Annotated in this window: 53 protein-coding genes and 1 pseudogene (1 of these 54 cut by a window edge); 25 read left to right on the forward strand and 29 right to left on the reverse strand. The window is 63.5% G+C overall.

Annotation, left to right across the window (positions count from 1 at the left end; translation table 11 throughout):
• Positions 1-298, forward strand: the final stretch of a protein-coding gene (locus AC1RUK_RS24040) for an Hsp70 family protein (protein WP_481838653.1). Its footprint begins 959 nt before the window's first position; the window shows 298 of its 1,257 coding nt (coding positions 960-1,257); its start codon lies beyond the left edge, outside the window; the stop codon is at positions 296-298.
• 5 nt (positions 299-303) lie between these two features.
• On the opposite strand, the gene AC1RUK_RS24045 is transcribed toward AC1RUK_RS24040, so the two are convergent.
• Positions 304-1,200 (reverse strand): LysR substrate-binding domain-containing protein, encoded by an 897-nt coding sequence (locus tag AC1RUK_RS24045; RefSeq protein ID WP_481839411.1) that lies wholly within the window; start codon positions 1,198-1,200, stop codon positions 304-306.
• A 125-nt stretch (positions 1,201-1,325) separates the two neighbouring features.
• Here AC1RUK_RS24045 and AC1RUK_RS24050 point away from each other — a divergent pair, with 125 nt between their 5' ends.
• Genes AC1RUK_RS24050 through AC1RUK_RS24065 form a run of 4 tightly spaced genes read left to right on the forward strand, consistent with a single transcriptional unit; the run spans position 1,326 to position 6,082 of the window.
• On the forward strand, positions 1,326-1,484 hold the full coding sequence (locus AC1RUK_RS24050) for a hypothetical protein (RefSeq protein WP_481838652.1): 159 nt from the start codon (positions 1,326-1,328) through the stop codon (positions 1,482-1,484).
• Entirely contained in the window at positions 1,481-4,411 is a 2,931-nt protein-coding gene (locus AC1RUK_RS24055) for a molybdopterin oxidoreductase family protein (protein ID WP_481838651.1), read from the forward strand. The genes AC1RUK_RS24050 and AC1RUK_RS24055 overlap by 4 nt, the downstream gene beginning before the upstream one ends.
• Entirely contained in the window at positions 4,408-5,142 is a 735-nt protein-coding gene (locus tag AC1RUK_RS24060; RefSeq protein WP_481838650.1) for a 4Fe-4S dicluster domain-containing protein, read from the forward strand. Before AC1RUK_RS24055 ends, AC1RUK_RS24060 begins: the two co-directional genes overlap by 4 nt.
• 4 nt (positions 5,143-5,146) lie before the next feature.
• The gene (locus AC1RUK_RS24065; RefSeq protein ID WP_481838649.1) at positions 5,147-6,082 is read left to right on the forward strand and encodes a dimethyl sulfoxide reductase anchor subunit family protein; all 936 of its coding nucleotides are present in this window, start codon (positions 5,147-5,149) and stop codon (positions 6,080-6,082) included.
• A 7-nt stretch (positions 6,083-6,089) separates the two neighbouring features.
• Here AC1RUK_RS24065 and pdeM read toward each other — a convergent pair whose 3' ends face one another.
• The 5 genes and pseudogenes from pdeM to AC1RUK_RS24090 all read right to left on the reverse strand — a co-directional run bounded on the left by pdeM (position 6,090) and on the right by AC1RUK_RS24090 (position 12,098).
• Entirely contained in the window at positions 6,090-6,806 is a 717-nt protein-coding gene (pdeM, locus tag AC1RUK_RS24070; protein WP_481838648.1) for a ligase-associated DNA damage response endonuclease PdeM, read from the reverse strand.
• Between the two features lie 21 nt (positions 6,807-6,827).
• Positions 6,828-9,348: pseudogene (locus AC1RUK_RS24075) on the reverse strand (ligase-associated DNA damage response DEXH box helicase).
• A 69-nt stretch (positions 9,349-9,417) separates the two neighbouring features.
• Complete coding sequence (locus AC1RUK_RS24080) at positions 9,418-10,278, reverse strand: C40 family peptidase (protein ID WP_481838646.1); 861 nt, start codon at positions 10,276-10,278, stop codon at positions 9,418-9,420.
• A 45-nt stretch (positions 10,279-10,323) separates the two neighbouring features.
• Positions 10,324-10,674, reverse strand: coding sequence for a MarR family winged helix-turn-helix transcriptional regulator (locus AC1RUK_RS24085; RefSeq protein ID WP_006202972.1), 351 nt, complete (start codon positions 10,672-10,674; stop codon positions 10,324-10,326).
• A gap of 59 nt (positions 10,675-10,733) precedes the next feature.
• On the reverse strand, positions 10,734-12,098 hold the full coding sequence (locus tag AC1RUK_RS24090; RefSeq protein WP_481838645.1) for a leucyl aminopeptidase family protein: 1,365 nt from the start codon (positions 12,096-12,098) through the stop codon (positions 10,734-10,736).
• Positions 12,099-12,223: 125 nt separating this feature from the next.
• On the opposite strand from AC1RUK_RS24090, the gene AC1RUK_RS24095 reads away from it, so the two are divergent.
• A complete protein-coding gene (locus tag AC1RUK_RS24095) occupies positions 12,224-13,045 on the forward strand; it encodes a tetratricopeptide repeat protein (protein ID WP_404279997.1) in 822 nt (273 codons plus the stop codon).
• A gap of 94 nt (positions 13,046-13,139) precedes the next feature.
• On the opposite strand, the gene AC1RUK_RS24100 is transcribed toward AC1RUK_RS24095, so the two are convergent.
• From AC1RUK_RS24100 to AC1RUK_RS24140, 9 genes are all read right to left on the reverse strand, one after another.
• Positions 13,140-14,162 carry a type II secretion system F family protein gene (locus tag AC1RUK_RS24100; protein ID WP_481838644.1) on the reverse strand — a complete coding sequence of 341 codons (1,023 nt, stop codon included), beginning with the start codon at positions 14,160-14,162 and terminating at the stop codon, positions 13,140-13,142.
• Between the two features lie 68 nt (positions 14,163-14,230).
• Positions 14,231-15,244: a type II secretion system F family protein gene (locus AC1RUK_RS24105; RefSeq protein WP_481838643.1), complete on the reverse strand. Its 1,014-nt coding sequence runs from the start codon at positions 15,242-15,244 to the stop codon at positions 14,231-14,233.
• A 29-nt stretch (positions 15,245-15,273) separates the two neighbouring features.
• On the reverse strand, positions 15,274-16,776 hold the full coding sequence (locus AC1RUK_RS24110) for a TadA family conjugal transfer-associated ATPase (RefSeq protein ID WP_436170725.1): 1,503 nt from the start codon (positions 16,774-16,776) through the stop codon (positions 15,274-15,276).
• Positions 16,777-16,805: 29 nt separating this feature from the next.
• Entirely contained in the window at positions 16,806-18,089 is a 1,284-nt protein-coding gene (locus AC1RUK_RS24115) for a CpaE/TadZ family protein (RefSeq protein ID WP_481839410.1), read from the reverse strand.
• A gap of 29 nt (positions 18,090-18,118) precedes the next feature.
• Positions 18,119-18,859 carry a CpaD family pilus assembly protein gene (locus AC1RUK_RS24120; RefSeq protein WP_481838642.1) on the reverse strand — a complete coding sequence of 247 codons (741 nt, stop codon included), beginning with the start codon at positions 18,857-18,859 and terminating at the stop codon, positions 18,119-18,121.
• A gap of 14 nt (positions 18,860-18,873) precedes the next feature.
• Positions 18,874-20,391 carry a type II and III secretion system protein family protein gene (locus AC1RUK_RS24125; protein ID WP_436170723.1) on the reverse strand — a complete coding sequence of 506 codons (1,518 nt, stop codon included), beginning with the start codon at positions 20,389-20,391 and terminating at the stop codon, positions 18,874-18,876.
• On the reverse strand, positions 20,388-21,200 hold the full coding sequence (gene cpaB, locus AC1RUK_RS24130) for a Flp pilus assembly protein CpaB (RefSeq protein ID WP_481838641.1): 813 nt from the start codon (positions 21,198-21,200) through the stop codon (positions 20,388-20,390). The genes AC1RUK_RS24125 and cpaB overlap by 4 nt, the downstream gene beginning before the upstream one ends.
• Before the next feature lie 192 nt (positions 21,201-21,392).
• Positions 21,393-21,911, reverse strand: coding sequence for an A24 family peptidase (locus tag AC1RUK_RS24135; protein WP_481838640.1), 519 nt, complete (start codon positions 21,909-21,911; stop codon positions 21,393-21,395).
• Positions 21,912-22,085: 174 nt separating this feature from the next.
• On the reverse strand, positions 22,086-22,256 hold the full coding sequence (locus AC1RUK_RS24140; protein WP_436170720.1) for a Flp family type IVb pilin: 171 nt from the start codon (positions 22,254-22,256) through the stop codon (positions 22,086-22,088).
• 356 nt (positions 22,257-22,612) lie between these two features.
• On the opposite strand from AC1RUK_RS24140, the gene AC1RUK_RS24145 reads away from it, so the two are divergent.
• The 3 genes from AC1RUK_RS24145 to AC1RUK_RS24155 all read left to right on the forward strand — a co-directional run bounded on the left by AC1RUK_RS24145 (position 22,613) and on the right by AC1RUK_RS24155 (position 24,490).
• Positions 22,613-23,035 carry a pilus assembly protein N-terminal domain-containing protein gene (locus AC1RUK_RS24145; protein ID WP_481838639.1) on the forward strand — a complete coding sequence of 141 codons (423 nt, stop codon included), beginning with the start codon at positions 22,613-22,615 and terminating at the stop codon, positions 23,033-23,035.
• Between the two features lie 173 nt (positions 23,036-23,208).
• Positions 23,209-23,832, forward strand: a complete 624-nt coding sequence (locus AC1RUK_RS24150; RefSeq protein ID WP_481838638.1) for a TadE/TadG family type IV pilus assembly protein — start codon at positions 23,209-23,211, stop codon at positions 23,830-23,832.
• 37 nt (positions 23,833-23,869) lie between these two features.
• The gene (locus tag AC1RUK_RS24155; protein ID WP_481838637.1) at positions 23,870-24,490 is read left to right on the forward strand and encodes a TadE/TadG family type IV pilus assembly protein; all 621 of its coding nucleotides are present in this window, start codon (positions 23,870-23,872) and stop codon (positions 24,488-24,490) included.
• 16 nt (positions 24,491-24,506) lie between these two features.
• On the opposite strand, the gene AC1RUK_RS24160 is transcribed toward AC1RUK_RS24155, so the two are convergent.
• Entirely contained in the window at positions 24,507-25,472 is a 966-nt protein-coding gene (locus tag AC1RUK_RS24160; protein WP_481838636.1) for a phosphate/phosphite/phosphonate ABC transporter substrate-binding protein, read from the reverse strand.
• 160 nt (positions 25,473-25,632) lie between these two features.
• Between AC1RUK_RS24160 and AC1RUK_RS24165 the strand changes: the two genes are divergently transcribed.
• The 11 genes from AC1RUK_RS24165 to AC1RUK_RS24215 all read left to right on the forward strand — a co-directional run bounded on the left by AC1RUK_RS24165 (position 25,633) and on the right by AC1RUK_RS24215 (position 36,902).
• Positions 25,633-26,880 carry a phosphopentomutase gene (locus tag AC1RUK_RS24165; RefSeq protein ID WP_481838635.1) on the forward strand — a complete coding sequence of 416 codons (1,248 nt, stop codon included), beginning with the start codon at positions 25,633-25,635 and terminating at the stop codon, positions 26,878-26,880.
• The gene (mutM, locus tag AC1RUK_RS24170; RefSeq protein WP_481838634.1) at positions 26,864-27,754 is read left to right on the forward strand and encodes a bifunctional DNA-formamidopyrimidine glycosylase/DNA-(apurinic or apyrimidinic site) lyase; all 891 of its coding nucleotides are present in this window, start codon (positions 26,864-26,866) and stop codon (positions 27,752-27,754) included. Before AC1RUK_RS24165 ends, mutM begins: the two co-directional genes overlap by 17 nt.
• A gap of 46 nt (positions 27,755-27,800) precedes the next feature.
• Positions 27,801-28,574, forward strand: a complete 774-nt coding sequence (locus AC1RUK_RS24175) for an enoyl-CoA hydratase (RefSeq protein WP_481838633.1) — start codon at positions 27,801-27,803, stop codon at positions 28,572-28,574.
• A 146-nt stretch (positions 28,575-28,720) separates the two neighbouring features.
• Complete coding sequence (gene rpsT, locus AC1RUK_RS24180; RefSeq protein ID WP_006202948.1) at positions 28,721-28,987, forward strand: 30S ribosomal protein S20; 267 nt, start codon at positions 28,721-28,723, stop codon at positions 28,985-28,987.
• A gap of 916 nt (positions 28,988-29,903) precedes the next feature.
• Complete coding sequence (dnaA, locus tag AC1RUK_RS24185) at positions 29,904-31,376, forward strand: chromosomal replication initiator protein DnaA (RefSeq protein WP_481838632.1); 1,473 nt, start codon at positions 29,904-29,906, stop codon at positions 31,374-31,376.
• 199 nt (positions 31,377-31,575) lie between these two features.
• Positions 31,576-32,694, forward strand: coding sequence for a DNA polymerase III subunit beta (gene dnaN, locus AC1RUK_RS24190; protein ID WP_436170713.1), 1,119 nt, complete (start codon positions 31,576-31,578; stop codon positions 32,692-32,694).
• A gap of 98 nt (positions 32,695-32,792) precedes the next feature.
• The gene (gene recF, locus AC1RUK_RS24195) at positions 32,793-33,953 is read left to right on the forward strand and encodes a DNA replication/repair protein RecF (RefSeq protein WP_481838631.1); all 1,161 of its coding nucleotides are present in this window, start codon (positions 32,793-32,795) and stop codon (positions 33,951-33,953) included.
• 31 nt (positions 33,954-33,984) lie between these two features.
• Positions 33,985-34,740: a molybdopterin-synthase adenylyltransferase MoeB gene (locus AC1RUK_RS24200; RefSeq protein ID WP_481840127.1), complete on the forward strand. Its 756-nt coding sequence runs from the start codon at positions 33,985-33,987 to the stop codon at positions 34,738-34,740.
• 13 nt (positions 34,741-34,753) lie between these two features.
• A complete protein-coding gene (locus AC1RUK_RS24205) occupies positions 34,754-35,242 on the forward strand; it encodes a GNAT family N-acetyltransferase (RefSeq protein ID WP_481839409.1) in 489 nt (162 codons plus the stop codon).
• Positions 35,239-36,492 (forward strand): aconitase X, encoded by a 1,254-nt coding sequence (locus AC1RUK_RS24210; protein ID WP_481838629.1) that lies wholly within the window; start codon positions 35,239-35,241, stop codon positions 36,490-36,492. Before AC1RUK_RS24205 ends, AC1RUK_RS24210 begins: the two co-directional genes overlap by 4 nt.
• A complete protein-coding gene (locus AC1RUK_RS24215) occupies positions 36,489-36,902 on the forward strand; it encodes an aconitase X swivel domain-containing protein (RefSeq protein ID WP_481838628.1) in 414 nt (137 codons plus the stop codon). Before AC1RUK_RS24210 ends, AC1RUK_RS24215 begins: the two co-directional genes overlap by 4 nt.
• A 7-nt stretch (positions 36,903-36,909) precedes the next feature.
• On the opposite strand, the gene AC1RUK_RS24220 is transcribed toward AC1RUK_RS24215, so the two are convergent.
• A complete protein-coding gene (locus AC1RUK_RS24220) occupies positions 36,910-37,911 on the reverse strand; it encodes a 2-hydroxyacid dehydrogenase (protein WP_404275301.1) in 1,002 nt (333 codons plus the stop codon).
• Between the two features lie 156 nt (positions 37,912-38,067).
• Between AC1RUK_RS24220 and AC1RUK_RS24225 the strand changes: the two genes are divergently transcribed.
• Complete coding sequence (locus tag AC1RUK_RS24225) at positions 38,068-38,625, forward strand: SH3 domain-containing protein (RefSeq protein WP_481838627.1); 558 nt, start codon at positions 38,068-38,070, stop codon at positions 38,623-38,625.
• 61 nt (positions 38,626-38,686) lie between these two features.
• Here the strand turns inward: AC1RUK_RS24225 and AC1RUK_RS24230 are convergent, their stop codons facing one another.
• Positions 38,687-39,046: a DUF4260 domain-containing protein gene (locus AC1RUK_RS24230; RefSeq protein WP_481838626.1), complete on the reverse strand. Its 360-nt coding sequence runs from the start codon at positions 39,044-39,046 to the stop codon at positions 38,687-38,689.
• A gap of 10 nt (positions 39,047-39,056) precedes the next feature.
• Complete coding sequence (irrA, locus tag AC1RUK_RS24235; RefSeq protein ID WP_436170706.1) at positions 39,057-39,488, reverse strand: iron response transcriptional regulator IrrA; 432 nt, start codon at positions 39,486-39,488, stop codon at positions 39,057-39,059.
• Between the two features lie 270 nt (positions 39,489-39,758).
• Between irrA and fabA the strand changes: the two genes are divergently transcribed.
• The 4 genes from fabA (at position 39,759) to AC1RUK_RS24255 (ending at position 43,985) form a co-directional block, all read left to right on the forward strand.
• Entirely contained in the window at positions 39,759-40,277 is a 519-nt protein-coding gene (gene fabA, locus AC1RUK_RS24240) for a 3-hydroxyacyl-[acyl-carrier-protein] dehydratase FabA (protein WP_006202935.1), read from the forward strand.
• 31 nt (positions 40,278-40,308) lie between these two features.
• Positions 40,309-41,529 carry a beta-ketoacyl-ACP synthase I gene (gene fabB, locus AC1RUK_RS24245; protein ID WP_481838625.1) on the forward strand — a complete coding sequence of 407 codons (1,221 nt, stop codon included), beginning with the start codon at positions 40,309-40,311 and terminating at the stop codon, positions 41,527-41,529.
• 12 nt (positions 41,530-41,541) lie between these two features.
• The gene (gene fabI / locus AC1RUK_RS24250; RefSeq protein ID WP_481838624.1) at positions 41,542-42,351 is read left to right on the forward strand and encodes an enoyl-ACP reductase FabI; all 810 of its coding nucleotides are present in this window, start codon (positions 41,542-41,544) and stop codon (positions 42,349-42,351) included.
• A gap of 83 nt (positions 42,352-42,434) precedes the next feature.
• Positions 42,435-43,985: a putative bifunctional diguanylate cyclase/phosphodiesterase gene (locus AC1RUK_RS24255; RefSeq protein WP_481838623.1), complete on the forward strand. Its 1,551-nt coding sequence runs from the start codon at positions 42,435-42,437 to the stop codon at positions 43,983-43,985.
• A 15-nt stretch (positions 43,986-44,000) separates the two neighbouring features.
• Here AC1RUK_RS24255 and AC1RUK_RS24260 read toward each other — a convergent pair whose 3' ends face one another.
• The 10 genes from AC1RUK_RS24260 to rimP all read right to left on the reverse strand — a co-directional run bounded on the left by AC1RUK_RS24260 (position 44,001) and on the right by rimP (position 56,313).
• The gene (locus AC1RUK_RS24260) at positions 44,001-45,011 is read right to left on the reverse strand and encodes a class I SAM-dependent methyltransferase (protein WP_481838622.1); all 1,011 of its coding nucleotides are present in this window, start codon (positions 45,009-45,011) and stop codon (positions 44,001-44,003) included.
• Positions 45,012-45,091: 80 nt separating this feature from the next.
• Positions 45,092-47,239: a polyribonucleotide nucleotidyltransferase gene (gene pnp / locus AC1RUK_RS24265; RefSeq protein ID WP_481838621.1), complete on the reverse strand. Its 2,148-nt coding sequence runs from the start codon at positions 47,237-47,239 to the stop codon at positions 45,092-45,094.
• Between the two features lie 406 nt (positions 47,240-47,645).
• A complete protein-coding gene (rpsO, locus tag AC1RUK_RS24270; RefSeq protein WP_006337962.1) occupies positions 47,646-47,915 on the reverse strand; it encodes a 30S ribosomal protein S15 in 270 nt (89 codons plus the stop codon).
• A gap of 203 nt (positions 47,916-48,118) precedes the next feature.
• Complete coding sequence (gene corA, locus AC1RUK_RS24275) at positions 48,119-49,213, reverse strand: magnesium/cobalt transporter CorA (RefSeq protein ID WP_481838620.1); 1,095 nt, start codon at positions 49,211-49,213, stop codon at positions 48,119-48,121.
• A 45-nt stretch (positions 49,214-49,258) separates the two neighbouring features.
• A complete protein-coding gene (truB, locus tag AC1RUK_RS24280; protein ID WP_481838619.1) occupies positions 49,259-50,239 on the reverse strand; it encodes a tRNA pseudouridine(55) synthase TruB in 981 nt (326 codons plus the stop codon).
• Positions 50,239-50,643, reverse strand: a complete 405-nt coding sequence (gene rbfA / locus AC1RUK_RS24285; RefSeq protein WP_006202926.1) for a 30S ribosome-binding factor RbfA — start codon at positions 50,641-50,643, stop codon at positions 50,239-50,241. The genes truB and rbfA overlap by 1 nt, the downstream gene beginning before the upstream one ends.
• A gap of 126 nt (positions 50,644-50,769) precedes the next feature.
• Positions 50,770-53,340, reverse strand: a complete 2,571-nt coding sequence (gene infB, locus AC1RUK_RS24290) for a translation initiation factor IF-2 (protein WP_481838618.1) — start codon at positions 53,338-53,340, stop codon at positions 50,770-50,772.
• The gene (locus AC1RUK_RS24295) at positions 53,337-53,987 is read right to left on the reverse strand and encodes an RNA-binding protein (RefSeq protein ID WP_481838617.1); all 651 of its coding nucleotides are present in this window, start codon (positions 53,985-53,987) and stop codon (positions 53,337-53,339) included. The genes infB and AC1RUK_RS24295 overlap by 4 nt, the downstream gene beginning before the upstream one ends.
• A 38-nt stretch (positions 53,988-54,025) precedes the next feature.
• On the reverse strand, positions 54,026-55,621 hold the full coding sequence (nusA, locus tag AC1RUK_RS24300; protein WP_481838616.1) for a transcription termination factor NusA: 1,596 nt from the start codon (positions 55,619-55,621) through the stop codon (positions 54,026-54,028).
• Positions 55,622-55,668: 47 nt separating this feature from the next.
• A complete protein-coding gene (gene rimP / locus AC1RUK_RS24305) occupies positions 55,669-56,313 on the reverse strand; it encodes a ribosome maturation factor RimP (protein WP_481838615.1) in 645 nt (214 codons plus the stop codon).
• Positions 56,314-56,607: the final 294 nt, after the last annotated feature.

The raw sequence follows: 56,607 nt of genomic DNA on the forward strand, positions 1-56,607 counted from the left end.
CGTGCAGGTCCCGCTTCCCAGCGCGCGCTTCGCCGCCGAGATCACGCGGGCTGGCCTCGAAGCGACGATTGCCGGCGACATCGAGCGGGTGACCGCGACGGTCGGCCAGACCATCGGCGACGCTGGTGTAGGGGCTTCTGACATCACCGCCGTGTTCCTGACCGGCGGATCGACGGCAATCCCGCTTGCGCGGCGGCAGATACTGGAACTGGTGCCGCAAGCCTCCGTCATCCAGGGCGACATGTTCGGCTCCGTCGGGCTCGGCCTGGCGCTGGATGCGCAGCGGAAGTTCGGCTGATACAGCTAGGCTGACGCCATCGCCTTCTCGCTCAGATGCGCCTTCAATGCCATCTGGGCGAGGCTAGCCTGCCGGTCGCGGTGGGTGATGATGGCGAAGTCGCGCTTCGGCAGGTCGATCGGCACCGAGCGCAGGCTGCCTTCGGCAATCACGCCGGCGACGACGAGCTCGGAAATGATGGTGGCGCCTGCGCCGGCTTCGACCGCCTGGCGGATTGCCTCGTTGCTCGGCAGCACCAGGAATATCTGCAGCTCAGCGAGTGAAATCCCCTCGCGGCGCGCCAGATCCTCCAGCACCTCGCGCGTGCCGGAACCGCCCTCGCGGATGATCCAGCGCAGCCCCCTGATGTCGGGGCGGCCCGGTGCGATTTCGGCGATCTCCGGATGCGAGGTGGCGACGACCAGCATCAGCCTGTCGATGTCGACCTTGGCGCGCCGCAAGATGTCGGATTCGGTGCGCCCCTCGACCAGGCCGAAATCCGCCGTGCCGTCCAAAACATGGGTCTCGACCTGCCTGGTGTTGCCAATGGTGACGCTCAGCCTGACGGCGGGGTACGCCTCGTGGAAGGAGGCCAGCCGGCGCGGCAGCCAATAGCTGGCGATGGTCTGGCTGGCGGCGATCGAAAGCGAGCCGGTGACGGTCTGCGAGACATCTTCGAGCACGTTGCTTGCGGCGGTCGCCCGTTCGAGGACGGCCTTGGCCTCGGGCAGAAACCGGCGGCCGGTCTGCGCCAGCTCGATGTTGCGGCCGACCCTGTTGAAGAGCTGGACGCCATGCTGCTGTTCGAGAGCGCGAATGGCGGCCGATGCCGCCGACTGGGAGATGCCCAAAAGCTCGGCCGCCTTGGTCATGTGGCCGCGCTCGGCGACGGCGACGAAGATGCGCAACTGGTCCAGGGTCATAGTCAATTAAGAAGCAAATTCGATCGGAATTACAAGAGCTGCTTGTTAGACAGATCAATTGCTTTGTTCTAAGTTTTTGCGGAAAGTTGGAAAAAATTGGCGGCACCGCCGCAAAGGCTGGGAAATTGATCGGGCGCTTCAAATCGCTGTTCGCGCACTGGACCCGCCGGGTAAGGCGGCAGTTCGCCGGCGAGCGCTACCACCCTGAACAGCATTACATGCGCGGCCCCGGTTCGAAGACGAAAGCCAAGACGGCGAGCGGCAAGAGCGTTCGCGGATCATGAGCCACGGAGCGCCGCGCGGCGCCAATTCAGCACTGTCGCAACGGCCGTTGGCCGACACGCGCGCGCCCGACGAGGGCGACGGCGTCGACACTTCGCCAAGCGTCTCCGACCGCATCGCCAAGACCACTTGCTACATGTGCGCCTGCCGCTGCGGCATCGATGTGCACATCAAGGACGGCAAGGTCCGCTACATCAACGGCAACAAGGACCATCCGGTCAATCGCGGCGTGATCTGCGGCAAGGGCAGCTCGGGCATCATGCAGCACTACAGCCCGGCGCGGCTGAAGAAGCCGCTGCTGCGCACCGGCCCGCGCGGCTCGGGCGAATTCCGCGAGATCGAATGGGAGGAAGCCTTCTCGATCGCGACGGAGCGGCTTTCGGCGATCCGCCGGGCCGATCCAAAGAGACTTGCCTTCTTCACCGGACGCGACCAGTCGCAATCGCTGACCGGCTGGTGGGCGAGCCAGTTCGGCACGCCGAACTTCGCCGCCCATGGCGGCTTCTGCTCGGTCAACATGGCGGCCGGTGGGCTCTACACGATCGGCGGCTCGTTCTGGGAATTCGGCGAGCCCGACTGGGACAACACCAAATACTTCATGCTGTTCGGCGTCGCCGAGGACCACGATTCCAACCCGATCAAGATCGGCCTGGGCAAGCTCAAGGCGCGCGGCGCCAAGGTGGTCTCGATCAATCCGTGCCGGACCGGCTACAACGCCATTGCCGACGACTGGGTCGGCATCCGGCCCGGCACCGACGGCCTGTTCGTGTTCGCCCTCATCCACGAGTTGCTCAAGGCCGGCCGTGTCGATCTCGATTATCTGCTGCGCTACACCAACGCGCATGTGCTTGTCGTGCAGGAGCCCGGTGCCGCCGATGACGGGCTGTTCGTGCGCGATGGCGCCGGCAATCCGCTGGCCTGGGACAGGGTGGCCAGGACGCCCATCGGCGCAGCCGACCCGGATGCAAAGCCAGCACTGACCGGCAGCTTCACCATCGACGGCCGCCGCTGCGTGCCGGTGTTCCAACTCGTCGCCGATCGCTATCTCGACGAAAACTATTCGCCCGATGCAGTCGCCGAACGCTGCGGCATCCCGGCCGACACGATCCGCCGGATCGCCGCCGAATTGGCTCACGTCGCTTTCGAACAGACGATCGAATTGCCGGTGGCCTGGACCGATTGGGCCGGCCGCCGCCATGAGACGATCAAAGGGCGGCCGGTGTCGATGCACGCCATGCGCGGCATCTCGGCCCATTCGAACGGCTTTCACAGCTGCCGCGCCATTCATCTGCTGCAAGTGTTGCTGGGCACGGTGGACGTGCCGGGCGGATTCCGCTTCAAGCCGCCCTATCCCCGCCCGGTGCCGCCGGGTCCGAAACCGGCAGGCAAGAACATCATGCCGATGACACCGCTGGAAGGCATGCCGCTCGGCTTCGTCTGCGGGCCGGACGATCTCTTGGTCGATGGGGCTGGCACGCCCATTCGCATCGACAAGGCCTATTCCTGGGACGCCCCTTTGGCCGCGCACGGCCTCATGCACACCGTCATCCGCAACGCTTGGGCCGGCGATCCCTACCGGATCGACACGCTCATGATGTACATGTCGAACATGGCCTGGAATTCCTCGATGAACACCGTCGAGACGATCGCCATGCTGACCGACGCAGACGAGGCCGGCAACTACAAGATCCCCTTCATCATCTATTCCGACGCCTATTATTCCGAGACGGTGCCGTTCGCCGATCTGGTGCTGCCCGATACGACCTATCTCGAAAGGCACGACTGCATCAGCCTGCTCGACCGGCCGATCAGCCACGCCGACGGGCCCGGCGACGCCATCCGCCATCCCGTCGTCGAGCCGGACCGCGACGTCAGGCCGTTCCAGTCGGTGCTGATCGAGCTCGGTGCGCGGCTCGGCCTGCCCGGCTTCATTAACGACGACGGCTCGGCCAAATACCGTGACTATGCCGACTACATCGTCAATCACGAACGCACGCCCGGCATCGGGCCGCTGGCCGGCTGGCGCGGCAAGGACGGGACGGCGATCGGCAGCGGCGCGGTCAATCCCGACCAGCTGCAGCGCTACATCGACAATGGCGGCTTCTGGCACCACGATTTTTCCGCCGACCAGCGCTACTACAAGATGGCCAACCGCTCCTATCTCGACTTCGCGGTTGAGATGGGCTTCATCCCGAAGGCCGAGCGAACCGTCTTCCAGCTCTATTCCGAGCCGATGCAACGCTTCCGGCTTGCGGCGCGCGGCCATGGCCGCGTGCAGCCGCCGGAAGCCGAGCGGAACCGCATTGAGACCTATATGGACCCGTTGCCGTTCTGGTACGCGCCGTTCGAGGAAGCAGCCGTCGACCTGCAAAAATATCCGCTGCATGCGCTGACGCAGCGGCCGATGCACATGTACCATTCCTGGGGTTCGCAGAACGCCTGGCTCAGGCAGATCACCAGCCAGAACCGGCTGTTCGTGCACCACCAGACCGCAGCCGCCCTCGAGCTTGCCGATGACGACTGGGTGTGGATCGAGAGCATCAACGGCCGTGTGAAGGGACAGATCAAGCTGGTCGACGGCGTCAACGCGGATACTGTCTGGACCTGGAACGCCATCGGCAAGCGGCGCGGCAGTTGGGGGCTGAAGGACGACGCCGCCGAGAGCAATCGCGGCTTCCTGCTCAACCACATCATCGGCGACCAGACCTCCGCCGATGCGAACGGCAAGCGCTATTCGAATTCGGACCCGGTCACCGGACAGGCGGCGTGGTTCGATCTGCGCGTCCGCGTCGTCAAATGCACGGCGGAAGAAGCCGGCTTTACCGAGCCCCAATTCGAACGCTTCCGGCAGCCGCCGCGTTTCGAACCTGCACCCGACACACTCCGCTTCGGCGCCGAATTCCGCATGAACAGGGAAGCCGCCGAATGACCTGCCTTCCCGCCCACACCGACAAAAGGCTCGGCCTGGTCATCGACCTCGACACCTGCGTCGGTTGCCAGGCCTGCGTTACCGCTTGCAAGGAGTGGAACACCGGCGGCCACATGGCGCCGCTGACCGACATCGACCCCTATGGCGGCAATGTCGACGGCGTCTGGTTCAACCGCGTCCACAGTTACGAGCACACGACCGAGATGGGCGGCCGCACGGTGAATTTCCCGCGCTCCTGCCTGCATTGCGAGACGCCGGCCTGCGTTACCGTTTGCCCGACGGGGGCGTCCTACAAACGAGCCTCCGACGGCATCGTGCTGGTCGACGAGGACAAGTGCATCGGCTGCAAATTGTGCAGCTGGGCCTGCCCCTATGGCGCGCGCGAATTTGACACCGATGTCGGCGTGATGAAGAAGTGCACGCTCTGCGTCGACCGTATCTACAACGACAATCTGGCCGAGGAAGACCGCGTGCCGGCCTGTGTCGCTGCCTGCCCGACCAGCGCCCGGCATTTTGGCGATCTCGGCGATCCCACCTCGGCGGTCTCGCAGCTGGTGGCGGAGCGCGGCGGCGTCGACCTGATGCCTGAGATGGGCTACAGCCCGACCAACAAATATCTGCCGCCGCGCGCCCTTACCCAGCGCGCCGCATCGGTGCCGGCACCCGCGCTGGAGCCGGTACGGGCCGAAGGCGGCTTTCTCGGCTGGGTCGACCGCATGCTTTCGAACTGACACGATGCATCCAGCCTTTTCCGTCGTCTTCTTCACCACCGCCACCGGTGCCGGCTACGGCCTGCTGGCGCTGCTTGGCGTGCTCGGCGGATGGGGGTTGATCCCACCTGATTTCTGGCTCGGGCTCATCGGCATGGGGCTGGCGCTCGGCCTGATCGCCGCCGGCCTGCTGTCGTCGACCGGCCATCTCGGCCGACCGGAAAGGGCATGGCGTGCCTTCTCGCAATGGCGCAGCTCCTGGCTGTCGCGCGAGGGCGTGTCGTCGGTCCTGACCTTCATTCCGGCGGGGCTGTTCGGCATCGGCTGGGTGTTTTTCGCCCGCGCTGCTGGCTGGGTGGCCATTGCCGGATTGCTGGCGGCCGTCGGCGCGATCGCCACCGTCTGCACCACAGGCATGATCTATGCCTCGCTGAAGCCGATCGCCCAGTGGCACAGCCGTTACACGCTGCCGGCCTACCTCATCTTCTCGGCGATGACCGGCAGCACGCTCCTGAACGCCCTGCTGCAAAGCTTCGGCGTTGGTATGAGAACCGTGCTGGTAGCATCGTTGCTTGTCACGTTGCTCGGCTGGGGCTGGAAGCTGGCGACCTGGCGCTACAATGACAGGCAGGAAATCCCGACCAACGCCAATACCGCAACTGGACTTGCCGGCGGCACAGTGCGGTCGCTGGAATGGCCGCACACCGAGGAAAACTATCTGCTCAAGGAAATGGGTTTTCGCATCGCGCGCAAGCACGGCGCAAAGCTGCGGCTGATCACACAGGTTTTGGCCTTCGCCTTGCCCACCTTGCTTTTGCTCGCGGCTTTCTTTCTGCCCTGGCCGTTGGCGGCGATCGCATCGGGGCTCGCAGCCGTGGTCCAGTTCGCCGGCATGCTGGTCGAGCGCTGGCTGTTCTTCGCCGAAGCGAAGCACACGGTCACGCTCTACTACGGTAGATAGTGGCGTTTCAGCCGGGTCTCAGCATCGAGCCGGAAATGGCAAAGATGCGTTCGGCGCCAAGCATATAGGCCATCAGCGTCTCGCGGCGGAACAGGCCGGCATAGGCGCGGTCGAGCACGTTGAGCGAGCCGGTATAGGCACCGAAGGCCGGCATGATCATGCGGCCGCCGTCAGCGGCAAAGCAGCGCCGCCGCACCGAGCGGCCGCGCTGGACGATGCGGGCGCAGGGATGCAGATGTCCCGCGATCTCGCCTTCGACGCGCACCTTCGATGGCTCGTGCCGGAACAGCAGCGAGCCGATGGCGAGTTCGCGCACGGTGTCGCCGGGCAGATCGGCGGGCGCTTCCGGATCATGGTTGCCGGCGACCCAGAACCAGTCGCGGCCAGCCATCAGCGCTTCCAGCCGCTCGCGAAAGCTCGAATGCATGCGCTCGGCGCCGCCGCCATCGTGGAAACTATCGCCGAGGCTGATGACGATCACCGGCTGATAGTCGGCGATCACGGCCTGTAGCCGCAGCAACGTGGCGCCTGTGTCGTAAGGCGGGATCAGCGCGCCGCGCCGGGCAAAGGACGAGCCTTTTTCGAGATGCAGGTCGGACACCGCCAGCAGCCGAAGCTCGGGAAAATAGAGCACGCCACGCGGATCGCAGACGGCGCGCTCGCCAGCGATGCCGACCAGATCGGCCTCTGCCATCAGCGATGTGCGCGCCAGCGAGAAATTCATGCCCCCATCACTCTCAGTTCGTCATCCTCGGCCCATGGCCTCCTCGACCAGATCGGCCGCTTCCATCAGCAGCGTCTCGTTGGCGCCACCATTGACCGGTTCCTTGCCTATCTCCAGCATCACCGGTATCGCCAGAGGCGAAATCTGATCGAGATGCTTATGCACGATTCGCCCGCGCACGCGCGAGAGCATCTCGGCAAGTCTGCTGACGTCGAGCAGGCCGGCGGAGGCGTCGGTGCGCGTCGCCTGCAGCAGGATATGGTCCGGCTCGTGGCTGCGCAGCACGTCGTAGATCAGGTCGGCCGACACCGTCACCTGGCGGCCGCTCTTCTCTTGGCCAGGATAGCGCTTCTCGATCAGTCCGGCGATGACCGCGCAGGTGCGGAAGGTGCGCTTCAGCATCCAGCTGTCGTTCAGCCAGGCTTCGAGGTCGTCGCCCAGCATGTCCTCGTCGAACAGCGCCCCCAGCGACGGCTTTCTTGCCTTGAACAGCGCCGCCATGTCGTCCAGCGCCCAGACGGCCAGCGAATAGTCTGTCGCAACGAAACCGAGCGGCCTCGCACCCGCCCGCTCCAGGCGCCGGGTCAAAAGCATGCCGAGAGTTCTGGTGCGCCAGCCGCCCTTCGAACGGATAGGCGACCATGTAGTGGCGGTTGCCGCGCGGAAAGGTCTCGACCAGAAGGTCGGCGCGCTTCGGCAGCACCGACTTTTCCTTTTGCAGCCGGAGCCAATCGGCCACTTGCTCGGGCAGGGCCTGCCAGCGATCGGAATCGGCCAGCATGCCGCGCACCTGTTCGGCGAGATAGGTCGACAGCGGGAATTTACCGCCTGCATACGATGGCACGATGATGTTGGCTCCGGCGCCGCTGGAGACGACGCACTCGTTTTCGCGGATGCCTTCGAAGCGCAGCACCTTGCCGGCGAACAGGAAATTGTCTCCGGGGCGCAGCGTCTCGGCAAAATACTCCTCGATCTTGCCGAGCACCGGCCCGCCGCGCCCGGCCATGCCGCGCCCTTGCCTGACATAGCGGACGTTGAGCTCCGGCATCTCGACGATGGTGCCGACATTCAGCCGGTATTGCTGGGCGACGCGCGGATGCGAGACGCGCCACAGCCCGTCGACCGTCTTGCGGATGCGGGCGTAGCGCTCATAGTTCTTCAGCGCATAGCCGCCGGTGGCGACGAACTCGACGACCCGGTCGAAGGTTTCACGCTCCAGGGCGGCATAGGGCGCTGCACTGCGCACCTCCTCGAACAGCAGATCGGCATCGAAAGGCGCGCCGCAGGCGACACCCAGCACATGCTGCGACAGCACGTCGAGCGCGCCCTTGATCAGTGGCGGCGTGTCCTGCGCGCCGAGATAGTTGGCGTCAAGGGCGGCGCGGCATTCCAGCACCTCGAAGCGGTTGGCCGGGATCAGGATCGCCTTGGACGGCTCGTCCATCCGGTGATTGGCGCGACCGATGCGCTGCGCCAGCCGGCTGGCGCCCTTCGGTGCGCCGACATGGACGACCAGGTCGACATCGCCCCAGTCGATGCCGAGATCGAGCGTCGAGGTGGCGACGATGGCGCGCAGCGCGTTCTCGCCCATCGCCTTCTCGACGCGCCGGCGTTGACCGACGTCGAGCGAGCCATGATGGAGCGCGATCGGCAGCGAATCCTCGTTCGCCCGCCACAGCTCCTGGAACAGCAGCTCGGCCTGGCTGCGGGTGTTGACGAACAAAAGCGTCGTGCGGTGCTTTTTGATCGCCTCGTAGATCTCGGGAATGGCATAGCGGGCCGAATGGCCGGACCACGGCACGCGTTCTTGTGAATCGAGAATGGAGATGTCGGGCTTGGCGCCGCCGGCGACGGTGATCAGCCCGGCCATGGCGCCGGGTGGGTTCTGCGCGACCAGCCAGCGCCGCAATTCGTCGGGCTCCGCCACGGTGGCGGAAAGCCCGATTGTCTGCAGACCAGGCACATAGTTGCGCAGCCGCGCCAGCCCGAGCGCGAGGAGATGGCCGCGCTTCGACGTCACCAGCGAATGCAGCTCGTCGAGCACGACATAACGCAGATCCTCGAAGAAGCGCCTGGCGTCGGACGCGGCAATCAACAGCGCCAGTTGTTCGGGCGTCGTCAGCAGGATGTCGGGCGGCACCAGCTTCTGCCGCTGACGCTTGTGCGAAGGCGTGTCGCCTGTGCGCGTCTCGATGGTGACGGGCAGCCCGATCTCTTCCACCGGCTTGCCGAGATTGCGCTCGATGTCGACGGCCAAAGCCTTCAGCGGCGAGATGTAAAGCGTGTGGATGCCGCGATGCGCCTGGCCCGGTTTTCGACTGGGACGATCGGCGAGTTCCGTCAGGGACGGCATGAAGCCGGCCAGCGTCTTGCCGGCGCCGGTTGGGGCGATCAACAACACCGACTGCCCGGTTTGTGCCCTCGCCAGCAACTCGATCTGGTGGGCACGCGGCGACCAGCCTTTTTGCCCGAACCATCTGACGAATGGCTCGGGCAGGACGACTACGGCATTCCGGTCAGCGAGGCGCGGCTGTTGTGTCACGCGCCAGAGGTAGCGCGACCGCGCGCGATCGCCAAGCAAAATCGGAACAAAAGGTGATCGACGACCCTGCTAAGGCCGCCGGAAGCCTGTCGGGCCACCGTAGAGATAACCGATGCGGGCGATGGCGTCCTTCAGCCCTTCGCGCGAGACCAGCATGGTGTGGCCATTGGCGTGGATCATGGTGTCGGCGTCGGTCATGATGGCGACATGGCCCTTCCAGAATACGAGGTCGCCACGACGCAACCCGCTGAGATCCGGACCGGGTTCGAACGGCTCGCCGATGGTCGCCGCCTGCATGTCGGAATCGCGCAGCACGTCCTGGCCCGCCATGCGCATCGCCAGTTGCACCAGGCCCGAACAGTCGATGCCGAAGCCGGAGGCACCGCCCCAGAGATAGGGTGTGCCGAGAAAGGTCTCTGCGACCGATACATAGTCTGCGGCGGTGTCCGCGATCGGCCTGAGATGACCAGCAATGACCGCCTGACCGGAGGGCAGCAGCGCATAGTGCGTGCCGCGGGTTTCAGCGGTACCCGTCACCGTCACCACCGAGCCCATCGACAGCTGCCCGCTGATCGGAAAGCGCAGGTCGGGACCGGGATAGAGGAAGGTGCGCGGCACCGAGACGAGATGGGTCGGCGCATGATCGCGTCCGCCCAGCATGGTATCGGCGACGTAACCGACATAGCCGTCGCGCTCCACCTGGATCCAGGCCCAGCCGTCCTTGTTTTCGAAGACTAGAACATCGTCGCCGAACAGGGCTTGCGAGTTGACGCCGGCATCGGGGCGAGGCGCCTTGCGGATATCGGCGACTGAGACCGAAATCAGCGCCGGGCGCCCGGCGACAAAGCGGTCGGCGGAAACTTCGCCTTTCAATCGCGCATCGGCGAGATCGGCACGAAAAGCGTGAAGGCGGGCATCCCTGGCGGTCAAATCGGCACTCGTTTTAATCGGTAAGTTGGGCAAATCGACAATTGGTCAGATGGGCAGTTCATGAGCCCGGGCAACGATACCATCGCCGAAGCGCTCGACAAAGAGCGCGCCTTCGACGGTGCGCCTGATCAGCACATTGCGCTTGTCGAGTTCGTCGCGATGGCGCGACACCAGCTTCAGAGCGCCCATCGTATCGAGCGCGCGGGTGATGACCGGCTTGGTGACGTTGAGCCTTGCGGCCAGCCCGCGCACCGTGTGCGGCGGTGGGTCGAGATAGATGGTGAACAGGATCGCCGTCTGGCGCATGGTGAGATCGGGCGCGCCGTCGCGCACCTGCGACAGCATCACCTGCTGCCACAATCGCATGGCCTGGCTCGGGCGCATCGAGATCGACATCGCCCCAGCATGACGGCAAATTGTTTCGGTTCCGTTTCAGTCACGACATCTCGCTAGCATCAGCCGTAACGTGTCGAGATGATCCGCTCCAGCGCGCGAATGCCTTGCGCCTCGCCGCCGGCGACGCCGTGCGGGCGATCGGACGGGTTCCAGGCGAAGATGTCGAAATGTGCCCAAGCCGCGGTCTTCTCGACGAAGCGCTTGAGGAAAAGTGCCGCGGTAATCGAGCCGGCAAAGCCATCCGTGGTGACGTTGTTGATGTCGGCGATCTTCGACGACAGTTTTGCGTCATAGGGCCGCCACAGCGGCATCCGCCACAACGGATCCTCGACCGCGACGGAAGCTGCCGCCAGATCATCCGCCAGCGCTTCGTCGCCGGTATAGAAGGGCGGCAGGTCGGGACCAAGCGCGACACGCGCGGCCCCGGTCAGCGTCGCCATGTCGACCAGCAATTGCGGTTCGTCGTCGTCGGCCAGCGCCAGCGCATCGGCCAGCACCAGCCGCCCCTCGGCGTCGGTGTTGCCGATCTCGACGGTGATGCCCTTGCGGCTCGTCAGCACATCGCCCGGCCGGAACGCGTTTCCGGCAATCGAATTCTCGACCGCGGGGACGAGCACGCGCAGCCGCACGTAAAGTCCAGCGGCCATGATGATAGAAGCGAGGCCCAGCACATTGGCGGCACCGCCCATGTCCTTCTTCATCAGCAGCATGCCCGACGATGGCTTGATATCGAGCCCGCCGGTATCGAAGCAGACGCCCTTGCCGACCAACGTTACCTTCGGCGCATCCTCCGGTCCCCATCTCATGTCGATCAGGCGTGGCGCATCGGATGATGCGCGGCCGACCGCATGGATCATGGGGAAGTTCTGAGTGAGCAGGTCGTCGCCCCTTGTCACCGATACCTCGGCCTTGTGCGCTGCGGCCAGCATCCGAACCGCCACCTCCAAATGGTCGGGACCCATGTCGCTGGTCGGCGTGTTGACAAGATCGCGCGTCAGGAAAACGCCGTCGACGATGCGGCCGACATGCGCCGCATCGGCGCCGGATGGCAAGGTGAAGCGCAGCGCCTTGCCGGGTTTCTTGCCGTAGCGGGTAAAGACATAGCCGCCGAGCGCCAGTGCAATGGCCGCCAGTTCGGGCTCCGCGGGGTCGGAGGCAAAATGCCAGTCGCCCTCCGGTAAGGCCCGTGCCAAGGCACCAACGGCAAGCGTGCCCTCTCCGTCGCCGGTGCCGAACAACGCACCGGCAAGCGCGCCGTTCTCGCCGGGAACGACAAGCGTCCTGCCGGCCTCACCGGAGAAACCGTTGGCCTTGGCCCAAGCGATCGACGACGGCGCGAGACCGGCTGCCTCCAGATCGCCCTTTGCCACCAGATGAACCGGCAAGGCGGTCTGCAGCGTGCGTTCGACAAGTTCGACAGGCATACGATGATCTCCGGCCGATCGCATCGCGAGTCGGCGTTTCTTAACGGTCCGTTAGGGTTAACAGAATATTTCTGCGGGAGGGAAGACGGCCAGGCAATGGCCGCGCGAATGGAGACCGGGTGCCAATGCCGATCAAAGTGTCGAACATCACAGGCAAGCGTCTGATCACCACTGCATTCTTGGCGGCGTTGGCGGCGAGCGTAGCGGGTTGCGGCACCACCAGCAAGTTCACGACCGGCTCGATTTCACGCTCCAGCAGCAAACCACTGGAGACCATGGCCGCCGGCGAACTGCACAACGCGACGATAGCGCTCGGCGAATCCTATGCCAAGAATCCCAACGACAAACGCATCGCCACGAACTACGCGGCGGCACTGCAGATGGACGGCGATGCCGACCAGTCGCTCGCCGTCATGCGCAAGCTGGCGATCGCCTACCCCAAGGACCGCGACGTGCTTGCCGCCTACGGCAAGGCGCTGGCCGCCAACGGGCAGTTCGAGCCGGCGCTCGATGCGGTGCGCCGCGCGCAAACGCCGGAGTATCCGGACTGGCGGCTGGTTTCGGCGGAAGCAGCCATTCTCGACCAGTTGGGGCAGAAGGACGAAGCGCGCCAGGATTACCGCAAGGCGCTCGACCTCAAGCCGAACGAGCCCTCGATCCTTTCCAATCTCGGCATGTCCTACGTGCTGGAAGGCGATCTGCGCACGGCAGAGACCTATATGCGCTCGGCCGCCGAACAGCCCAACGCCGACAGCCGGGTCCGGCAGAACCTGGCTTTGGTCGTCGGCCTGCAGGGCCGCTTCGACGAGGCCGAGAAGATCGCCTCGCAGGAGCTCTCGCCCGAGCAGGCGCAGGCCAACGTCGCCTATCTGCGCCAGATGCTTGCGCAGCAGAACGCCTGGAGCCAGCTCAAGGATCAGGACAAGGACAAACCCGCGACCAACTGACAGTAGCGCGTCCGATCCTCCAATCTCGCCAAAGACAAAAGCCGCGCGGCATAGGCAGCGCGGCTTTTGTCTTTGCGTGAGCCGAATCTCGGCGCTACTCGCTGCTCGACTTGTGCTGATCGCCGAAGACGCCGCGCTGGCTGACCTGGATGCCGGCCGGGCCGAGGATGATGGCGAACAGCACCGGCAGGAAGAACAGGATCATCGGCACGGTGAGTTTGGGCGGCAGGGCGGCGGCCTTCTTCTCGGCCGCGTTCATGCGCATGTCGCGGCTTTCTGCGGCCAGCACGCGTAGCGCATGCGCCACCGGCGTGCCGTAGCGCTCGGCCTGGACCAGCGCCTGCGTCACCGACTTGACCGATTCCAGGCCGGTGCGGCTGGCGAGGTTCTCATAGGCCACCTTGCGTTCCTGCAGGTAGGAGAGCTCGGCGTTGGTCAGGACAAATTCTTCCGCCAAGGCCACCGATTGCGCGCCGATCTCTTCGGCAACCTTGCGCAGGGCGGCCTCCACGGACATGCCGGACTCGACGCAGATCAGCATCAGGTCGAGTGCGTCCGGCCACGCCATCTGGATCGACTGCTTGCGCTTGGCGGCGCGGTTGTTGACGTAGAGTATCGGCGCATAGAAGCCGCCATAGGCGACGACAACGCAGACGAACAGCTTGATGAAAGGCGGCTGCAGAGGCAGTCCGCCGAGCATGAAAACGTAGAGTGCCGCCAACGCGAAACCGACGAAGGGCAGGATAAGGCGGAAGAACAGAAAGCGCGTCAGCGGATTCTGGCCGCGAAAACCCGCCACCTTGAGTTTCTGCAGTGTGCTCTCATCGGCCAGCGCGCGCCTCAGATCCAGCCGATCGACGATGTTGCGCATGCCGATCGACTGTTCCTCGCGCAGGCCGCCGCCCTTGCGGCGGCGATCGGCTTCGTTGGCCAGCCGCGTGCGCTGCTTGGCGCGCAATTCGTCACGCTCGAGCGCCACCGATTTCATGCGCGACTTGAGCTGGTTGCCGCCAAGGGCGGGCAAGAGCGTGAAGACGGTCGCAAACACCGCAATGCCGACCAGGAGCGCGATCAGGAAGGCGGGGTCGGTAAGGGATTTGACGACCTGGTCTGTCATTGGTTTCTATCTTTTTGTTCGAGCACGATCTTCTCCGAAAACCGGGACCCACTTTTCGGGATCATGCTCTAGACTTCGAAGTTCATCATCTTGCGCATCACCATGATGCCGATCGACATCCAGACCAGTGAGCAGCCGATGATCAGGTGGCCGGTGCTGGTGGTGAAGAGCGGCATGATGTAGTTCGGGCTCGACAGGTAGACGAGAAAGGCCACGACGAAAGGCAGGGCGCCGATGATGACCGCGGAGGCCTTGGCCTCCATCGAAAGCGCCTGCACCTTGGCCTTCATCTTCTTGCGGTCGCGCAGCACGCGCGAAAGATTGCCAAGCGCCTCGGAAAGATTGCCACCGGCCTGCGACTGTATCTGGATCACGATGCCGAAGAATCCCGCCTCAGGGCAAGGCATGGTCTCGGCCATGCGGATCGCCGCATCGGGGATCGACATGCCCATCTGCTGCGAATCGATGATACGGCGAAACTCGGTCTTTACCGGTTCCGGAGATTCGTTGGCGATCAGGCGGATGGCATCATTGAGCGGCAGGCCCGACTTGACCGCCCGCACGATGATGTCGAGGGCGTTCGGAAACTCGGCGAGGAATGCTTTGACGCGCCGGCCGCGGCGAAACGCGACGAACCAGCGCGGCAGACCAAGGGCGCCGGCCAGCAACGCACCGGGAAGGATCAGCAAGGGCGCACCGGCCATATAGGCGAGAACGGTGAGTACGATGCCGCAGACGGCCGAGTAGATGTAGAAGCGCTCGATGGAAATCGTCATGCCGGCTTGGCGGATCTGCGCCTTCAGCGGCGGCTTCCTGACGTTGCGATCGTTGGATTTCTGCTTTTCGTCGAGCTGCTTCAGCGAATCCTGGACGGACTTTCGCCGCTTGGTTGCTTCGGCGGCACGATCACGCGAGGCCTTGACGACGGAACGGTCGGTTTCGGCAGTCTTGATGGTCTCGAGGCGCTTGCCGACCTGCTTCTCGTTGCTCATCCGGGTGAACAGGAAAGCATAGGCGACCGCGCCGGCGCTGGAGCCGGCCAGCACGACAAACGCCAGTACGGTGGTATCAATTCCGAACATCGACCAGGACCCCTACGCCTCCAGATGCGTCAGTCAGCGCGTTTCTCCATGGCCTCGAGCGCCGTGGCGAGGCGCTGTTCCTCGCCATAGTAGCGGGCGCGATCCCAAAAATGCGGACGGCCGATGCCGGTCGAGACGTGCTCGCCCAGCAGCCTGCCGTTCGAGTCCTCGCCCTTGATGTTGTAGAGGACGAGGTCCTGCGTGATGATGACGTCGCCTTCCATGCCGATCACCTCGGTGATGTGGGTGATGCGGCGTGAACCGTCGCGCAGGCGGGCCGCCTGTATGATCACGTCGATCGAGCCGACGACGATTTCGCGCACGGTCTTCTGCGGCAGGGAGTAGCCGCCCATGGCGATCATCGATTCGATACGGTTCAGGCATTCGCGCGGGCTGTTCGAGTGGATGGTTCCCATCGAGCCGTCGTGACCGGTGTTCATCGCCTGCAGCAGGTCGAAGACCTCCGGTCCGCGCACTTCGCCGACGATGATCCGCTCCGGCCGCATGCGCAGGCAGTTCTTGACCAGATCGCGCATGGTCACCTCGCCCTCACCCTCGAGATTGGGCGGGCGGGTTTCGAGGCGAACCACATGCGGCTGCTGCAATTGCAACTCGGCCGAGTCTTCGCAGGTGATGACGCGTTCCTCGCGGTCGATGTAGTTGGTCAGGCAATTGAGCAGCGTCGTCTTGCCCGAGCCGGTGCCGCCCGAGATGACGATATTGCAGCGGACACGGCCGATGATCTTGAGGACCTCGGCGCCTTGCGGCGAGATGGCGCCGAACTTGACCAGCTGGTCGAGCGTCAGCTTGTCCTTCTTGAACTTGCGGATGGTGAGCGCGGTGCCGTCGATGGAGAGCGGCGGCGCGATGACGTTGACGCGGGAGCCGTCGGGGAGGCGGGCATCGCAGATCGGGCTGGATTCGTCGACGCGGCGGCCAACCTGGCTGACGATGCGCTGGCAGATGTTGAGCAGCTGCTGGTTGTCGCGGAAGCGGATGCCGGTCTGTTCGACCTTGCCGTTGACTTCGATGTAGACGTTCTTGGAGCCGTTGACCATGATGTCGGCGATGTCGTCGCGGGCGAGCAGGGGCTCCAGCGGACCGTAGCCGAGCACGTCGTTGCAGATATCCTCGAGCAGTTCCTCCTGCTCGGCGATCGACATCGCGAAATTCTTGATCGCAATGATGTCGTTGACGATGTCGCGGATTTCCTCGCGCGCGCTTTCGGGATCGAGCTTGGCAAGCTGCGACAGGTCAATCGTGTCGATGAGCGCGGAGAAGACCTGGCTCTTGGTGTCGTAGTAGCTTTCGCTGCGCTCGCGCTGGACCTTCTTCGGCGGCGGCGCCAACGGCGGCGGCTCGACCGGGCGTCGGGCGGGTGGGGCAACGGCGGCACCAGGTTGCGGCGACGCAGGGGCCGGCCGCGCGAGAACCGCCGTGTCCGCAGGCACGGTCGCAGCCGGCGCCGGTGCCGGCTGACGGAATTCCGGATTGAACCGGTTGCCGTCGTCTGAGCCTCTCTTACCAAACATGATCGACTACCAATTCCGCTGCTTGAGCGTCACTTCTTGTTGCGTGAGAGCTTGCCCAGGAGCATGCTAAGACCTGCCTTCTTCTTGGCCTTGATTTCGCTGCGCCCGGTCAGCACATGGGCGATCTCATTGACCAGGCCGACGATCGGGCTCTTGGCATCCATCTCGCCAAGCATGCGCCCGTTGTTGGCTGCGTTTCCGAACAGGAGCGGTTCGAATGGGATGACCGCCATCGGCGTGATGCCGAGCGGCTCGGCGAAATCCGACGATCCGATCTCGGGACGCTTCGGCACGCCCGCCTGATTGATGATCAGCCTTGGCGGCGGATCGTTCGGGCGAAGCCGTTTCAGCATGTCCACCATATTCTTGGTGTTGCGCAGATTGGCCAGTTCCGGCGTCGCGGTAATGACAATCTCGTCAGCCTTGATCAGGGTGCTCTTGGCCCATCCCGTCCAGACGTGCGGGACATCGAGCACAAGCAGCGGTGCGCTGCGCTGGGCCGTGTCGATCAGTTGCGAAAAAGCGTCGGGATCGAAATCGTAGACCCGCTCGAGCGTCGACGGAGCCGCCAGCAGCGACAGGTGCTCGGCGCATTGCGCCAGCAACCGGTCCAGATAGACCTCATCGACGCGCTCGGGCGAAAATACAGCTTCGGCGATGCCTTGTGCCGGATCCTGATCGAAGTTGATGTTGGCCGTGCCGAAAGCAAGATCGAGATCGGCCACCACAACTTCGGACTTGAACAGCGTCGACATCGCCCAGGCGACATTGTGGGCAATGGTCGAGGAGCCGACGCCGCCCTTGGCGCCGATGAAGGCGATCGAACGGCCGATCGGCTCGGCCTCCGGATCGACGAAGATCGACGAAACCACGCTGACGATGTCGGTCATCGACACCGGCGCGATGACATATTCGGAAATACCGGAGCGGATGAGTTCGCGGTAAAGGCCGACATCATTGTAGTGGCCGATCACCACGACCTTCGAGGTCGGGTCGCAATATTCGGATAGCTGGGCAAGCTGCTCCAGCAGCTGCTTGGGCTCGCTGCGCGATTCAAGCAGGATCAGGTTCGGCGTCGGCGCCGACTGGTAGAACTCGATCGCCGTGGCGATGCCTCCCATATGGACCTTCAGATGAGCCTTCGCCATGCGGCGATCCTCACCGGCGAGCTTGACCGGATTGGCGACGCCCTCGGTCTCGCAAAAAGCCTGGATCGAGATGCGCGGGACCGGCCGCAGGGCCTGCATCGCGGCAATGTCCTGTTGCGAGGTTTCTGCGCCATCTACGGGAGTGTCATAGGCAAGATTGCTCATCGTCATGCTCTTTCCGTGACTTGCGCCGCTCAGTAGGTCACTTCCGAATTGCCCAGGAACTCGTCCGAAATGCCTCTGCTGCGGTACGTGTCGATCACCGCGCTGCGATTTTCGGCATCAATATCGGAAGACTTGCGCGGGCCGAGCAGATCGGCCGGATTGGCCATCTGAGCGGCAAGGTTGTTCTGATACGAGCAGCCGAAATCGGCATAGTGCTTGTTTTCCGACGTCTGCGCCAGATCGTCGGGCCAGCGTCCGCATTTGTCGGTCTGGGCTTTCACCGAGATGTAGGCGACGCGCACAGGCGCCGATGCTTCGGCGGAAACGGACTGATAGGACGTCATCACGATCCGGTTCCGCTTGATGCCGCTGGCGACCGCCAGCCTGGCGAAATCGCGTCCCGCCGCGGCCGCCGCGATCTCGTTGGCCGAGCCAACCGGGATTGCGATCGTCAGCGCCGGAGCCGCGCTCCGGTCATAGCCGTCCAGAAAGCCCAGAAGCGTGTCACGCTGTGAGCCGGTCATGCCGCGGTCGCCGGCGCCGACCGGAAGATCGATCTTCTGGTTCTTCTCGGCGATCATGATCGGGTGGTTGGTGCGATAGTCGTCCGGAATGGCGCCGACCGTGACGCTGTCGCGCTTGAGGTTGGCGCAGCCGGCAAGCGATGCGACGAGCAGGACCGCCAGGGCCGGAGCGACCGTCCGGTGGATCCGCTCGCGGCCGGACCCTGCGGCGGTGATCATCATGGCCTTTGATGCTGACTGGAACATGTCCGCTTCCCCGCTCACTTGTAGATGAAGCCGACAACGCCGTGGTAGCGGCCGTTGGGCTTGTCGGTCTGCATTGTACCGAAGACGCGATTGACGCGGCCAAGGAACATGCCGGCGCCATCGCTCGGCGCGTTGAAATTGTCGTCCGGCTTGGCCAGATCGTTACGCGCCACCGGCCGCGCCAGATAAGGCGTGATGATGACGACGAGCTCGCTTTCGTTGCGCACGAAGTCCCGGCTACGGAAAAGCGTGCCAAGCACCGGAATCTTGCCTAGACCGGGAAATTGGGTAACCGCCTGCCGAACATCGTCGCGAACGAGGCCGGCGATCATCATGGAGCCGCCAGAGGGCAGTTCAACCGTTGTGTCGGCCAGGCGCTTGCGAAGCGAAAGCACATTCATGCCCTGTTGCTTCACACCAGCTGAAAGGGCCACCGATCCTTCGAGTGTCGGTTCCGAAACCGAGGTCCTGACTTTCAGACTGATGCGTCCAGGCGATAACACGACCGGCTGGAATTCGAGGCCGATGCCATACTCGATCTTCTGCAACGAATAGGTGACGTTGCCGTTGTTGTCCGGGATCGTCTGGCTGTTCGCAATATTGTACTCGCCACCGACCTTGAAGGTTGCTTTCTCACCGGAGACAGCAGTCAATGTCGGCTCGGCGAGCGTCTTCATGACGCCAGCTTGCTCCATCGCGTTGATGTAGCCCTGCAAATTAGAGGTTGCGAAACTGAGGCCCGAATGCGACAGCGACTTGCCGAGGCCGGTGAAATTGTCACTGATCGCGGTCCAGCTGATGCCGTTACTGCCACCACTTCCGATCATGTTGACACCAAGCTGCTTCATCACCACGCGGCTGACTTCGGCGACGGTCACCTTGAGCGTCACCTGGTCGTCGCCGATGATCTGCAGCAGGTTGACGATCTTAGAGACGCGGCGTACCTGGTCCGGGTTGTTGATGTCGACGCCGCCATTGGCGTCACCGCCGGCCGCGGTCTGCGAATACTGTCCCGTCGTCGCTTCACCGCCGGAGACGAAGATGGTTGCCAGGTCGACCGCGCGCTTGGCATCGAGAGGGGTGTCGACGGATCCGGTCAGAACGACGTTGTCGTTCAGCAGTTCGACCTTGATCTCGGAGGATGGGATGAAGCGCTTGAGATAGTCCTCCAATCCGGCGACGTCGCGTTCGACCGCCAGATCCAGGCTGACGATCTGCTCGCCATTGGGACCGAAGACAAAAATATTTGTCTCGCCGACGGCCTTGCCGAACAGATAGATTCGCCTTGCGGTGCGGGTCACCGCATCGGCAACCGCGGGATTGGCGACGAGAATGTCATAGGCATCGCTCGGCAGGTCGATGACCACCGATTTGTTGAGGCCAAGCTTGACGCGCTGGGTGGCAACGGATGCCGTCACGCCGGCACTCCTGTTCGCAGCCTTTGCTTCGACAAGGCCAGGCGCGTTCGTACCGACCAGGAACAGGCCGATTGCCACCGCCATCGCGAACGGCAGTTTACCGTTTAGCCTCATTTCCTTGCTCCCACTTCGGAAACTTCGCCCGACTTGATCAACCGCACCGTTCCGCGCCGACCGTTGCCGGAAACGAGATAGTCAGCCTCGCCCAAATTCTTCTCATGAGCGTCCGTGATCGGACGCAGAGCCAGCGTCAGACGATCGGCCATCTGCTGCGCAACCGTGATGATCTCGGCCTGCTGTGGCGTCAGCTCCAGCGTAGCGGTCTGGCCGACCCTGGTCTTCTTGCCTTCCTCATCCTCCTGGATGGTCTGGTCGATCGCCAGGACGCGGATATTCTTCAGGATGGTCTCGGTGGTGAAACCGTTGCCACCGCTCCCGGTATCGGAGCGGCGCGTCATGATGACGTCGACGAAGTCATTGGGCAGGATGAAGCCGCCCGCGGACGTGTCGGCCGATATCGCGGTCGCGACGGCGCGCATGCCGGAGGGCAGGATCGACGACATGAAGCTCTGTCCCTCGCCGATCAGCTTGGAACGCCGCAGCGGCTCGCCGGTGTACATCGCCACGCGGGCAACGGAACCCTTCAGCTTCTCGACCGCATCGGGCTCCGCGGCGCGGGTGATGAAATTGGCGTTGACGCCGTTGGACGGCCACGACTCCCAGCTGATGTTGTTCTCCAGCGGATTGCCCATGCCGACATCGCCCGTCAGGACAAGCACGTCCTGCAGGGCGATGGCCGGCGCTTGCGGAGAACCGACGATGACCTGAGGCGGCGAAGTCGCCACCATGTTCTTCGCCACATATCCTGCACCACCCGCGGCGGCCACCGCCACGCTCAGAATGATCAGTCGGGATGCTGGCATCTGTCCGAACCCTCGCCTTTGGCAAACCACCTAGCCAAGGGGGACTTTGCAGCCGCAATCGTCAAAACAAGGTTAATGTAATGCTTACGATCGTGATTAATTTAAGGTTTACATAAATTAGAACGAACTGCCGCTGGCGCGCAAAAAAGGCGGCCAGGCCGCCTCTTCGAAAGCGAAACTAGATAAAGATGGCTAAGCCGCCAGCCTTGCCAGCGCCCACACCATCAGCGGCGAGTCCGGATAGGTGAGCAGTCCGCCAATGCCAAGCGCGACGCCATAGGGAACGCCGGACGTCTCGTCTGCGAAATGGCGCAGGAACGGGTTGTGGCCCGTATAGGTCGCCAGCGGCGATTTCCTGTAGACGAGGATGGCGATCGTCAACAGGCCACCGATGATTGTCGACGCCACGAGGTATTCGACAAGGTGAATGTTGAGCCCCATCCAGATGGCGGTGGCGGCCAGCAGCTTGGCGTCGCCGCCTCCCATGCCGCCGAGCGCGAACAGACCGAACGTCACGGCCAGCACAAGGCCACCGGCGGCGAAATGCCAGCCATAGGTTGCCCAATCCATACCCGTCAGCGGCGCGACCAGGGCAAAGACAGCCACAAGCAGCACCGGCACGCGATTGGCGATTGTCATCGACAATGTGTCGGAGATCGCGGCGAAAAGCATGCAGAACGGAAAGACGACGAAGATCAGGGCTTCAAGCATGGGCGCGGCGCCTGTGGTCAAGATGTACCTGGCAGCAGCCTAGGCATGTTCGATTAACGATTGATGAGGCCGGGACTTCAAAAGCGCCGGAGATCACAAAATGCAGACACCATAAAATAAAGGGCCGCCCGAAAGGCGGCCCTTTTGTTTGCAAGCAACCAGGTTGCTTCGGTATTACGAGGCGTTGACTACTTCGGCGATGTTCTCGAACTTGGCGTTCAGAGCATTGCCAAGGGCGCCGGCGCCGACCATGATGGCGAGCGCGATGAGAGCAGCGATCAGACCATATTCGATGGCGGTCGCGCCGGATTCGTCCTTCACAAAACGTGCGATCAGGTTAGACATTCGAGAGCTCCTACTCCACGTGTTACAGCACTTCCGTCAACTTCTCTTGCCGGTTGATCGGATGCTGCCAATCTAGGGAGAAGCTCTTTCGATCGGCTTAATAAACAGCCTTACCGATTCCTTTCCGGCACCGAACCCGTTGCGTGGTTAACCGTGCGCTAAACGCTGGGAACGTGGACCGGCAGGCAGGGAAAGGGCGGAGATCGGCGTACCTTCAGTATTGCTAAAACAGTCCAGGCTGTAGCGCTCCGCGAGTTCGGCGCACCAATCCTTATCGCGCCCAGCCCAGGTTTAACCGTTGGTTCACCAATCTCGTTCATGTTCCGTTGAACAGTTTGCCGCCTTGGAGCGTCTCAATGACCGGGTCGAGATCGTCATTCGCAGTTGCCGCGCTTCTCGCCGCCTCTGCCTTCGTCATGCCGGCCAGGGCCGGATCCGGTATCGAAGTCACGATGAACCAGGCGAAGATCGTCAAGTTGTCGCGCGCCGCCGACACCATCGTCGTCGGCAATCCGGCGATCGCCGACGCCGCCGTTCAGGATGCCTCGACAATCGTTCTGACCGGCAAGGGATTCGGCGTCACCAACCTGGTTGTCCTGGACCAGGACGGCAGCCCGATCATCGACGAACAGGTCACGGTCGTGCGGCAGGACGCGTCTTCGGTCAGAATCTACAGGCGCTCCGAAATTCAGACCATGTCCTGCACGCCCTATTGCGAGAGCTCGTACAAGAGCGACAGCGAGAAGGCCTCGGAAGCCGAGATGAGCGCCGGCCACTGAGCGCTCCGGCTGTCGGCACTTGGCGCGACGGCCGCCACACTTGGCTCGACGGCCGCCACGGTTAGTGGCCGGTTAAGGGCGTCTCGACGAATTTAGCGGTCATCAAAACTGGGTTTCAATGGGTCTTCGCTAATGTGCCCGCGACACCGCACACGCATCGGCAGGAACGGCACATGAGCAGGGATCCGGCACCCGAAGACGGCAATCGCAGCAACAGGCGGCCAAGGTTCCGCTCCCGTTTCCTGGGCGATGGTTTCCTTGGTAACAGGCGCGGCAGCACGGCGATAGAATTCGCCATGCTTGCCGCTCCGTTTGCAGCCCTCGTCTTCGCCATCCTCGAGAGCTGCATTTCATTTGCCGGCCAGGAAGTGATGGCCAACGCCACGGACGATATCGCCCGTCAGTTGCGCACCGGTCAGATCAAGAAGGCCGACGTCACCGAAGCCTCGATCAAGCAGCTGATCTGCGACAGGCTGAAAATCATGGTCGGCGACAATTGCCCCGGGTCTGGGTCAACTGCTCCACTGCTGGTGGACCTTCGAGAGTATCCGACCTTCGCCGATGCCGCTGCGGCGAGCTTCAAGATCGTCAACGGCGAGATCGAGCTGACACAAGGCACGAATTCGACAAGCTTCGAGGTATCTCCCGGCCTGGCGGAATCGAAGAACATGCTGCGGGTTTTCTACAAATGGCCTGTCATGACAGATTTCATGGCCAAGTCGATGGCCAATCTCAACGACGGCAAAACGCTGCATTTCGCGTCCGTGACTTGGCAGAACGAACCGTTCGACAACTGAGATTGCAGGCTTGCTTTGGCAAAACGGGGGTAAAGGCATGTATCGTGCGGGGGCACACCGGGGGATTTTGGCAGTCTGGGCAAGGGCGATGCGGTTCTGCGCCGACCGACGCGGCGTGGCGGCCATCGAGTTTGCGTTCATCGTGCCTGTCCTGCTCGTCATGTATTTTGTGACCATGGAGGCTTCGCAGGCCATCGAGACCAGCAAGAAGGTCAGCCGCATCGGCAGCATGGTGGCGGATCTCGTCACGCAGCAGAATACAATTTACAAGGCAGATCTCGATGCGATCATGAAGATCGGTACATCGACCTTGAAGCCCTACAACCGCTCGACGCCGAAGATCATCATCACGGCGATTCAGATCTCGACGGATGCGACGCCGACGGTGAAGGTCGTGTGGTCGCGCAAGCTGGTCGATGGTACGTCGAGCGTCGATGCCGTCAAGGAAACTCCCACCACAGTTCCCGCCACGCTGAAGGTTGCAGGCACTTTTCTTATTCGTGTCGAAAGCGATCTTGCCTACGAGCCGGTCATCACCTGGTCGGCGGACGGCCAGCAACGGCTTGGGTTGACCACGGCCTTCAACAAGATATCGATGGGCGAGACTTATTATCTGCGCCCCCGTCGCAGCACGACGATCCCCTGCAGCGACTGCTGAGACAGCGTCTTCCCGACTATTGCTGGCCGCTTTTGCCTGAAACCAGCTTCACGATGGCCGCGGCCATCGCATAGTCCTTCGAGGAAGCGACGGCGAACCCGCCGGAGTGCGCCGCCTCCAGCAGATCGTAGACATCAGGTGTCATCGACTTGAGGTTGGTGAGGAAAACGGTGAGCCGGCGCTTGGCCTCGGGGTCGAGGTCGCTGCGGACGGCATGCGGGCCGTATCTGAGCAAGCCAGACGTCCATACGACCTGAAGTTCACTCTTTGAAAGACCCGCCGCTTCAAGCCTCGCCACCGTGCCGGCCGGTTCGGCCAATCGGTCGTCCAGTACCGCTGATTGCCCGTCCAGGACAGCCGGTTGGCCGTCCGCCATGGCTTTCTCCCAACCGAACAGGGCATCGGCCTGGCCGTCGATCAGCATCGCTTCGGCCGCGGCGGCCGAGGCGGCGTGCACAAGATATGGCGCGTCCTCGCTGAGCTCGACGCCATCCGCCTTGAGCCCGGCTAGCGGCAACAGAGAACCGCCGATGCTGTCGGAAGGCGCTATCGCGATCCGGTGTGACACCATGGCCGCAAGATCCGGAACCTTGCCGTCGCGCGTCACGAGGACGGAGCGGATGCCGATGGCGCCATCGGCATCGACCGGCGCCACGAGAGGTTCGACGCAGCCGCAGCGTCGCGAGGCGGTGGCGTAGGCCGTCGCCGAATAGACCGCGTACTCGATCCGGCCACTTGCCTGCGCCTCGATTAGCGCCGCGTAGTCGCGGGCGACGACAAATTCCACCTTCATGCCGAGCCCCTTGGTATAGGCGTCCGTCAGCAGCGCCAGGCCCGGAACGGTGTTGCCGCCGCCGGGTTCGGCGACGATGCCGATGCGGAACGTGCCGATGTCATCGCGCCAGTCGGCACGCGCCGCGTTCGACCATGATGCGGCCAGCAACGCAAATGCGGCCGCGCATGCCTTCAAGGCGGACCTCACCGAAAATGCGCCGCCATGTCTCATCACTGCCCTGCCCGCGTCGGCATCCGGTCTCGCCCCGTCTATCGCGCCCAAGCCGTTGCCGTTTGGTTTCCGAATTGCCAATGGCGATGTGGAACCCTATGTCTGGGACCGCAGACAGGCAACACGATCCCATTCGATGGCACGCGCTTTCCTCTTCGTTCTCGATTCCTTCGGCATCGGCGGCGCCGCCGATGCCGAGCGCTATGGCGATGCCGGCGCCAACACGTTCGGGCACATCGCGCTGGCCTGCGCAGAGGGCCGCGCAGATCGCGAAGGCCTTCGCAAGGGGCCGCTCGCCGTGCCAAACATGGTCTCGCTCGGTCTTGCCCGCGCGGCGGAAACCGCGACCGGATTCCGGTTCGACGGCGGCAGGATGCCGCTTGCCACGGCTTTTCATGGCGCGGCGCAGGAGGTCTCGAGCGGCAAGGACACGCCCTCGGGCCACTGGGAGATCGCTGGCCTACCGGTACGCTTCGACTGGGGCTATTTCCCCGAGACAGTGCCGGCTTTTCCGGCCGAGCTGACGCAGGCGATGATCAGGGACGGAAAGGTGCCCGGCATTCTCGGCGATTGCCATGCTGCGGGAATCGAGATCATCGAGCGGTTCGGCGAGGAGCATATCCGCTCCGGCAGACCGATCTGCTACACGTCGGTCGATTCTGTCCTGCAGATCGCCGCGCACGAAGTGCATTTCGGGCTGGAGCGGCTTTACGAGTTCTGCAAGGTGGTGCGCGGGCTGGTCGATCCGCTGAACATCGGCCGGGTGATCGCACGGCCTTTTGTCGGGGAAACCGTCGCTACCTTCGAGCGCACCTATAACCGCCGTGACTATGCGGTGCCGCCGCCGGAACCGACGCTGCTCGACCGGCTGACAACGCGCGGAAGCAAGGTCATCGCGGTCGGCAAGATTGGCGATATCTTCGCGCATCGTGGCATCTCCGAAGTGCGCAAGGCGGCTGGCAACATGGCGATGTTCGACAAGGCGCTGGGTGCGATGGACGACGCCGGCGACGGTGATCTGGTGTTTGCCAATTTCGTCGATTTCGACACCGAGTTCGGCCATCGCCGCGACGTCGCCGGCTACGCGGCCGCGCTCGAAGCCTTCGACCGGCGTCTGCCCGAGGCGCTTGCCAAACTGAAGCAAGGCGACCTTCTCATCCTCACAGCGGACCACGGCAACGACCCGACATGGCGCGGCACCGACCACACGCGCGAACGCATTCCGGTGATCGGCGTCGGACAGGGGCTTTCAGGGGGCGACGTCGGGCTCAGAACGACCTTCGCCGACATCGGCGAAACCGTCGCCGAGCATCTCGGGCTGGCGCGTGGCCTTCACGGCACTTCTTTCTATGCGACGATAGGTGGCCATGCCCGAATTGCCTGAGGTCGAAACGGTCCGGCGCGGCCTGCAACCGGTTCTGGAAGGCGCCCGCCTCGTTGGCGTCCTGGCGCGCCGGCCCGATCTCAGGTTTCCGTTTCCCGAAAAGTTTTCCGAGCGGCTGACCGGCAAGACCATCACGGCACTCGGCCGGCGGGCCAAATATCTCACCATGCATGTCGAGGGCGGGCCGGTGCTGATCTGCCATCTCGGCATGTCGGGCTCGTTCCGCATCGAGACGTCAGATGGCAGCGAGACGCCGGGTGTATTCCGTCACGAGCGTTCGAAAAGGGCTGCGCACGATCATGTCGTGTTCGATGTGGTCTCAGCCGACGGTGCCCGCTCCCGCGTGATCTTCAACGACCCGCGCCGCTTCGGTTTCATGCTGTTTGCCGAAGGAGCGCCCGACACACATCCGATGCTGGCCGGACTGGGTGTCGAGCCGACCGGCAATACACTGGACGGCGCTCTGCTCGCCTCGCTGCTCGAAGGCCGCCGTTCGCCGTTGAAGGCAGCGCTTCTCGACCAGCGGCTGATCGCGGGACTTGGCAATATCTATGTGTCGGAGGCGCTGTGGCGCGCCGGCCTGTCGCCGCTGCGTGAATCAGGCACGATCGCCAAGGCTGGAAAGAAGGCGGCGGCGCAAAGCGAACGCCTTGCCGGGGCGATCCGTTCGGTCATCGCCGATGCAATCGCCGCCGGCGGATCGTCGCTGCGCGACTATGTGCAGACGGACGGCTCGCTGGGCTATTTCCAGCATTCCTTCGCGGTCTACGACCGGGAAGGCGAGCCATGCTCAACGCCCGGCTGCGGCGGCCACATCGAGCGCATCGTGCAAAGCGGGCGCTCGACCTTCTATTGCCGGACCTGTCAGCGGTAAGCTAGGACCAGTCGACAGCAATCGGCAGGAACGAGGAGGCGAAGCCATGGCCTATGAAACCATCATCGTGGAAACGCGCGGCAAGGTCGGGCTGATCACGCTGAACCGACCCAAGGCGCTCAACGCGCTGAATTCCCAGGTCATGGCGGAGGTGATGGCGGCCGTGAACGGGTTCGGCACCGATGCCGCGATCGGCGCGATGGTCATCACCGGTTCCGAGAAGGCGTTTGCGGCGGGCGCCGACATCAAGGAAATGCAGGCGATCACCTTCGTCGACGCCTATGTGCAGGACTTCTTCGTCGGCTGGGAGGAACTTACGCGTACGCGAAAGCCTGTCATCGCCGCGGTCGCCGGCTATGCGCTTGGCGGCGGCTGCGAACTGGCGATGATGTGCGATTTCATCATCGCGGCCGACAATGCAAGGTTCGGCCAGCCCGAGATCACGCTCGGCGTCATGCCCGGCATGGGCGGATCGCAACGGCTGACCCGCTTCGTCGGCAAGTCGAAGGCCATGGACATGTGCCTGACCGGGCGGATGATGGATGCGGCGGAGGCCGAGCGCTGCGGCCTGGTATCGCGCGTCGTGCCCGCCGGCGACCTTCTGGAGGAAGCGCTGAAGGCAGCGGGCAAGATCGCCGAGTTTTCGCTGCCGTCGGTGATGATGACCAAGGAGGCGGTCAACCGCGCCTATGAGACGACCCTTGCCGAAGGGCTTCGCTTCGAAAGGCGCCTGTTTCACTCGCTGTTTGCGCTGGACGACCAGAAGGAAGGCATGGCCGCCTTTGCCGAGAAGCGGAAGCCGAATTTCACCAACCGCTAGGCGGGTCAAAAAGAAGGCCAAGCGGCGTTGACGCGCCGGAAAAGCTGAACTATAAGCCGCTCCAACCGAGGCGGCCTTTGGCTGCCCGTTTGTTTTTTGCGCCCTGCGGCATCCGCATGCGCCCACCAGATCAGAAGAGAGGCATCATGGCCAATACCTCCTCGGCCAAAAAGGCAACGCGCAAGATCGCCCGCCGCGCGGCGATCAACAAGAACCGCCGCTCGCGTGTTCGGACCTATGTCCGCCAGGTCGAAGAGGCGCTGGCCGCCGGCGACAAGACCGCCGCGTTGGCCGCGTTCAAGGCCGCCGAGCCGGAATTGATGCGCGCCGCGACCAAGGGCGTGCTGCATAAGAATACGGCATCCCGCAAGGTGTCGCGCCTAGCCCACCGGCTTAAGGTGCTGTCGGCCTAATATACATTTAACTAAACTTGGCTTGTTCAAACCCGGCGGATCCCGCCGGGTTTTTTCGTTTGCCGGCAAGTACTTAAAAAGAACGCCCGCAAAGCGCGTCTGGCTTGGATTTCAAAGTCCGGAATGGTTTGCCGGCATATACATGCGCGCTGATACCCGGTTATGCCGAAAGCGGCAGGGTCGGCAATTTCGGCTGACACAAATTCCATATATTTTTCAACAACTTGCAGATGGTGGTCCACAGCTTGTTCACATCGCATCCGGGCGATGGGGGACAAGTTGCTGTCAAGAGAATTATTTCAGAAAATTTCGCGCCGGGTGGCCGTTTTCATATTCGCCGGAAAAGGGTTTGAATCACAATGGCTTTATCAAAATGTGCCGTTGCGGCATCTGCTCCGAACCCGTCTCCGCTAACCAGATTCGTTAAAAATCCGTTAGTCGTGGCCTTGCCCTATCCACAGCGATTTCGGTAATGTCCCTCCATCGAAGGGACGGGCTTTTGGCTCTCACCTAGCCTGAATTGGCCAGCACAAAATGGCAGAATTCATGACGTGGATCAATTCCGCGAACGGGCTTGGTTTGTCTTTTCGAGGCGGTAGGGGACTGGCGTAACTGTACATGGCAGGTCGATGGTGCCGGCGTTTTCGCCGGATGGCATCGTATTGCCTGGTGTGTCGAGAACGGCCCGGCTTGCAAGAGCCGGCACCGGTCCCTTTGTGACGAGGCGATGTTCACCTGCCGGCGGCGGCGGTGGTGTCGCAGCAAAGATACGGTCGTCGGAAACATGGATGCAGGAGGCGCATCCCCGGCGGAAAAAGGGTACAAAAGGACAAGGAACTCGATCATGCAGAGCGGCACCGAGAGGGAGTTAAAGAGCGAACTCCCATTCCCAGCAACATTTGTCGGAGGGGACGGCATGGCGGCTTCCAGCGACGCGGAACAGAAGTTCGAACGCGTCAAGACCCAGCTGAAGGCACGTCTGGGAGTCGAGGTCTATTCAAGCTGGTTCGGCCGCATGAAGGTTGCCGAAGCATCCCGTGGCATTGTGCGCATTTCCGTGCCGACGGCCTTCCTGCGGTCCTGGATCAACGGCCATTACCTCGACCTCATAGCGGAACTGTGGAAGCACGAAGATCCCGAAATCCTCAAGATCGAGATCGTCGTGCGCACCGCCACGCGCCAGGGACGCAACGGCGTCGAGCCGGAGGCCGTTCCGGCGCGCAAGATGACCAGGCAGACGCAGACGACGCTGGCCGCCGGCACTGCGGGACCCGGCAGGGTGGAACGAGTGCCGGCGCCGCGCCAGGGCACGCCCATCGAAGCCGAATACCGGCACAATGTGCTGGGCTCGCCGCTAGACCCACGTTACACCTTCGGCTCCTTCATCGAAGGCCCGTCGAACCGGGTGGCTTTCGCCGCCGCCAAGGCGGTGGCGGAATCGCAGTCGAGCGCGGTGCGTTTCAATCCGCTCTTCCTTCATGCAACGGTCGGGCTCGGCAAGACGCACCTTTTGCAGGCGATCGCGGCCGAATCCCTGCGGCACAATCCGAAGTCGCGCGTCGTCTATTTGACGGCCGAGTATTTCATGTGGCGCTTCGCCACCGCGATCCGCGACAACAACGCGCTGACGCTGAAGGAACAGCTGCGCGACATCGACCTCCTGATCATCGACGACATGCAGTTCCTGCAGGGCAAGTCGATCCAGCATGAATTCTGCCATCTGATCAACATGTTGCTCGACAGCGCCAAGCAGGTTGTGGTTGCCGCCGACCGGCCGCCGTCGGAGCTGGAATCGCTGGAGCCCCGCGTGCGCTCTCGCCTCAATGGCGGCGTTGCGCTCGAAATGTCGGCGCCCGACTTCGCCATGCGGATCGGCATGCTCAAGCTGCGTCTTGCCACCGCCAAGGTCGATGACGCCTCGCTCGATATTTCGGAGGAGATCCTCAACCATGTCGCCCGCACGGTGACCGGCAGCGGGCGCGAACTCGAAGGCGCCTTCAACCAGCTCTTGTTCCGCCAATCCTTCGAGCCGCAGATCAGCATCGATCGCATCGACGAGATCCTCGGCCATATCTACCGTTCGGGCGAACCGAAGCGGGTGCGCATCGAGGATATCCAGCGCATCGTGGCGCGCCACTACAATGTGTCGAAGACCGAGCTTCTGTCCAACCGGCGCACGCGCACCATCGTCAAGCCGCGGCAGGTCGCAATGTACCTGTCAAAGGTGATGACGCCGCGTTCGCTGCCGGAGATCGGGCGGCGTTTCGGCGGACGCGACCACACCACGGTGCTGCATGCCGTGCGCAAGATCGAGGATCTTTCCGGCAACGACAACACGCTGGCGCAGGAACTGGAACTGCTGAGAAGGCTGATCAACGACCAGGCCTGATCGGGTGGGAAACGCCGGCTGGCGCGCCGTGCCGGCTTTATCCCCAGAAAGCCCGCGTAACCGGCCTGAACCGGTGGCGCGGGCTTGCGTTTGCAGGTTTTTTCCTGTCAGCTTACGCAGATTCTGAGCCTGTTCAGACCTTTCGCGGGGCGCCGCCAGCCGGAGACCCGCTCATCCATTCAAGCGAGCCTGTTTCGTCATGCGTGTTATCCTGGAACGGTCAAATCTCCTGAAGTCGCTCAACCACGTTCACCGCGTGGTCGAACGACGCAACACCATACCGATCCTGTCCAACGTGCTGCTCAGCGCCGAAGGCGCCAGCCTTGAAATGAAGGCGACGGACCTCGACCTCGAGGTGACCGAAGCGACGCCCGCCAAGGTCGAGCGCGGCGGGGCGACGACGGTGCCGGCGCATCTGCTCTACGACATCGTGCGCAAGCTGGCCGACGGGGCGGAGGTGATGCTGAAGACCGATGAGGACGGCAACGCCATGACGGTGACGTCGGGCCGTTCGAGCTTCCGCCTGCAATGCCTGCCGCAATCCGATTTCCCAGAACTCTCGGCCGGCTCCTTCTCGCATATCTTCCGGCTCGATTCGGTCGGTTTGAAGGGCCTGATCGAGAAGACCCAGTTCGCCATCTCGACCGAAGAGACGCGCTACTATCTGAACGGCATCTACCTGCACACGCATGAGGCCGGCGGCAAGCTGAAGCTGCGCTCGGTTGCCACCGACGGCCATCGCCTGGCGCGCGCCGAGATCGACGCGCCGGCAGGCTCAGAGGGCATGCCCGGCATCATCATCCCGCGCAAGACGGTCAGCGAGTTGCAGAAGCTGGTCGACGATCCGGACGTCGCCGTGACCACCGAATTGTCGGATACCAAGATCCGCTTCACCATCGGCAGCGTCGTTCTGACCTCGAAGCTGATCGATGGCACCTTCCCCGACTACCAACGCGTCATTCCGACCGGCAACGACAAGCAGCTGATCATCGACCGGCAGAGTTTCGCCGCCGCCGTCGATCGCGTCTCGACCATTTCGTCCGAGCGCGGCCGGGCGGTGAAGCTTTCGATCGCCGAAGGCCAGGTCACGCTCGCGGTCAACAATCCGGATTCGGGCAGCGCCACCGAGGAACTGGCGGCCGATTATTCGTCCGATCCGATCGAGATAGGCTTCAACGCCAAGTATCTGCTCGACGTCGCCGCCCAGCTGACCGGTACGGAAGCGAAGTTCATGCTGGCGGATGCCGGTTCACCGACGCTGATCCACGACATGGCCGACGAAACCGCTCTTTACGTGCTGATGCCGATGCGGGTGTAGGCCCGAACGAGGCCTATGCGAGAAATCACCCCTCTTCGTCCCGCCGGACATCTCCTGCTCATCGAGGGAGGTGGAGACCGGCACGCCTTTTTGCCGTTGTGACCGCCAAACAGTCTCAAAAACAAACTCATATAAGTAAGTTAACACTTACCAATTTCCGCAACTATGCGGCGCTGTCGATCGACCTGAAGCCTGGCGCCGTGGTGCTTTCCGGCGACAATGGCGCCGGCAAGACCAATCTCCTGGAAGCGGTTTCGCTGCTGACGCCGGGACGTGGGCTCCGCCGCGCGCCCTATGCCGACGTGGCGCGCGAAGGCGGCGATGGCGGCTTTGCCCTGCACGCGAGGATCGAAGGGGCCGAAGGAGAGGTTGAAATCGGCACCGGCATTGCGGGTGGCGACAACGCCGGCGAAGGCGGCAGGCGGGTGCGGATCAATGGTGCTACGGCGCGATCGGTCGAGGACATGCTGGAATGGCTACGTGTCGTCTGGCTGACGCCGGCGATGGATGGCCTGTTCCCGGGGCCGGCCGCCGACCGCCGGCGCTTTCTCGACCGGCTGGTGCTGGCGATCGACCCCGGACACGGCCAGCGCGCGCTCGACTATGAAAAGGCCATGCGTGGCCGTAACCGCTTGCTTACGGAAGGATCGCGCGACGGCGCCTGGTTCGACGCTATCGAGACGCAGATGGCCGAGACCGGCGTGGCGATCGCAGCCGCAAGGGCGGAACTGGTGCGCCTGCTCGCAGCCATGATCGACCGGCTGCCCGATAGCGGCCCGTTTCCGCAGGCAGACATTGGCCTCTCCGGCGAACTGGAGGAGCAGGTGGCCACAACGCCTGCCGTCGATGTCGAGGAGCGGTTCCGCGCTGCACTTGCCGACGGCCGTGACCGCGACCGCGCCGCCGGGCGCACACTGGAAGGCCCGCACCGTTCCGACCTCGTCGTGCGACACCGGCCCAAGGCGATGCCTGCCGAACTTTGCTCGACCGGCGAGCAGAAGGCGTTGCTGGTCGGCATCGTGCTTTCGCATGCAAGGCTGACCGGCGAGATGTCGGGCATGACGCCGATCCTGCTGCTCGACGAGATCGCGGCGCATCTCGACGCCGGCCGGCGCGCAGCGCTGTTCTCTATCCTGGAAGAGCTCAACTGCCAGGCGTTCATGACCGGAACCGATGCGGCGCTGTTTTCCAGTCTCGCTGGACGTGCACAGTTCCTGACGGTCGATCACGGCACAGTTGGGCCAACCAAAGATACCTGACAAGGTTTTTCGCCCACTATATGGTCCGGCGATGATGGACTCCGCCCTCACCGAGGAAGAGCTCGAACGCTATGCGCGCCACATCGTGCTGCCGGAGATCGGCGGCGCCGGCCAGCAAAAGCTGAAGCGAGCTCGGGTGCTGGTAATCGGCGCCGGTGGGCTGGGGGCGCCGGTGCTCGAATATCTCGCCGCCGCCGGCGTCGGCACGCTCGGCATCGTCGATGACGACGACGTTTCGCTGTCGAACCTGCAACGGCAGGTGATCCACGGCACCGACGCGGTCGGCGTGGCGAAAACCGATAGCGCCAAGGCGGCCATCGCGCGCATCAATCCCAACGTCTCGGTGGAACTGCACCAGCTTCGGCTGACGGTGGAAAACGCCCCTGCCCTCATTGCGCGCTACGACATCATCGTCGACGGCTCCGACAATTTCGAGACGCGTTATGCCGTCGCCGACGCCTGCGCCGCGGAGAAACGGCCGCTGGTGCATGCCGCCGTCGGCCGCTTCGACGGTTCGCTGACCGTGCTGAAGCCGTTCGAGACCGGCGCGGATGGCAGGCTGAACCCGGGCTATCGCGATCTTTTCCCCGAGGCGCCGCCGCCGGGCCTGGTGCCATCCTGCGCAGTGGCCGGCGTTGTCGGCGCGCTGACCGGCGTCGTCGGTACGCTGCAGGCAATGGAGGCGATCAAACTGATCACCGGCATCGGTGAACCGCTGGTCGGCCGCTTGCTGCTCTATGATGCGCTTTCGGCGCGCTTCGACACCATTCGCTACAAGAGAAACTGACCGCATGGACCAGATGGGCCAGTCCACAGCTGTTCTCGTTACGCAGATTGCGCCCGATTTCGAGCGCTGGGACGAATTACTCAAGCTGATCCTGCGCGCCTTCGCCTTCATGGACGGCATCATCGATCCGCCGTCCTCGTCGCATCTGCTGACGCCTGAAGGCCTGAAGGACAAGGCCCGGCAGGAGACGGGTTTTTTGGCGCTCGAGGCCGGCCGGATCGTCGGCTGTATTTTCGCACTTGAGCGGGCTGATGATGTCTATGTCGGCAAGCTCGCCGTCGAGCCGGGCCTCCAGGGACAAGGCATCGGCAGGCGGTTGATGCAGGCCGTCGAGAACCTTGCCCGCAGCAGCGGCAAGAGCGCCATCGAGCTGCAGACGCGCATCGAACTGAGCGAAAACCACGCCGCCTTCTCCCGACTCGGCTTTCGTGAGACCGGACGCACGGCGCATACGAGCTATAACCGTCCGACCTCGATCACCATGCGCAAGGTGCTTTCGTGAGCCTCGCCCTCAGTCCGGAAGAACAGACAATCGCCTCCGGCAAGGACGGCGCGGCGATGGCGATGCGCATCGTCGCCGACAGCGCCAGCCTGCTCGGCGCGCTGCGGCTGATCCCGATCGCCTCGGCGCACATAGACGGGGCGCTCTATCACGGCGATTCCGGCACGCTGTTCGCCGAAAGGCTGGTCGAGGGCGGTGCCCGGGTCGCGGTGCGCTCGACGCTCAATGTCGGGGCGCTCGACCTGATGGGCTGCTCGCGCATCCGCCTCGAGGAGCCGGCGCGCGGCATGGCGCGGCGGATGATGGAAGCCTACCGCAAGCTCGGCTGCGAGCAGAGCTGGACCTGCGCGCCCTACCAGGCCGGGCACCGGCCAGCACTGGGAAGTGACGTCGCCTGGGGAGAATCCAACGCCGTGGTGTTCTGCAATTCGGTGCTTGGCGCGCGCACCAACCGCTACGGCGATTTCCTCGACATCGCCTGCGCCATATCGGGCCGCGCGCCGGACTACGGCTTGCACCGCGCAGAGAACCGGCGGGCGCGGCTGGTGTTCGATGTCTCCGGGCTCTCCGCGTCGTTCCTCGGCTCCGAGATCGCCTGGCCAGTGCTGGGCAGCCTCTATGGCCGCGAAGTCGGCAACACAATCGGTGTCGTCACCGGCGTGCCTGGCCATCCCGGCGAGGACGCGCTGAAGGCCTTCGGCGCGGCCGCCGCTTCATCCGGTGCGGTTGGCCTTTTCCATATTGCCGGCGTGACACCCGAGGCGCCCGACGCCGAAACCATCCTGGCCGGCGCGGCGCCGGAAACGGTGATCCGCGTCACGCCGGAGATGGCGGCGAAGGCCCGCGCGGGCTTGTCGACGGCAACAGGGCCGAAAACCATTGATGCAGTGGCAATCGGCAGCCCGCATCTGTCACTCGACGAGTTCTATATGCTGGAGCGGCTGATCGCCGGACGGCGCCTCACCGTGCCGATCTATGCCTGCACCGGGCGCCATGTGCTTTCGTCGCTCGAAAAGAACGGGCGGCGCAAGATGCTAGAAGCAAGCGGTGTCGTCATCGTGGCCGACACCTGCGTGGTGGTGACGCCGATCATGCCCGAGCTTGCCGGAGGCATATTGATGACCAACTCCGGAAAGTTCGCGCATTACGCGCCGGGCAATACCGGATATGCCGTGCTTTACGGCGCGCTGGCCGACTGCGTCGAAAGTGCCGTTATTGGTAAGCCAACATTTACGGACATCGCCGCATGAGCGCTCCGGCAGAAATCCTGGTGCCGGGCCGGGCCGGCGAAGGCGAGGCGCTGGTGCTGACGGCGCCGATCAGCTTCTGGGGCGGCGTCGATCCGAAGAGCGGCCGCATCGCCGATGTCCGGCATCCACAGCACGGCGAAAACCTGTCGGGGCGCGTGCTGTTCCTGCCAGGCACGATCGGCTCGTCCTCGGCGTCGGCCGTGTTGATGGAACTTGTCCACAATGGCCATGCGCCGGCGGCACTGGTGCTGCACGAACCGGATGCGATCCTGCTGCTCGGCCTGATCGTGGCCAGGGAGATGGGCTGGGAGACGCCAATGGCGCTGCAGCTCGGGCGCGATAACTTCGACACCTATCGCGGAAGCACAGTAACAGTCACCGACAACGGCGCGCTCGCCGTAGCCGGTTGACCACTATTTATGTTCGCAGCGGCAGCACGCGATCCGGCGGGCGATGACCGTCGAAGAAGGCGCGGATGTTGATGATCACCTTCTCGCCCATGTCGATGCGGCCTTCGAGCGTCGCCGAGCCCATATGCGGCAAAAGCACGACCTTGCCCTTGGCGGCGAGCTTCAAGAGTTTGCTGTTCAGCGCCGGCTCGTGCTCGTAGACGTCCAGCGCGGCGCCGGCGATCTTGCCGTCATGGATCAGCTTGATCAACGATTCCTCGTCGATGATGTCGCCCCGCGCGGTGTTGACGATGTAGGCTGACGGTTGCATGAGCGCCAGCCTTCGCGCCGACAGCAGATGGAAGGTTGCCGGCGTCGACGGGCAGTTGACCGAGATGATGTCCATGCGGGCCAGCATCTGGTCGAGGCTTTCCCAATAGGTCGCTTCCAACTCGTCTTCCACGGCCGGCAGCACGCGGTGGCGGTTGTGATAGTGGATCGACAGGCCGAAGGCCTTGGCGCGCCTGGCGACGGCGGTGCCGATGCGGCCCATGCCGACGATGCCAAGCCGTTTGCCCCAGATGCGGCGGCCGAGCATCCAGGTCGGCGACCAGCCGGCCCATTTCTTGTCGCTGGTCAGCACGTTGGCGCCTTCTGCCAGGCGCCGCGGCACGGCCAGCATCAGCGCCATGGTCATGTCGGCCGTGTCTTCGGTCAGCACGTTCGGTGTGTTGGTGACGGTGATGCCCTTCTTGGCCGCCGCCTCCACGTCGATCTTGTCGACGCCATTGCCGAAATTGGCGATCAGCTTGAGATTGTCGCCGGCCTGGGCGATCAGGGCCGCGTCGATATTGTCGGTGATCGTCGGCACCAGGACGTCGGCTTCCTTGATCGCCGCGACCAGCTCGGGCTGCGTCATCGGCCTGTCCTCGACGTTCAACCGTGCGTCGAACAGTTCGCGCATGCGGGTTTCGACCGGATCGGGCAGCTTGCGCGTGATGACGACGAGGGGCCTTTTCTTGCCTGCCATTGTTTCCTCGAACCCGATCTCGTTGAGACCTCTTTAACCAAGACAGGCGAAAATCGAAGCCGGTCGCGGTGCCTGCCACTCTGTAACAAGCGGTGCCGCCGAAGACAAAGAAAAAGGGGCGCCGGTGCCGACGGGCAAGCGCCGAAAGGAATGAAAGTGTCTGGTTTCGCGTCGCTCCGCCTGGCCTTCAGCGCAGCAGTCCTCGGCGCCCTCCTTTGTTCCCCGCAAACGGTGGCGCAGAGCGCCGCGGCCCCCGCGCGGACGATCACGCTCGGGCCGAGCGGCCTGCCGCTGCCGCGTTTCGTCAGCCTAAAATCGGGCCGCGTCAACGCGCGCGTCGGCCCCGGCGCCAACTACTCCGTCAACTGGATGTACATGAAGGCCGGGCTGCCGATGGAAATCATCCAGGAATTCGATACCTGGCGCCGCGTACGCGATGCCGACGGTTCGGAAGGCTGGATCAACCAGTCGCTGCTGTCGGGCCGCCGCACGGCGATCGTCGCGCCCTGGCAGCGCGGCAAGGGCGGCCGAATCAACCTGCTTGACGACAAGGATAAGGACGCCAGCGTGGTGGCCATCATCGAGCCGGGCGTCATGGGATCGATCAAGTCCTGCGACGGCCAGTGGTGCGAAATGACCTTCGACGGCCACACCGGCTGGCTCCCCCAATCGGTCGTCTGGGGCGCTTATCCGGGCGAACACGTCAAGAACTGACTTTCTGGTCTGGACCACGATCTTGTCCGAACCGTAGGTCAGCGTAGCAAAACCGGTTGGTCTAGCGGCCGATGCGACCGAGATGGGTGTCCCGAAAACCGCTCGACAGTTTGAGGCCGTAACCCAGCGCGCGGTCGACGACGATGTGGGTGATCCAAGTCAGAGAGACGGCGATCGCGATCGGATTGGCAAAGACGTATCCGGCAAGCGCCAGCGGCAGCGGGACAATCAGGATGTGCAGCGCGTTGTAGGCGACGGCGCCGACGCGCGGTCCGGCGAGATAACCCAACATCGACAGGTCCGGCGCCAGGATGAGCAAGGCAAACAGCCACCAGGAGGCACCGGCCAGCGCGTAGAGAACGAGCGCGACCACCGCAACGGCAATCCATTCGAGCCGGACCGCCAGATCGACGGGTCTCATCGAGCGCGGATCAATCGCGACGTTTCGGGCGCAACCTCACCACGATGTCGACATTGGCGATCTCCAGGCCTTCCGGCGGCTCCGGCAGGTTGGAAACCGTCACCGGACCGCTGGCTATATCGAAGATGCGGTTTTCGCCTTCGATATAGAAATGATGGTGATCGGAGGTGTTGGTGTCGAAATAGGTCTTCGAGCCCTCGACGGCCAGGATGCGCAGCAGGCCCGCCTGGGTAAACTGGTGAAGGGCATTGTAGACGGTGGCAAGCGACACCGGCACGCCGGCGGCAATCGCCTCCTCGTGCAGTTCCTCGGCCGAAAGATGACGATCGCCCTTGGCGAAAAGCAGATCAGCCAGCGCAATGCGCTGGCGCGTCGGCCTCAGGCCGGCTTCGCGAACCCGCTTGTCCACAGCGACATTATCCTTCCGGCAGCCCTGATCCATCCTATCCGTCGAAGCTCGCGGTTCGGCCCCAAAAACCCGCCCAGAATGGCGAAAAAACGGCATCGGCCGAAACTGGACAGCTCCTGACATATATTCTGTCGGCCGAATTCGATCAATAGAGCAACATGCGCGCAGATATCCCGGTGCGCATTGACCCCGGCAGGCGGGCGGGTTAAGCGCAGACGCCGGTTTCCGGCCATAAACAGACTGTGTTAGGAAACCAACGACAAGGGCGCCCTGCCGCCCAGGACGATCACGGGGACGAAATTGATGGCAGGTTCGAAGTCCAGCTACGATTACGAGGAACTGCTTGCCTGCGCCCGCGGCGAGCTGTTCGGACCGGGAAATGCGCAGCTGCCCTATCCACCGATGCTGATGTTCGACCGCATCACCGAGATCAGCGAAACCGGCGGTGCGTTCGACAAGGGCTTCATCCGCGCCGAATTCGACATCAAGCCGGACCTGTGGTTTTTCGCCTGCCATTTCATCGGTAACCCGATCATGCCGGGTTGCCTGGGCCTCGATGCCATGTGGCAGTTGACCGGCTTCTACCTCGGCTGGCTCGGCGAGCCCGGCAAGGGGATGGCGCTATCGACCGGTGAGGTGAAGTTCAAAGGCATGGTGACGCCGTCGGTCAAGAAGGTCGAGTACGGCATCGATTTCAAGCGCGTGATGCGCGGCCGGCTGGTGCTCGGCATCGCCGATGGCTGGCTCAAGGCAGATGGCGAACCCATATACGCGGCAACGGATCTCAAGGTAGGTCTGTCAAAGCAGTCGGCGGTCGCCTGATCGCCACCAGACACTTTGGAAGGAGCAGCCCATGAGACGGGTCGTAGTGACAGGCCTCGGCATCGTGTCGTCGATCGGCAACAATGCCAATGAGGTGCAGGCCTCGCTCCACGATGCCAAGTCCGGCATCAGCTTTTCGGATTCATTCGCCGAACACGGCTTCCGATGCCAGGTCTGGGGCGCGCCGTCGCTCGACCCGTCGGCGATGATCGACCGGCGCGCCATGCGCTTCCTGTCGCAAGGCGCGGCCTGGAACCACGTCGCCATGGACCAGGCGATCGCGGATGCGGGCCTCGGCGAGAACGACATCACCAACGAGCGCACCGGCATCGTCATGGGCTCGGGTGGACCATCGACACGCACCATCGTCGAGGCGGCCGAAACGACGCTCAAGAACGGCAGCCCCAAGCGCATCGGCCCGTTCGCGGTGCCGAAGGCGATGTCGTCGACCGCGTCGGCGACGCTCGCCACCTGGTTCAAGATCCACGGCGTCAATTATTCGATCTCGTCCGCCTGCTCCACCTCGGCGCACTGCATCGGCAATGGCTACGAGCTGATCCAGTGGGGCAAGCAGGACATGGTCTTTGCCGGCGGCCACGAGGATCTCGACTGGACGATGTCGGACCTGTTCGACGCCATGGGCGCCATGTCGTCGAAGTTCAACGACAGGGCGTCGGCCGCCTCACGCGCCTATGACGTCAATCGCGACGGTTTCGTCATCGCCGGTGGCGCCGGCGTGCTGGTGCTGGAAGAGCTCGAGCACGCCAAGGCACGCGGCGCCAAGATCTATGCCGAGATCGTCGGCTATGGCGCGACCTCGGACGGCTACGACATGGTGGCGCCCTCGGGCGAAGGCGCGGTGCGCTGCATGCGCCAGGCGCTGGCCACCGTTTCCTCGCCGGTCGACTACATCAACACGCACGGCACCTCGACGCCGGTCGGCGATTCCAAGGAGATGGGCGCGATCCGCGAAGTGTTCGGCGACAAGATGCCTTTCATCACCTCGACCAAGTCGCTGACCGGCCATTCGCTGGGCGCGGCCGGCGTGCAGGAATCGATCTACTCGATCCTGATGATGCAGGGCGGCTTCATCGGCGAAAGCGCCCATATCGAGGAACTCGATCCGGAATTCGAGGGCATGCCGATCGTACGCAAGCGCATCGATAACGCCAGGATCGACACCGTTTTGTCCAATTCGTTCGGTTTCGGTGGCACCAACGCAACGCTGATTTTCCAGCGCTATTCCGCATAAGGATTGCCAGCCATGGACGGATTGATGAAGGGCAAGCGCGGGCTTGTCATGGGTGTCGCCAACGATCATTCGATCGCCTGGGGCATCGCCCAGAAATTGTCCGAGCACGGTGCCGAACTGGCCTTCACCTACCAGGGCGACGCCTTTGGCCGCCGGGTCAAGCCGCTCGCCGACCGGCTTGGCGCGGCGCTGGTCGTGCCCTGCGATGTCGAGGACAGTGCTTCGGTCGCCGCCACCTTCGAGACGCTCGGCAAGGAGTGGGGTGGTCTGGACTTCGTCGTCCATGCCATCGGCTTTTCCGACAAGAACGAGCTGAAGGGCCTCTATGCCGACACCAGCCGCGACAATTTCGTCCGCACCATGGTCATCTCCTGCTATTCCTTCACCGAGATCGCCCGGCACGCCGCCGCGCTGATGAAGGACGGCGGCTCGATGATCACGCTGACCTATGCCGGTTCGGTCCGCGTCATGCCGAACTACAACGTCATGGGCGTCGCCAAGGCCGGCCTGGAGGCTAGCGTGCGCTATCTCGCCAACGACTACGGTCCGCGCGGGATCCGGGTGAACGGCATATCGGCGGGACCGGTCCGAACGCTGGCCGGCGCCGGGATTTCGGATGCGCGCCACATGTTTTCCTACCAGCAGCGCAATTCGCCGCTGCGCCGCACGGTGACCATCGACGAGGTCGGCGGTTCAGCTCTTTACCTGCTGTCCGATCTGTCTTCCGGCGTCACCGGCGAAATTCACTATGTCGATTCCGGCTATCACATCGTTTCCATGCCGACGCTCGATGAGCTAAAGCAGAGCGACGGCCGAGAATAGTTCCTGTCGGTAAAATTGGACGCAATGGCGGAAACCCATTTTAAGGAGATATCCGCTAGAGGTCCCATAACTTAGGGACCCGCATGCCTGCTGTCAGCAACCCGAAGCGCACACCGTTGTTCCGGCTGATCACCATTGCCAGCTCGGGCATGGGCAGTTTTATCCTCGGTGTCTGGGGCCTGAAGTTCGGTTTCGGCGACGGCCTTGCCGGCATGCCGGCCCAGACGATGGTCGCCGTCATGGCCCTGCTCTGCGCGCTGGCCGCCGCGGGCGCCGCGCTGTCCTTCTTCGCCGGTGTCGACGAATCGGCCGATTACGTCTTCAACGAAACCAATTTCGACAAGCTGACGGGCCTGCTGACGCGCCCAGCCATGGTCGGCAAGATCGCGGACGCGGCGTCGGCGACGATCCGCAGCGGCGAACCGGTATTTCTCATCGACATCGACATCGACCGTTTCAAGCAAATCAACGATGCGATCGGCTACAGCCACGGTGACGAGTTGATCCGCGCCTTTTCCCAGCGATTGAAGACCAGCATGCCGGAAGGCGCGGTGGTCGGGCGCATCGGTGCCGGTGAGTTCGCGGTGCTGTTGCCGGATCGCGAAATCAAGGGGTCCGTGGAACGGACCATCGAGAAGCTCATCGACGAGATGATGGAGCCCTACCAGCTCGATACCCATCTGCAATCGGTCAGCCTGTCGGTCGGCATCGTGGCCATGCCGAAGGACGGCGTCGATCCTGTCCTGGTGCTGCGCCGCTCCAACCTGGCGCTGCAGAACGCACGCGCTGGAGGGGTAGGCAACTGGTCGGTCTTCCATTCCGACATGGGTCGGGTCGCCGACCATCGGCAGTGGATCGAATCCGAGCTGCATACCGCATTCGAGCGGGGTGATTTCGACCTCCATTACCAGCCGCAGCTCGACCTGCCGAGCGGCCGCATCATCGGCTACGAGGCGCTGATCCGCTGGAAGCACCCGGAGCGCGGCATGATCCCGCCGATGGAGTTCATACCGATCGCGGAAGAGACAGGCATGATCAACCCGATCGGCGAGTGGGTGCTGCGCAAGGCGTGCAACGACGCCCGCCATCTGCCCGAGGACTGTTTCGTTGCCGTCAACATCTCGCCGGTCCAGTTCATGACCAAGGATTTCGTCGGCATCGTGCGCGAAACGATGGCAAGCACCGGCATCAAGCCGTCGCGGCTTGAGCTGGAAGTCACCGAGACGGCGATGATGCAGGACCGCGAGCGCGCCGCCATCATCCTGCGGGAACTCGCCGACATGGGCATCTCTGTCGCAGTCGACGATTTCGGCACCGGCTATTCCAATCTAAGCTACCTGATCGATTTCTCGTTCGGCAAGCTGAAGATCGACCGCTCCTTCGTCAGCCGCATCGACACGGATTCCAACTCGGGCGCCGTCGTCTCGACCATCGTCGGGCTGTCGCGGGCGCTCGGCGTCGGCATCATCGCCGAAGGCGTCGAAACCGAGAGCCAGGCGACGCTGCTCAGGGCCGCCGGTTGCGAGGTGGTGCAAGGTTATCTGTTCGGCCGCCCGGCGCCGCTCAAGATCGGGCCTGGCGAAGCGCAGGTCGTCCACGTCAAGAGCGAAGCGCGCATCGTCAGCATGCACTAAGCCAAAACGTGCCAGTCACCGGCGCGCCGAAAAAACCTTGAACATGCCGTCGCGGGCAATCTCCGCATGGCTTGAGAAGGCTGCCGCCAGCACTGCCTCGTAGGGAAGCTGCCGGTTCGCCACCATGAACAGCCTGCCGCCCGGTTTCAGCGCCTTGGCCGCTGCCTGGATCATGCCAGCGCCGATCTCCGGCTCGGCCGCCCGGCTGCGATGAAAGGGCGGGTTCATGACGACGGCGTCATAGCGGCGCTCGACAGGCTCGCCGAGCAGGTCGGTCCAGAAGAAATGTGTCTCGGCTGCCGTGCCGATGTTGCCCTTCGCTGCCTCCAGCGAGGCGAAGTCCGCCTCGAAGAGATCGAGCCTGGATATGCCGGACGAGCGCACCGCGACTTCGGCTGCCACATAGCCCCAGCCGGCGCAGAAATCGGCGATGTTGCCACGCAGATCGTTGGGCAGATTGTCCACCAGCAATCTGGAACCGGTGTCAACCTTGTCGAAGGAGAACATGCCGGGCGCGGTGCGAAAGCGGCCTTCCAATACAAGGTCTGGATTGGCAGCCCGAAGCACTGATGCGGCTCCGCTATCGGCCGGTCGGGCGAACCAGAAGGCGATGCCGTGATGTTTCGGCAGGTGGCCGTCAAGCGGCACAAGCTCGTCGATGCGCTTGCGCAGGCTGGCAATGCCATCATCCTTGCCGCCGGCGACGACAATCAATCCGCCCGCCGCGACACGTTCCATCACTTCGGCAATGCGCAATTCGTTTTGCCCGCGATGACGCCCGGCAAGCACCAGTGCTGCGTCGCAGTCGGCACCTTCGGCCTGCGGCGTGACATTGAAGCCCGACGCCAGCAGGGCGCGGAAATGGGGCCGGAAGCCCTGCACGAGGTGAAGCGCGGTCTCAAAACCTTCAGGCAAACGGAAACCGGGTTCCGCGCCCAGAAAGACAACACGCCCGCCCTTTCGTGGCAGAGGAACAGCCTCCGCCTCGAACGGATGGAAAAGCGTCTTCAGCGGCTCAGCGGACATTCTTCGATCTCGTTCTTACCGTGAAAATGAAAACGGGCGCGACATAAGCCGCGCCCGCTTCGATTGCGTGGTCAGACCGTTCAGGCGGCGTTTTCTTCGCCTTCGGCCTTCTTGTCGCGGACGATTTCCTTGCCGGTGGCCTGGTCGACGACCTTCATCGACAGGCGAACCTTGCCGCGCTCGTCGAAGCCCATCAGCTTGACCCAGACCTTGTCGCCTTCCTTGACGACGTCGGAGGTCTTGGCGACGCGATCGTTGGCCAGCTGCGAGATGTGGACGAGGCCGTCACGCGGACCGAAGAAGTTGACGAAAGCGCCGAAGTCGGCGGTCTTGACGACCGTGCCTTCGTAGATCTCGCCGACTTCCGGCTCGGCGACGATGGTGTGTATCCACTTCTTCGCCGCCTCGATCTCCTTGGCGTTGGACGAAGCGATCTTGACCGTGCCGTCATCCTCGATGTTGATCTTGGCGCCGGTCTTTTCGACGATCTCGCGGATGACCTTGCCGCCGGAGCCGATGACGTCGCGGATCTTGTCGGTCGGGATGTGCATGACCTCGATGCGCGGCGCGAACTCGCCGAGCTCGGCGCGCGCGCCGGACAGCGCATGAGCCATTTCGCCGAGGATATGCAGACGACCGTCCTTGGCCTGGCCGAGCGCGATCTGCATGATCTCTTCGGTGATGCCGTCGATCTTGATGTCCATCTGCAGCGAGGTGATGCCGTTGGCGGTGCCGGCGACCTTGAAGTCCATGTCGCCGAGGTGATCCTCGTCGCCAAGGATGTCGGAGAGAACCGCGAAGCGCTCGCCTTCCTTGATCAGGCCCATGGCAATGCCGGCGACGGGCTTGGCCAGCGGAACGCCGGCATCCATCAGCGCCAGCGAGGTGCCGCAGACGGTGGCCATCGACGACGAGCCGTTGGACTCGGTGATCTCCGAGACGACGCGCAGCGTGTAGGGGAACTGGTCAGCGGTCGGCAGCATCGGGCGGATGGCGCGCCAGGCGAGCTTGCCGTGGCCGATTTCGCGGCGGCCCGGCGAACCCATGCGGCCGGTTTCACCGACGGAATAGGGAGGGAAGTTGTAGTGAAGGAGGAACTTCTCCTTGTACATGCCGGTCAGCGAATCGACATACTGCTCGTCCTCGCCGGTGCCAAGCGTGGCGACGACCAGCGCCTGGGTCTCGCCGCGGGTGAACAGCGCCGAACCATGGGTGCGCGGCAGGACGCCGACTTCCGAGACGATCTTGCGGACCGTCTTCAGGTCGCGGCCGTCGATGCGCGAGCCCGTGTCGAGGATGTTCCAGCGCACGACCTTGGCCTGGAGTTCCTTGAACACGCTGCCGATCTGCTCGGAGGTGTACTTGGCGTCTTCGCCTTCGGCCGCGGTGAACGCGGCCTTGACCTTCGCCTTGACGGCGTCGACGGCGGCGTAGCGCTTCTGCTTGTCGGTGATCTTGTAGGCGTCGCGAAGTTCGTTTTCGACGATCTTCAGCATCTCGCCCTCGAGCGCCGAATAGTCCGGCGCGGTGAAGTCGCGCGGGTCCTTGGCGGCGACTTCGGCCAGCTTGATGATCGCGTCGATCACCGGCTGGAAGCCCTTGTGGCCGAACATGACGGCGCCGAGCATCAGATCCTCGCCAAGCTCCTTGGCCTCGGACTCGACCATCAGCACGGCATCAGTGGTGCCGGCGACGACGAGGTCAAGCTTGGATTCCTGCATCTCGTCGACATGTGGGTTGAGCACGTATTCGCCGTTGATGTAGCCGACGCGGGCGCCGCCGATCGGGCCCATGAAGGGGACGCCGGAGAGCGTCAGCGCGGCCGAGGTGGCGACGATCGACAGGATGTCCGGATCGTTCTCGAGATCATGCTGGACGACGGTGACGACGATCTGCGTGTCGTTCTTGTAGCCATCGGCGAAGAGCGGGCGAATCGGGCGGTCGATCAGGCGGGAAACCAGCGTTTCCTTCTCGCTCGGACGGCCTTCGCGCTTGAAATAGCCGCCCGGGATCTTGCCGGCGGCATAGGTCTTTTCCTGGTAGTTGACGGTCAGCGGGAAGAAGTCGAGGCCGGGCTTCGGCTCCTTCATCGAGACGACGGTGGCGAGAACCTTGGTCTCGCCGTAGGTGGCCAGCACCGCGCCATCAGCCTGGCGCGCGATCTTGCCGGTCTCCAGAACGAGCGGACGGCCGCCCCATTCGATTTCCACTTTGTGGTGATTGAACATGTCTTGTCCTTCATATGCGGAAAGGGCCGCACCGTTTCACGGTGCGCGTATGCCCTTGCCTGGCTTCCTTTCTCGGGCAGCCACGGGCAAGACAACGGGAAGCTCGGCAATCGGCACGGTAGCCGCACGAGCATCCTGCAATCCTGCCCCATGACCGTCCATGGGCGGTTCCGAATGGCCCTCTGCACTTTCGAAACCGGGTCTGGCCAATCGATCCGACCGGCCTTGCGCATAACTCCGAAAATCTCGGGAAGCATCACGCGCAAATTCAAACTTTTCGGAGCGTCCTTTTGCGCGTCCAAAGGGGGACGCACGGCGCTCCATTCCTGCATTGGAGTACTGGATTGACCCGATGCTCCAATGCGCGACCGGCGGGCTCTCCGAAGAAAGCCCGCCGGTCAATTCGTCAACGGCGCAGACCGAGCTTCTCGATCAGCGTCTGATAGCGCGCGTCGTCCTTGCGCTTGAGATAATCAAGCAGGCTGCGGCGCTGGGAGACGAGAGCAAGCAGACCACGGCGGGAATGGTTATCCTTCTTGTGGTCCTTGAAGTGGTCGGTCAGGTTCTTGATGCGCTCGGAAAGGATGGCCACCTGGACTTCCGGGGACCCGGTATCGCCCTTGGCGGTTGCGAATTCACCCATCAATTCCTTTTTGCGCTCAGCAGTAATCGACATCGTGTTTTTCCTTATCTGTTCGAGGAAACGGGACGCCCTCAGCCGGGATGTCGTCCAGCAGGGGCCGGTGCAAGCAACGCGTCAGGGCGCGAAGCTGCGGCGCATATAGTGCAATTCCCCGGAAAACACCAGCCCAATTCACGAAGCCGGCTTGTCGCAGGTTTTTGCTGCGATGATCAAGAATTTCCGCAGCCAAACAAACTCTAGAGCCACTTCTTCCATTTGAAGAAGGCTACAAGCCCGACAGCAACGGCCGCCATGAAGGCAAGCGCTGCCGGGTAGCCGTAATAGGCCCTCAATTCCGGCATGTTCCATGGCGAGGTTTCGGGATCGAAGTTCATCCCCCAGACGCCGACCAGGAAGGTGAGCGGCATGAAGACACCCGAGACGATGGTCAAGTAGCCGATGACCTCGTTGGTGCGCGCCTGGCTCAGCGACAGATGCATCTCGATAAGACCGGTCAGCATGTCGCGCTGGGTCTCGACCAGCTCGATGAGCCTTAGCGAATGGTCGAGTGTGTCGTTGAGGAAGATCTTGGTCTCGGCCTTCACATAGGACACGTCGTTGCGGATCATCGTCGCCAGCGCATCGCGCATCGGCCACAGCACGCCCTTCAGCACATTGGCGTCGCGCCGCAATTCGTGCAATTGCCGCATCTGGTGCTTGTGCGGCGTGTTCAGCATCTCGTCCTCGATGCTGTCGACCTGTTCGCCGGCCGCCTCGATCGGCGGGAAATAGCTGTCGACGATAGCGTCGATCAGCGCATAGGCGAGATAGTCGGCGCCGCGCGACCGCAGCCGGTTGGGCATCGAGCTCTCGATGCGCTTGCGCACGGGATTGAACGGGTCACCCTCGCGCTCCTGGAAGGTGACGACGAAATTCTTGCCGAAGAAGACGGAGATCTGTTCGTAGCGGTGCGCCGTGACGTCGTCGATCATGCGCACGACGACGAAGGCGTGATCCTCGAAGAAATCCACCTTCGGCCGCTGGCCGGTGTTGACGACGTCCTCCAGCGCCAGCGGGTGCAGGCTGAAAATGCGGCCGATCTCCTCGATCAGCGGGATGTTGGCAAGGCCGGTGCAATCCAGCCAGATGACCGGCCAGCTGTCGCAATGCGTGTTGAGGTCGTCGATACTGGCATTTTCGATGGTCTCGAACTTCTCGGGCGACATCAGGGTCAGCCTGAGCTCGCTGCGCCGCGCCGACGGATCGGCGATCAGCGTGCCCGGCGAGGCGCCAACGGGCGGCCGCCTTGTTTTCAGCGGCGCCCGCTTCCTTGTCGTGTCAGCTTTTGCCATGTGCCCCCTCAAGCGTAATGTCGAACCGAAACTAGCCGAGAGCCATCATCCGGCAAAGACCCGCTTGGGCTTGAACATGCCCTGCTCGATGGCGCCGATGGCGACCAGCCTGCCGCGCGCCGTGGCACAGGCCTCCTCGGCCTCGACAGGGGCGTCGCGGCCGCGAATGATGACCGGATTGCCGAGCCGGATTTTCACCGCCGCATCGTCGCTGATGGCGACCTGCGGAAGGCAATCGAGCGCGGCTGACGTGTCGACCAGCAGTGCATCGATGGCCGTGAAGTCGACTGGCAGATCGGGTGCGTCGGATGCATCATCGGCCGTGTCCGGGCCCTCATCGCCCTGTTCGCCGAAGCGCGCTGCTTCCAGCTCGGCGATAGTGACGAAGTCCTCCTGCGTGAACGGCTCGACCTCGATCCGGCGCAATTCGGCGATGTGGCCGAAACAGCCGAGGTCGCGGCCCATGTCGCGGGCCAGCGAGCGGACATAAGTGCCCTTGCCACATTCGACTTCGAAAATGGTCCGCTCGCCACTGTGCTCGATGACGTCCAAACGTCCGATCTCGATCTCCCGCGCGGGTATATCGACCGTTTCGCCGTCGCGGGCGAGATCGTAGGCGCGCTCGCCGGCGATCTTGATGGCCGAGAACTGCGGCGGCGTCTGCATGATGACGCCGGTGTATTTCGGCAGCAGCGCCCTTACCTCGGTCTCGGCCGGACGCTTGTCCGAGCTGTTCGTTACCGGGCCTTCGAGGTCGTCGGTCGAGCGTTCGTCACCCCACGCAACGGTGAAGCGATAGATCTTGGCGCCGTCCTGGACGTAGGGCACGGTCTTGGTGGCTTCGCCGAGCGCGATCGGCAGCATGCCGGAGGCGAGCGGATCGAGCGTGCCGGCATGGCCGGCCTTTTCGGCCTGGAACAGCCACTTGATCTTGGAGACGGCTTCGGTGGAGCCCATGCCGACCGGCTTGTCCAGCACCAGCCAGCCGGAGACCGGCCGGCCCTTCTTCTTGCCGCGGCGCCCCATTATTTCTCGTCCTTGTCATTGTCGAGATCGCGCGCCACTTCGGGCGATTTCAAGAGGTCGTTGATCCTGGCGAAGTTGTCGAAGGACGTATCGAGCCGGAAGCGGAATTCCGGCATGTACTTCATCTGCCGCAGCGCGCCCGAGACACGGCCGCGAACGAATTTCGCATGCTTGTTGAGCGCCTCGACCACGGCATCGGTGTCCTTGACGCCAAGCGGCGAGACGAAGGCGGTGGCGATCTTCAGATCGGGCGACATGCGCACTTCCGACACCGAAACCACGGCATTCTCGATCAGCGGATCGATGATCTCACCGCGCTGCAGAGTTTCGGACAGGGCATGGCGCACTTGTTCGCCGACGCGCAGCATACGCTGGGATGGGCCTGATGTGGTTGAACGGGGCATTTTTCTCGATCCTGAAATCGTGAAGCGCGGGATGGGACCGCGCCGCATGTCTCAATAGGGCTTTCTCAATACGGCTTGGGCGGCGGCCTTTCGACCACCGCCCGGTCGTATCGACAGTATACGAACTCAGAGCGTCCGGGTCACCATCTCGACACGGAAGCACTCGATGACGTCGCCGACGCGCATGTCTTCGTAGTTCTGGAAGGCCATGCCGCACTCCTGGCCGCCCGGCACTTCCGAAACCTCGTCCTTGAAGCGCTTCAGCGTCTTCAGCGTGCCTTCGTGGATGACGACGTTGTCGCGGATCAGGCGCACGCCCGCACCACGCTCGACCTTGCCTTCGGTGACACGGCAGCCGGCGATCTTGCCGACCTTGGTGATGTCGAAGATCTCGAGGATCTCGGCATTTCCGATGAAGGTCTCGCGACGCTCCGGCGAGAGCAGGCCGGAGAGCGCCGCCTTCACGTCATCCACGAGATTGTAGATGATCGAGTAGTAGCGGATCTCTATGCCCGCGGCCGCTGCAGCGGCGCGCGCCTGCACGTTGGCGCGGACGTTGAAGCCGATGATGGCGGCACCCGAGGTTTCCGCCAGCGACACGTCGCTTTCGGTGATGGCGCCGGCGCCGGCATGGACGATGCGTGCCCGCACCTCGTCGGTGCCGAGCTTGTCGAGCGCGGCGTTGATCGCTTCGATCGAACCCTGCACGTCTCCCTTGATGACCAGCGGGAATTCCTTCAGCCCGCTCGTCTGCAGTTGCGACATCATCTGTTCGAGCGAGCCGCGCTGGCCGGCATGCTTGGCCACCGCCTTCTCGCGCGCCAGGCGCTGGCGATACTCGGTGATCTCGCGGGCGCGAGCCTCGTTGTTGACCACCGCGAAGCGGTCGCCGGCCTGCGGCGTGCCCTGCAGGCCAAGCACCTCGACCGGCATCGCCGGCGGCGCTTCCTTGACATGCTCGCTACGGTCGTTGACCAGCGCGCGCACCCGGCCCCATTCGTTGCCGGCAACCAGGATGTCGCCGGGCATCAGCGTGCCGGTCTGCACCAGCACGGTGGCGACGGGACCACGGCCCTTGTCGAGCTGAGCCTCGATGACGACGCCTTCGGCTGTGCGGTCCGGATTGGCCTTCAGGTCGAGGATTTCGGCCTGCAGCAGGATCGCTTCGAGCAGCTTGTCGAGATTGGTGCCCTTGGTGGCCGACACTTCGACGTCCAGCACCTCGCCGCCCATGGATTCGACGAAGACCTCGTGGCGCAGCAGCTCCGACCGCACCTTCTGCGGGTCGGCATCATGCTTGTCGATCTTGTTGATGGCGACGATGATCGGGACACCAGCCGCCTTGGCATGGCTGATCGATTCGATCGTCTGCGGCATGACGCTGTCGTCGGCCGCCACCACCAGCACGGCGATGTCGGTCGCCTGGGCGCCGCGGGCGCGCATCGCCGTGAAGGCGGCATGGCCGGGCGTGTCGATGAAGGTGATCTTCTGACCGTTCTTCTCGACCTGGTAGGCGCCGATGTGCTGGGTGATGCCGCCGGCCTCGCCGGAGACGACGTTGGCGTTGCGGATGGCGTCGAGCAGCGAGGTCTTGCCGTGGTCGACATGGCCCATGATCGTCACCACCGGCGGACGCGACACCAGGTCCTCGGCATTGTCGGCGATGTTGAACAGGCCTTCCTCGATGTCGGACTCGGCGACGCGGCGAACCGTATGGCCGAATTCGGTGGCGACCAGTTCAGCCGTGTCGGCGTCGATGACGTCGCCCGGCTTCATGATCTGGCCTTGCTTCATGAAGAACTTGACCACGTCGACCGCGCGCTCGGACATGCGCTGCGCCAGTTCCTGGATGGTGATGGTTTCGGGGAGGATCACTTCGCGCATAACCTTCTCGCGCGGCTCATTGTGCATCGCGCGCTTGAATTTTTCCTGGCGGCGACGCATCGACGACAGCGAGCGGGCGCGCGCATCCTCGTCTGAAAGCGCTGTGTTGAGGGTCAGCTTGCCACGGCGGCGGTCTTCCTCGCCCTTGGTGGGCTTGGCCGGACGCGCCACCTCGGGCGTGACCGGGCGGCGCACGGGGGCGCCGGCGCCAGTGCGCTTCGGCTTGACGTCCTCGTCGTCGTCGACTGTCGCCAGTTCGGCGGCCAGCGGCGCGCGACGGCGTGCCTCTTCCTCGGCGCGACGCCGGGATTCGGCCTCGGTCTGCAGCCGCGCTTCTTCCTCGGCCTGGCGGCGCGCGGATTCCTCGCGCTCGCGCTTGCGGCGCTCTTCGTCCTCGGCGCGGCGCTTGGCCTCTTCCTGGGCGCGCTGGCGGTCTTCGACCTCACGAACCTTGGAGCCTTCGAGAGCCCTGCGGCGGGCTTCCATCTCGCCACGCGACAATTCGTTCAGCACCATGCCGCTGCGCTCGACCGGCTGCGGAGGCGGCGGCGCCTTGGGCGCTTCCTGCACGGCGGGTGCAGCCGCAACGGCCGGCTTCGGCGCGAACACGGACGCAGGCGCGGCCACCGGCTCCGGCTTTTCGCCGGGCATGGAGAACTTGCGCTTCTTGATCTCGACCTGGACCTGCTTGGTGCGGCCATGCGAGAAATTCTGGCGCACGACGCCCTGCTCGGTACCGGGGCGCTTCAGCGTCAAGGTCTTCTTCGGCGTAACGCTCAACGTCTTGTCGTCGCCCGATTTCGTATCGCTCATTCCATATCCTCTGCGGCATCATCTTCGTCAGCAACGGCCGCAAGCATTGCCAGATCGTCCGGGGAACCGCCCCGATACCGGTCGAGCGCAACCATGCGCCTCTGGACCGCCCTGCCCGCGTCTTGCGCGAGAACGGCAGCATGTATCACATTTGTACCCCCCAATGCCAAGCTCAACTCGGCCTCGGAGAAAAGTTTGTAGGCAAGGATGGCGGGGCCGCCGAGATGGACGGTTGCCCGCCGCGCCTGGCTGATTTTGCGCACGCCATCGTCGGACGCTTCAGTCGCGTGGAGCACGAAAAGCGCCAATCCTGCGCGCACGGCGCTCTCGACCTTGGTGGCGCCAAGAGCGATTGCGCCTGCCTTGCGGGCAAGGCCCAGCATGCCCAGAGCGGATCTGGAAAGCAGCCCGTCGACCATGCCGCCGAGATCGGCGGGAACGGTCACCTGCGCCTTGAAGGCGCGGGCAAACAGGTTCTTCGCCGCTGCCTTGTCGACATGTAGGCGCTCGGCACTGACCCAGCAACCGCGGCCGGGCAGATTTCTCTTGATGTCCGGAACGACGGCCGAATCCGGGCCGACGACGAACCGGATCAGTTCATCCGGTTCGGCCTGCCTGCGGGTGACGATGCAGGTGCGATCGTTCATCTCGTCCAAGGGCGGGTTCTGTGCGATGCGGTTTCACCTCACGCACCGACGGTTTCGTCAGCCGGCGCATCCTGCGCGGCAATCTCGTCCTCGGTGATCCAGCCGGCCTTGAGGCGGGCAGCCAGAACCATCTGCTCGGCATCGGCGCGCGTAACGCCGTGATTGGCGAGCACACCGGGATAGACCTTGGTCTCGCCGTCCTTGCGTTCCTTCCAGCCGGTCAGATCGTCGGCGGCATAGCCGGCGAAATCTTCGATCGTCTTCACGCCGTCCTCGCCGAGCGTCACCATCATGGCGGTGGTGATGCCGGCGATTTCGCGCAGTTCGTCCGCGACGCCCAGAGCCTTGCGCTTGTCGTCGTGCTCGGCCTCGATCTTCTCCAGATACTCGCGGGCGCGGGTCTGGATTTCCGAGGCGGTGTCCTCGTCGAAACCGTCGATGGAGGCGATCTCGCCGGAATCGACGTAAGCCACTTCCTCGACGCTGGTAAAACCTTCGGAAGCAAGCACCTGGCCGACCATCTCGTCGACGTCGAGGGCTTCCATGAACAGCGCCGAACGCTCGACGAACTCCTTCTGGCGGCGCTCGCTCTCTTCCTGCTCGGTCAAGATGTCGATGTCCCAGCCGGTGAGCTGCGAGGCAAGACGGACGTTCTGGCCGCGGCGGCCGATGGCCAGCGACAGCTGATCGTCAGGAACCACGACCTCGATGCGCTCCGCATCCTCGTCGAGCACCACCTTCGCGACTTCGGCCGGCTGCAGCGCGTTGACGATGAAGGAAGCGGCCGAGGGCGACCACGGAATGATGTCGATCTTCTCGCCCTGCAACTCGCCGACCACCGCCTGGACGCGGCTGCCGCGCATACCGACGCAGGCGCCGACCGGATCGATGGACGAGTCGCGTGAGATGACGGCGATCTTGGCGCGCGAGCCCGGATCGCGGGCGACCGACTTGATCTCGATGATGCCGTCGTAGATTTCCGGCACCTCCATGGTGAAGAGCTTGGCCATGAACTGCGGATGGGTGCGCGACAGGAAGATCTGCGGACCGCGCTGCTCGCGGCGCACGTCGTAGACATAGGCGCGGACGCGGTCGCCATATTTGTAGTTCTCGCGCGGGATCAGCTCGTCGCGGCGGATGATCGCCTCGCCGCGGCCGAGATCGACGATGACGTTGCCGTATTCGACGCGCTTGACGGTGCCGTTGACGATCTCGCCGATGCGGTCCTTGTATTCGTCATACTGGCGGTCGCGCTCGGCCTCGCGCACCTTCTGGACGATGACCTGCTTGGCCGACTGGGCGGCGATGCGGCCGAAATCCATCGGCGGCAGCTGTTCGGCGATGAAATCGCCAAGCTGGGCGTCGGGGTTGCGTTCGCGCGCCGAGGAAATGGCGATCTGCGTTGCGTAGTCGTCGACCTTCTCGACCACTTCCATCAGCCGCTGCAGCTTCATCTCGCCGGTGTTGGCGTTGATGTCGGCGCGGATGTTGGTTTCCTGGCCATAGCGCGAACGCGCCGCCTTCTGGATGGCATCGGCCATGGCGGCGATAACGATCGACTTGTCGATCGACTTTTCACGCGCGACCGCATCGGCGATCTGCAGCAGTTCGAGTCTGTTGGCGCTTACAACCATTGTCTTTCTCCCGAGCGTGTTGCCGGAGCTCTCGCCCGGCAGCTCAATCAACTTTCCTGTTCGGTTCCGTCTTCGGCGTCCAGTTCAGCACCCTCTGGCGCATCTTCTGGTTCGCCGCGGCGCTTCTTTGCTTCCTTGCGCGCCCTGTTGTCCTTCGACAGGGCATCGCGGATGAGATCGTCGGTCAGCACCAACCGGGCGTCGGCGATCGCATCGTAAGGCACGCGCACCGTCGGCTCCTCGCCATAGGCCGCCTTGTCGCGCGCGATCAGCACGCCATGCGCGTCGCTTTCGGCGATCTTGCCCTTGAAGCGCTTGCGTTCGGCGACGAGGACCGAGGTCTCCATCTTGATCAGATGGCCGGTCCATGTCGCGAAGTCCGACTTGCGCACCAGCGGCCGGTCGATGCCCGGCGACGACACTTCGAGATGATACGCCTTTTCGATCGGATCATCGACATCGAGCGCCGGCGACACGGCCCGGCTGACCTCTTCGCAATCCTCGACGGTCATGGTGCCGTCCTCGCGCTCGGCCATGATCTGCAGCGTGAGCCCGTTTTGGCCCGACAGATGCACCCGCACCAGGCGAAAGCCGATCCCGCGCAGCACCGGCTGCACGATCAGCGCGATGCGCGCATCGATACCGCTTTCGCGGATGATGCGGTCGTCGCTTTCGCTTGCCGTTGCAGTCATTCGATCCCTGTCGTTCGATTGGTGGCTGACCGGCAGGTAATAAAAAAGAGCGGGACCGGGTGGACCCACTCTTCGTCATACCGACCAAGAATTTGAGGCTGATATAGACGATACCGGCCGGCGTTTCAAGTCCGCTGTACCAATAGTCCGCCGTACCGGGCGGGCAGAAGCCACGGCAGCGGCAACAGCGTTGCATGAGGTGCATGGTGCCTATGCGCTAATCCACCTGTGTTTGCCGGCATCGCGTGCCTATCTATGTTGCGTTGCACAAATATGACCGGCGCGCGGTGGCGC

The sequence above is a fragment of the Mesorhizobium monacense genome (assembly GCF_056781675.1).

Coding starts and splice junctions, on each gene's coding strand:
- AC1RUK_RS24115 (WP_481839410.1), bottom strand. CDS start 18,089: ATGAGCAATCTTGCCTATGACACTCCCGTAGATGGCGCAGAAACCTCG.
- AC1RUK_RS24165 (WP_481838635.1), top strand. CDS start 25,633: ATGGCACGCGCTTTCCTCTTCGTTCTCGATTCCTTCGGCATCGGCGGC.
- AC1RUK_RS24060 (WP_481838650.1), top strand. CDS start 4,408: ATGACCTGCCTTCCCGCCCACACCGACAAAAGGCTCGGCCTGGTCATC.
- AC1RUK_RS24220 (WP_404275301.1), bottom strand. CDS start 37,911: ATGGCAGGCAAGAAAAGGCCCCTCGTCGTCATCACGCGCAAGCTGCCC.
- AC1RUK_RS24145 (WP_481838639.1), top strand. CDS start 22,613: ATGACCGGGTCGAGATCGTCATTCGCAGTTGCCGCGCTTCTCGCCGCC.
- rbfA (WP_006202926.1), bottom strand. CDS start 50,643: ATGCCCCGTTCAACCACATCAGGCCCATCCCAGCGTATGCTGCGCGTC.
- pdeM (WP_481838648.1), bottom strand. CDS start 6,806: ATGAATTTCTCGCTGGCGCGCACATCGCTGATGGCAGAGGCCGATCTG.
- AC1RUK_RS24090 (WP_481838645.1), bottom strand. CDS start 12,098: ATGCCTGTCGAACTTGTCGAACGCACGCTGCAGACCGCCTTGCCGGTT.
- corA (WP_481838620.1), bottom strand. CDS start 49,213: ATGGCAAAAGCTGACACGACAAGGAAGCGGGCGCCGCTGAAAACAAGG.
- infB (WP_481838618.1), bottom strand. CDS start 53,340: ATGAGCGATACGAAATCGGGCGACGACAAGACGTTGAGCGTTACGCCG.
- AC1RUK_RS24065 (WP_481838649.1), top strand. CDS start 5,147: ATGCATCCAGCCTTTTCCGTCGTCTTCTTCACCACCGCCACCGGTGCC.
- fabI (WP_481838624.1), top strand. CDS start 41,542: ATGGACGGATTGATGAAGGGCAAGCGCGGGCTTGTCATGGGTGTCGCC.
- AC1RUK_RS24045 (WP_481839411.1), bottom strand. CDS start 1,200: ATGACCCTGGACCAGTTGCGCATCTTCGTCGCCGTCGCCGAGCGCGGC.
- AC1RUK_RS24205 (WP_481839409.1), top strand. CDS start 34,754: ATGGGCCAGTCCACAGCTGTTCTCGTTACGCAGATTGCGCCCGATTTC.
- cpaB (WP_481838641.1), bottom strand. CDS start 21,200: ATGCCAGCATCCCGACTGATCATTCTGAGCGTGGCGGTGGCCGCCGCG.
- rpsO (WP_006337962.1), bottom strand. CDS start 47,915: ATGTCGATTACTGCTGAGCGCAAAAAGGAATTGATGGGTGAATTCGCA.
- fabA (WP_006202935.1), top strand. CDS start 39,759: ATGGCAGGTTCGAAGTCCAGCTACGATTACGAGGAACTGCTTGCCTGC.
- rpsT (WP_006202948.1), top strand. CDS start 28,721: ATGGCCAATACCTCCTCGGCCAAAAAGGCAACGCGCAAGATCGCCCGC.
- AC1RUK_RS24085 (WP_006202972.1), bottom strand. CDS start 10,674: ATGTCGATCTCGATGCGCCCGAGCCAGGCCATGCGATTGTGGCAGCAG.
- AC1RUK_RS24215 (WP_481838628.1), top strand. CDS start 36,489: ATGAGCGCTCCGGCAGAAATCCTGGTGCCGGGCCGGGCCGGCGAAGGC.
- truB (WP_481838619.1), bottom strand. CDS start 50,239: ATGGGGCGCCGCGGCAAGAAGAAGGGCCGGCCGGTCTCCGGCTGGCTG.
- rimP (WP_481838615.1), bottom strand. CDS start 56,313: ATGACTGCAACGGCAAGCGAAAGCGACGACCGCATCATCCGCGAAAGC.
- AC1RUK_RS24155 (WP_481838637.1), top strand. CDS start 23,870: ATGTATCGTGCGGGGGCACACCGGGGGATTTTGGCAGTCTGGGCAAGG.
- dnaA (WP_481838632.1), top strand. CDS start 29,904: ATGGCGGCTTCCAGCGACGCGGAACAGAAGTTCGAACGCGTCAAGACC.
- AC1RUK_RS24175 (WP_481838633.1), top strand. CDS start 27,801: ATGGCCTATGAAACCATCATCGTGGAAACGCGCGGCAAGGTCGGGCTG.
- AC1RUK_RS24110 (WP_436170725.1), bottom strand. CDS start 16,776: ATGTTTGGTAAGAGAGGCTCAGACGACGGCAACCGGTTCAATCCGGAA.
- AC1RUK_RS24255 (WP_481838623.1), top strand. CDS start 42,435: ATGCCTGCTGTCAGCAACCCGAAGCGCACACCGTTGTTCCGGCTGATC.
- irrA (WP_436170706.1), bottom strand. CDS start 39,488: ATGGATCAGGGCTGCCGGAAGGATAATGTCGCTGTGGACAAGCGGGTT.
- AC1RUK_RS24100 (WP_481838644.1), bottom strand. CDS start 14,162: ATGACAGACCAGGTCGTCAAATCCCTTACCGACCCCGCCTTCCTGATC.
- AC1RUK_RS24095 (WP_404279997.1), top strand. CDS start 12,224: ATGCCGATCAAAGTGTCGAACATCACAGGCAAGCGTCTGATCACCACT.
- AC1RUK_RS24150 (WP_481838638.1), top strand. CDS start 23,209: ATGAGCAGGGATCCGGCACCCGAAGACGGCAATCGCAGCAACAGGCGG.
- AC1RUK_RS24260 (WP_481838622.1), bottom strand. CDS start 45,011: ATGTCCGCTGAGCCGCTGAAGACGCTTTTCCATCCGTTCGAGGCGGAG.
- AC1RUK_RS24200 (WP_481840127.1), top strand. CDS start 33,985: ATGATGGACTCCGCCCTCACCGAGGAAGAGCTCGAACGCTATGCGCGC.
- AC1RUK_RS24120 (WP_481838642.1), bottom strand. CDS start 18,859: ATGTTCCAGTCAGCATCAAAGGCCATGATGATCACCGCCGCAGGGTCC.
- AC1RUK_RS24055 (WP_481838651.1), top strand. CDS start 1,481: ATGAGCCACGGAGCGCCGCGCGGCGCCAATTCAGCACTGTCGCAACGG.
- pnp (WP_481838621.1), bottom strand. CDS start 47,239: ATGTTCAATCACCACAAAGTGGAAATCGAATGGGGCGGCCGTCCGCTC.
- fabB (WP_481838625.1), top strand. CDS start 40,309: ATGAGACGGGTCGTAGTGACAGGCCTCGGCATCGTGTCGTCGATCGGC.
- AC1RUK_RS24230 (WP_481838626.1), bottom strand. CDS start 39,046: ATGAGACCCGTCGATCTGGCGGTCCGGCTCGAATGGATTGCCGTTGCG.
- AC1RUK_RS24125 (WP_436170723.1), bottom strand. CDS start 20,391: ATGAGGCTAAACGGTAAACTGCCGTTCGCGATGGCGGTGGCAATCGGC.
- AC1RUK_RS24295 (WP_481838617.1), bottom strand. CDS start 53,987: ATGAACGATCGCACCTGCATCGTCACCCGCAGGCAGGCCGAACCGGAT.
- mutM (WP_481838634.1), top strand. CDS start 26,864: ATGCCCGAATTGCCTGAGGTCGAAACGGTCCGGCGCGGCCTGCAACCG.
- nusA (WP_481838616.1), bottom strand. CDS start 55,621: ATGGTTGTAAGCGCCAACAGACTCGAACTGCTGCAGATCGCCGATGCG.
- AC1RUK_RS24105 (WP_481838643.1), bottom strand. CDS start 15,244: ATGTTCGGAATTGATACCACCGTACTGGCGTTTGTCGTGCTGGCCGGC.
- AC1RUK_RS24135 (WP_481838640.1), bottom strand. CDS start 21,911: ATGCTTGAAGCCCTGATCTTCGTCGTCTTTCCGTTCTGCATGCTTTTC.
- dnaN (WP_436170713.1), top strand. CDS start 31,576: ATGCGTGTTATCCTGGAACGGTCAAATCTCCTGAAGTCGCTCAACCAC.
- AC1RUK_RS24140 (WP_436170720.1), bottom strand. CDS start 22,256: ATGTCTAACCTGATCGCACGTTTTGTGAAGGACGAATCCGGCGCGACC.